This is a genomic window from Microbacterium schleiferi (assembly GCF_020781975.1).
In the GTDB taxonomy this organism is placed as follows: Bacteria; Actinomycetota; Actinomycetes; order Actinomycetales; family Microbacteriaceae; genus Microbacterium.
In genome coordinates this window covers 114,278-171,660 of sequence record NZ_JAJGNI010000008.1, presented here as the reverse complement: position 1 = coordinate 171,660, position 57,383 = coordinate 114,278, and the positions used below count along the sequence as shown (strand labels likewise).

Genomic DNA, 57,383 nt, shown 5'->3' with positions numbered 1-57,383 from the left:
ATGCCGTCAACACCGTCAGCCACGTCTGTCGCGCCGTTGCGCATCGGCCCGATCACGGTCGACGCGCCGGTCGTGCTCGCGCCGATGGCCGGCATCACCAACACCGCGTTTCGGCGGTTGTGTCGCGAGTACGGCGCCGGTCTCTATGTCAGCGAGATGATCACGTCACGGGCACTCGTCGAGCGCAACGACACGACGATGCGGTTGATCACCCATCACGAGTCCGAAACGCCGCGATCGATTCAGCTCTACGGTGTGGATCCCGCCACGGTGGAGGGTGCGGTTCGGGTACTGGTCGAGGAAGACCGGGCAGATCACATCGACATGAACTTCGGATGCCCCGTCCCGAAAGTCACGCGCAAGGGCGGCGGCGCCGCCCTGCCGTGGAAGCTCGGCCTCTTCCGTGAGATCGTGACGCGCGCCGTAGCCGCGGCGGGGCCCATCCCCGTGACGGTGAAGATGCGTAAGGGAATCGACGACGACCATCTCACCTATCTCCAAGCCGGCAGAATCGCCGAGGATGCCGGGGTCTCAGCCGTCGCGCTTCACGCTCGCACCGCCGCCCAGTTCTACTCCGGGGAAGCTGACTGGGAGGCGATCGCCCGACTCAAGGAGCACGTCACGTCAGTTCCGGTGCTCGGCAACGGCGACATCTGGGCCGCCGAGGACGCGACGCGGATGATGGCCGAGACCGGGTGTGACGGGGTCGTCGTGGGTCGGGGATGCCTTGGGCGGCCCTGGCTGTTCGGAGAGCTGGCGCGGGCGTTCGATGTGGATGCCGGCCCGACCGTGGACGCGAACCTCGGGTTCGTCGCGCAGGCGTTTCGCCGGCATGCCGAACTCCTCGTCGAGTTCTTCGAGGACGAGGGCCGCGGCTGTCGCGACATCCGTAAGCATGTCGCCTGGTACTTCAAGGGCTACCCGGTAGGCGGTGATCTGCGTGCTCGGCTCGCGACGGCATCCTCGCTCGCCGAGATCGACGAGCTTCTCGCGGAGCTGGACCTGGACGCCCCCTATCCCGGCGCCGCCGCCGAGGGCCAGCGTGGGCGCGCAGGGAGCCCGAAGCGACCCGCCCTGCCCGACCGGTGGCTTGAGTCGCAGGAGATCGACGGCGTGGAATCGTGCGCGCTGGCCGAGGCCGAACTGGATCACAGCGGTGGCTGAGCGGGGCATTCCGGTGCATCCGGGATATGCGGATGCCGATGCCGAGCGCTTCTACGCTGAGCACCACCGATCGCAGCGCGACGGCTTCGCACGGGATCGGGCGCGCGTGCTGCATTCGGCTGCGCTTCGTCGACTTGCCGCAAAGACCCAAGTCTTGAGCCCGGCAAGCCCTGCGGACTTCGCTCGCAACCGCTTGACGCACTCGCTCGAGGTCGCGCAGGTCGGGCGCGAGCTTGCGACGGCGCTGCAGCTCGCACCTGACGTGGTCGATACCGCGTGCCTGAGTCACGACCTGGGGCATCCTCCCTTCGGCCATAACGGCGAGCGCGCCCTGAACGACTGGGCAGAAGACATCGGCGGGTTCGAGGGGAACGCGCAGACCCTGCGCATCCTGTCGCGCCTGGAGCCCAAGGTGATCGACGCCACCGGCCGAAGCCACGGCCTCAACCTCACGCGCGCGAGCCTGGATGCCACCTGCAAGTACCCGTGGACTTCCGCGCATCCGCTTCCTGATCCGGGTGGCCGGCTCAAGTACGGGGTATACGACGAGGATGAGGCGGTCTTCACGTGGATGCGCGAGGGCGCTCCCGGCCGCGTTCGCTGCATCGAGGCCGAGGTCATGGATCTCTCCGACGACATCGCCTATTCCGTACACGATTTCGAGGACGCCATCGTCAACGGGTACCTCGACCCCGCGCGCCTGGCCGACCCTGCCGAGCATGACGCGCTCATCCAGGCCATCCAGACCTGGGTGGGATACGACTTTGCGCGGGACGAGCTCGAGGACGCCCTCTATCGCCTCATGCGGATGCCGGAATGGGTTGCCAGTTTCTCGGGAACGCGCTCCGACCTCGCGCGGTTGAAGAACCTGACCAGCGACCTCATTGGACGCTTCGCGCGTGCCGCAGTGACGGCGACCCGGGCAGCAGCCGGAGGTCCGGAACTGACGCGTTTTCACGCACACGTCGTGGTGCCTCGTGTCATCGAGGCCGAGATGGGGGTGCTCAAGGGCATCATTGGTGCTGTGGTGGTGAGTATCGACGGCCGCAAGGCGCTGTACAAAGAGCAGCGGCGCCTGCTCAAGCGCCTGGCCACAGCGCTGTGGGAGAACCCGCACGAGCTGGATACTGTGCACCGTGAAGACTTCGATCACGCCACGACCGACCGCGAACGGCGCCGCACCATCGTCGATCAAGTCGCAAGCCTGACCGATCAGCACGCGATCTCGTGGCACGGCCGCCTCGTTGGCGAGGTCGATGTCGCATCCCTCGGCATCTGGGTGCCCGGCGCGCCGATGCGGGCCCGGTAGGGCGGCCTGATGCCAGGACGGATCGCGCAGGCCGACATCGACGAGGTGAAGGCGCGGACGAACATCGCCGATGTGATTGGCGAGCGTGTAGCCCTCAAGCCCGCCGGTGTCGGTTCGCTGAAGGGACTGTGCCCCTTCCACGATGAGCGCAGCCCGAGCTTCCATGTGCGACCGCAGGTCGGCTTCTATCACTGCTTCGGGTGTGGCGAGTCCGGCGATGTGTACTCATTCCTGCGCAAGATGGACCACCTGAGCTTCACCGAGGCTGTCGAGCGGTTGGCCGGGCGGATCGGCTACACCCTGCACTTCGAGGAGGGCGGCGCGGCACCGGAGAACTCGGGACGTAGTCGCCTCTACGCGGCAAACGCTGCAGCTGCCGAGTACTTTCGAGCCCAGCTTCTGACGCCCGAGGCCGAGGTCGGACGCCGGTTTCTGGGTGAGCGAGGGTTCGACGCTGCTGCCGCTGCGCACTTCGGGGTGGGCTTTGCGCCCAAGGGCTGGTCAAACCTCTCAGACGCTCTCGCTGGGCAAGGGTTCACGCGCGAGGAGCTGTTGGCTGCGGGGCTGCTCTCGCAGGGCCAGCGCGGCACGTACGACCGCTTTCGCGGCCGCCTCATCTGGCCGATCCGAGATGTGACCAGCCAAGTCGTCGGGTTCGGGGCGCGACGGCTGCTCGAGGATGACCAGGGGCCGAAGTACCTGAACACCCCAGAGACCTCGATCTACCGGAAGTCGCAGGTACTGTACGGCCTCGACCTTGCCAAGCGAGACATTTCCCGGGAGCATCGCGTCGTGGTCGTCGAGGGCTATACCGATGTCATGGCGTGTCATCTCGCAGGCATCACGACGGCGATCGCAACCTGTGGAACGGCGTTCGGCAGCGATCACATCACGGTGCTCAGGCGTGTCATGGGCGACGATTCGAGCGGGGGAGAGGTCGTCTTCACCTTCGACCCGGATGCCGCGGGTCAGAAGGCGGCGCTCCGCGCCTTCGCCGACGAGAAGCGCTTTTCGGCACAGACGTACGTGGCCGTGGCGCCGGACGGGCTAGACCCGTGCGACCTGAGGCTCGCTCGTGGTGACGACGCCGTGCGCGCCCTCATGACAACCAAGGCGCCGATGTTCGAGTTCGTCATCGACCAGCGCCTTTCGCAGTACGACCTCGGCACTGTGGAGGGGCGCGCCGCAGCGCTCCGCGCAGCCGCACCTGTTGTCGCCGACATCCGAGACCCGTCGTTGCGACCCGGGTACGTCCGCGTCCTCGCGCGCCGGATCGGTCTGGATCTCGACGAGGTGAGCGCAGCGGTATCGCGAGCTTCCCGTTCGCGTGACACAGGCGGGTCGCCGCAGCGGCGTGGGCGCGATGACGCGGCGCCGGCTGAGCGCCAGCATCCGGATGACGGAGCGGCCGTCTCTGCACCGGTGCTGATCCCGACGATCGCGTCGCTTCCTCGTACCCGCGATGTCGTAATCGAGCGTGACGCGCTCATGGCGGCTCTGCAATTCGGGCACCGCCTCGACGATGCGACGGTCCGGCGCGCCCTGGGAGCGGCGTTCCAGCACCCCGCGCTCGATGCCGTTCGTGCCGCCGTGGTCGAGGCGCCCGATTACACGCGAGCGGGATGGGCAGTGCAGGCCGTTGACACCATCCGCGAGCCCTACCGCGCGCTCGGCTCGGAGCTGCTCATGTCTGCGTTCCCGGCCCTCGGCGAGGCGGATGCCGCAGCCTCGGCATCCGATTTGATGCGTCGATTGATCGTGCGACGCGTCGATTCGGAGAAGGCGGAACTGGTTCGCGCAGTCCAGCGCGTGCCTCCGGACTCCGAGGAGGGGCGTCGGATTCGCCTGCAGCTGCGCGAGCTCGATCTGGAGCGGCAGCGCTGGACAGGCGACACCGAACGCTGATCGACCGGGACTCTGGACTGGATCCCAGCGCAACGGCACGGCAGGATGAGGGTATGTCTCCTCGTCGCAGAGCCACCGAAGCGGCGATCGTGTGCTCGGACCTCTCGATCAGTCACACCGGTCGCGGCGAGACCGACAAGCTCATCGACGGGATCACCTTCACTGTCGCTCGCGGCTCGGTTCTTGCGCTCATGGGTCCTACCGGCGCCGGAAAATCGAGCCTCCTTTCGGTGCTTGCTGGTCGCGCGCACGAAGGCGTGTCGGTCACCGGGGGAGACGCGCTCGTCGATGGCATCTCGGTCCGGCGCCCCGGCAGGGCGATCCGCGAACTGACATATTTCGCCGGCTACCTGCCTCAATCAGCCGGCGCACACTTGCCCTCCCGGCTGACGGTCTCGGAGGTCATCGCCGAGCCGATCACCTCGAGGGAGCGGCGAATCAACCAGAAGGCCCTCGCGATCCGCGTCGCGGGCCTGCTCGATGAGCTCATGCTTCCCCTGGGCGTTGCGAACAAGTTCCCCTACGAGCTTTCGGCGGGGATGCGCCAGCGTGTGGCGCTCGCCCGAGGCCTCGTCGTCGACCCGCGGATTCTCGTGGCCGACGAACCGTTCGCGAATCTCGATGTCGAAGTCCGCAAAGCCGCGCGCGAGGCCATCACGCGGCGACGAGATGACACCGGCATGGCAGCTGTCATCTCCACGCATGACCCCGAAGCCGTGAAGGAACTCGACGCAAACGTGCTCGTACTTCGCGGTGGGCACGTCGTCGCGTTCGGCCACGGTACGAACGATCTGATCTGGACGCCGAGCGCAGAAGCAGACCGCCGCTTCGTCGTGTCCTGACGGCGCGACGAGGGCCTGGCTCGCGTCGTTGAAACCCCGTCGGCTTTGCTAAGATAGTGGGGTTGCCCGCTGCGGCGGGCATATTCCTCGGTAGCTCAATTGGCAGAGCAATCGGCTGTTAACCGATAGGTTCTTGGTTCGAGTCCAAGCCGGGGAGCCATTACTCCATACCCTCGTCCTCCGTTCAGGCGTCGAGGTCGTCCACTCCCGGCATCCACGACTTCCCCGGTGTGCCCCAGCCCTGTTTGCGGGAGATCTTCTGGGCGGTGCGCCAGTCGCGGTCACCGAGCCGGTCCAGGTAGAGCACACCGTCGAGGTGGTCGAACTCGTGTTGCAGGATGCGGGCGCGCCACCCGTCGACCTCGATGTCGACGGGCTGGCCGTCGAGATCGATCCCGGTGACCCGGGCACGCTCGGAGCGGCGCAGCGGGAACCGCTCACCCGGGAATGAGAGGCACCCCTCCGACTCCTCCTCGGGATCGGGCTCGCCCGGCTCCAGGGGAGTGATCCACAGCTCCGGGTTGATGACCACGCCTCGCCACGGTGCACCGTCATCATCGGTGTAGCTGTAGGTGAAGATCCGAAGCCCTACGCCTACTTGCGGGGCCGCCAGGCCGACGCCAGGGGCGGCATCCATCGTCTCGTACATGTCAGCGACGAGCTGACGGATGTCATCGCTGATCTCCGCGACGGCAGTGGCGGGAGCGTGGAGGACGGGATCGCCCATGATGCGGATCGGGAGAACAGCCATGCGACAAGCCTATTGAGACACACGGCGTCTGGCCGACGCCGGGATAGGGTCGAATGGTGCTCCTCCTGACCGTGTCGGCAAGCGTGACCGACCAGATCACTGAGGCGTTCCGCGACCCCGCGATCCTCGCCGGGATTCCCCTCGCACTGCTCGGTGCCATCTTCATGTCGTTCGGTGCCCAGTATCAGTACCGGGGCGTCCAGAAGGTTGAGAAGCTCACCGGCCGCTCTGGCGGGAACGGGCTCGACCGCAATCATCTTCTGAACCTGCTGCGGCGGCCATCGTGGCTGGCGGGCACCATCATGTTGGGGCTCGCGATCGTCTGCCAGCTCGCTGCGCTTTCGGTTGCGCCGCTGATCCTGGTGCAACCGCTCGGAGCCGTCTCGCTGGTCATCACCACCCTGCTCAACGCCCGCATCAGTGGGCATCGCCCCACGCGCCAGTCGATTCGATCGATCATCGCGGCAGTGGGCGGGATCTTCATCTTCGTGACGATCGCCGCGTTCTTTGCCACCGAGCGCCCCGTCACGCAGGCGCAGCTGCTGGTAATCCTCGGTCTGCTGGCGGTGACCATCGTCATCTTCGCCGTTCTCTGGCTCGTGTTCCGCAAGCACGGTCTAGCGCTGTTCTACATCGTCGCCTCAGGCGTTCTCTACGGCTTCGTGGCGACACTCGCGAAGGTGGTCCTGAGCCGGATCCGGGACCAGAACTTCGACTGGCTCACTCTGCTGTGCGTCGTCGCCCTGTTGGCGGCGGTGGCGGTCGGTGCGTACTTCGTCCAGACGGCGTACAGCCTCGGGCCACCCGATCTCGTGATCGCGGGCCTGACGGTGATCGACCCGATCGTGGCGGTGTTCATCGGGCTTGTCGTGCTGCAGGAAGCCGAGACTGCGCCGCTGTGGGCCTTCATCGGGTTCGGGGTCGCCGGCGCCCTCGCCGTATACGGAGTGATCAGCCTGGCGCGCAACCACCCCCAGGTGATCAGCGACAGCCTCGAGCTACCGTTCACGCGCGGAAGCTCCTCGGACGAGTCATCGGCAGACGGTTCGAAGTCCGCGTCGTGAGCGCACGCCCGGTACGCTGATCTGGCAGGGGGCGGTGGCCAAGCTGGTCAAGGCAGCGGGCTCATAACCCGACGATCGTGGGTTCAAGTCCCACCCGCCCTACGAACAGAACCCCGCCGTCTGGCGGGGTTCTGTTCGTTGTCGGGGGTGTTGCCGCGAACGCACCTTGTGGGTGGGCCCCATTCGCCGGAGGCTCCACGGATCGCGTAGCGAGCCGTGGAGGGGCGAAAGGGACAAGTCCCACCCGCCCTACGAGCAGAACCCCGCCGTCTGGCGGGGTTCTGTTCGTTGTCGGGGGTGTTGCCGAGAGCGCGCCTGTGGGTGGGCGGGTGTTGCCGTCGAACGCTATTCCGCCTTCGGCTTGGTTGTGCGCCGGGAGGTGACTACTTGCACGGGTTCGCTCGCGGCGGCATCCGCCATACCGGAGCCGAAGGCACGGCCGACGGCCTGCCCCTGGATGATGGTGGCGAGGTCAATGCCGGTTGCCGCCTGAACACTGTCGAAAACCGACTTCATGGCTGTCGCGCTGTCGGCCCCGATGACGCGGGATGCGCCCTCCTCGCCGGATCCGCCACCGACGATCGAGACGTTGCCGATGGCGGAGTAGCCCTTCGCGAACTCCGCCATGATCGAGGGGAGCACATCGAGCGCGCGCTGAGACAGAATCGCCTCCTGGTTCGAAGCGATGGCTTCGGCCTCGGTTTCGATCGACTCGGCACGCGCCTGACCTTCGGCCCGGATCGCGTCGGCCTCGGCCTCTGCGCGCAGGCGCCGCGCGGTGGCTTCTGCGTCCGCGAGGGCGCGCAGTGCGCTGGCCTCACCGGCGGCGCGCGCCTCGGCAGCGGCTGCCTCACCGGCGGCGCGGGCCCGATCCGCTTCAGCCTGCTGCTCGGCGATTCGGGTGCGAGCCTCAGCTTCTTTGATCTTCTCGATCGCGGCAGCCTCTGCGGCACGTTCGCGAGTGTAGAGCTCGGCCTGAGCACGCGTCTCAGCCTCGTATCGCTGAGCGTCGGCGACGCGCTTGACGTCGGCATCCAGCTGTGCCTGCCGGTTCTCGGCCTGCTGCTGCAGAACCGCCTGCTCAGCCTGGGCTCTCGCGAGTTGCTCAGCCTGTTCGGCCTCGGCGCGGGCGCGACCGATACCGGCATTCGCATTGGCGGTATTGGTGTCCAGCGCCGTCTGCTCGATCAGGTTCGCTTCTTGGTTCGCGATGTTCTTCTGATTGATCGCGCGGTCGGCGTTGGTCTGCGCAATCTCGGCGGCCTGGCGTTTGGCCTGGATCTCGGGTGCGCCGAGCGACTGGATGTAGCCCATCGCGTCAGTGATTCCCTTGATCTGGAACGAGTCGAGGATGAGGCCCTGCTCGGCGAGCTCCTGAGAGACATCGGCGGCGATCTGATCCGAGAACTTCTTGCGCTCGCGCATGAGTTCGACGACCGACAGCGTCGCAACGATTCCGCGCAGCGCTCCCTCAAGCTGCTCCGTGGTGAACTGTTCGATCGCCTTGTCCTGTGACGCGAAACGCTCGGCGGCACGGCGGACGAACACCGGGTCGGACCCGATCTTGACGATCGCAGACGCCATCGACGTTGAGCGTCACATTGTCGAGCGACTGCGCCTCGGCGTTCAACGACACCTGGCGAGAACGCAGGGAGATGATCTCGTGACGCTGCGTGATGGGGTTGACCAGTGACTTGCCGTTGACGATCACGGTGACCGGGGATTCGGACATCTCCGATCGGCTCGTGCCGTCGGCATCCATCACCGTGGTCTGCACTCGCTGCTTGCGGCCCGAGATGACAAGGGCCTCGTCTGCGCGAGCGACCTTGATCCACGCCTTCGCCAACAGGAGGCCGATGAGCGCGATGATGATCGCCGCAACGACTGCTATCCCGATGATGATCAGAATGCCGACAAAACCGGCTGCCTCCATGGATGTCTTCTTTTGGTTCAGGCGCGCGCTCGAACAAGCGCGCGCCGAGAGCCGCATGTTGCCCCCGGGTTCAGCCTTTCAGACGGACGGGCTCCGGCAAAGCCCGAATATCGCGCCCTGCACCGGTGAATCACAGGCTTGTGATTCGGGTCGCCCCGGGCGATAATGGGCCCAATAACAGAACAGCCACAGATCTCCTGAGGACGTTGGGGAAGACGCACCTCAGAACGGAGATCGATATGGCTACATCAATGACGCGCGGTGTGGTGATGATTCACTCCGCGCCGCGGGCGTTGTGCCCCCACCTGGAGTGGGCGGTGGGACGCGCGCTCGGTCGCGCGGTGAGCTTCGACTGGGCCGACCAGCCGGTATTGCCCGGCGCGCGGCGCGCTGAGTACTTCTGGTCGGGACCTGTCGGCACGGGAGCTGCGATTACGTCAGCCATGCACGGTTGGGAGCACCTGCGTTTCGAGGTGACCGAAGATCCGTCGGCCGCCTCAGACGGCGCTCGGTGGATGCACACGCCGGACCTCGGCATCCATCATGCGCAGACGGATGCCGCAGGCAACGTGGTCGTCGGGGAGGACCGCATCCGGTACGCGCTGGAACTGGCGATACGGGACGTTCATGACATGCAGCGCGAACTTCAGGTCGCGCTCGGTTCGGCATGGGATGACGAACTCGAGCCGTTTCGTCACGCCAGTGACGACGCGCCAGTGGTGTGGCTTCACAAGGTGGGGTAGCAGGCTTCGCGTGCAGCGCGCGTGCGTACCGGATGTCGGATGAGTCGATTCCCGGCGCTGGGAGAGCGTGGCAGCACGTGACGATGAGAACGGGTTTCTCCGTGCAGAGTTGCGGAGGGGCCCGTTCTGCGTTTGGCTTCAGCAGTTCGGCGGCGTCGGATGACCAGCCGGCGGGCGCCCCTGGATCTCGCCCCAGGCGTATCCGCTGACCGCGTTGCCGTCGAGTGTGCCGGAGTACGAGAACAGCCCCTCGTAGACGGCGCGCCCGAGTGCGTTCAGCTCCTGGTCTTGGGCGGTGGCGTTGAAGACGAGGTCGGCCGCGGGTCGCGATGCCGAGGCATCCAGCTTCACGGCGTAGGACAGCTCATAGACGTAGCAGCTATGCGGCGAGGTCCACGTGCTCGTCGGATCCGGCGTTATGTGGATCGCGCCCTGCGGCCAGTTGGCGGTCGGCTGAAGGGTGCCATTGCCTGACTGGGAAGATCCGGCTCCGCCGAGCATGGCGTAGTAGAGGTTCCCAACGTCCTGCTGGCCGGTCACCGCGATCAGCATGCCCTGGTCGGTGTCGGGTAGTTGGACCGAGAACTCCGTCCATGCGTACCCGCTGCTGACGATGTACTTGGCGGAATCGTTGTACGTCTCGGTGAGATTGTCGAAGAACAGCACGCCTCCGGTGCCGCCTCCCGCGTAGGTCGATCCGATCTGAATCGACCACGACTCGACCTCGACGAGCGGCATCGAGTAGTAGTGCGAGCCCTGGCCGGTCATCGGGTCGCCTGTGGCGGCGAGGTAGCTTCCGATGTCCCCGCCGTAGTCGTTCATGATCCGGGTGCGCTGGTCGGTGGTCGCGATCGGGCCACCGGATGCCGGGAGCGGCATCCCATCGAACATCCACAGCGGGAAGAACCCGTTGGGTCCGTATCCCCACTGGATAATCCCTGTCGTGTCACGCGCGCGGATAGTCAGGGAGGTCGGCTCGCTGACGCCGGATTGGTAAATTCCGGTGTCGACCGAGACGGTGAGCTCGTAGATCGCGCCGACGGCGCCGATGGATCCGGAAACGACCCGCATGTCGACCGTCTGAGGCGGCTCGCCGTGATTCTGCTGCTCGACGTGGATGCTCCACGGCTGGTAGGTGATGCTCGTGGGAACCGTGATGTCGGCGAGGCCGTCGATTCCACCGAACGCGGGTCCGCTGTTCTGGTCGAGCCGGTTGAAGATGAGCCCTGATTCTTCAATGGTGAGGAGGGGAACCTGAAGGCCGGGGATGACAGAGTTTCCCTGCGACATCAACGCGATCGCGTTGATGCTCCCGTCGTCACCGACGAGGTGCCCGAAGAACTCGTAGGACTGCGAGTCGTACTGGGGGAGACCGGTTGACAGGTAGGCCCGGAATCCGGTGCAGTCCCGACCCTGTGCGAGCGGCACCGGTGAGTACTGGGCGATGGAGCCGAACGCGAGAACGGGATCCGCGGGTGGTGTGTTGCTGGTGGGGCACGCCGGCGGGATCGTGGGTGTCGGTGTCGGTGTCGGCGAGGGCGCCGGGTCGGGGTTCGAGGTCGGTTGCGGTGTTGGACGACCGGAGCCGCCCGTGCCGCCGCCGTGACCTGGATCGATCGGTGCTGGCGGAGCGGGCGTCGGACGAGCGGTCGGAGTGGCAGTGGGGGTAGCGGTCGGCGTCGATTGACGCCCCTGGATGGTTGCCGAGGGCGACGAGGAGGGGGACGCTGAGGTCTCCGGTGCGGCAGTGGGAGGTCCGAAGGTGCACCCACTCAGCCCGAGGAAGGACAGCGCCATGACCGGAGCCAGCACCATCGCACGAACAGAACCCACAGGTTGAGTCTGCCACACGGGGTCAGCCCGGCTGAGCGTCCCTAGACGCTGCGGAACGCCGCGACGGCGTTGTGTCCGCCGAATCCGAACGAGTTGCTGATAGCGACATGATCGCCGTCGCCGAGTTCGACGGCTTCGCCCACCCGCAGCGGAATCTCGGGGTCCTGTTCTGTGATGTTGATCGTCGGGGGAGCGAGGCGGTTGTGCAGCGCCAAGACGGTGAAGACTGCCTCCAGAGCACCCGTTCCACCGAGCAGGTGTCCGGTGGAAGCCTTGGTCGCAGAGACGGGGATCTCGTGCACGCGGTCGCCGAAGACCGACAGCAACGCCTTGTACTCGGCGATATCACCCGTAGGTGTTGAGGTGGCGTGTGCGTTGATGTGCGTGACATCGTCGACTGAGGCGTCAGCCTGTTCGAGAGCCTGCCGCACCGCCCGTGAGGCGCCGAGGCCTTCAGGCTCGGGAGCCGTGATGTGGTACGAGTCGGCAGTGACGGACCCGCCGGCTACGACGGCGTATATTCGGGCGCCGCGGGCCCGAGCGTGCTCTTCGGTCTCGAGCACGAGGGCGGCAGCCCCCTCGCCCATGACGAAGCCGTCCCGGTCGATGCTGTAGGGGCGTGAGGCGTGCGCGGGGTCGTCGTTGCGCCGTGAAAGGGCCTGCATCGACGCGAAGGCCGCGAGGGTGATCGGGTGGATCACCGACTCGGTGCCGCCCGCGATCACGACGTCGGCGAGGCCGAGACGGATGTGTTCGACGGCGTTGACGATCGACTCGGTGCTGGATGCACAGGCCGAGGCCACGGTCCGTGCGTAGGCGCGCGCTTCCAGGTGCATCGAAATGGCCGCTGCAGGCGCGTTGGGCATGAGCATGGGAACCGACATCGGCATGACGCGCCGCGGACCCTTTTCACGAAGCGTGTCCCAGCCATCGAGGAGAGTCCACAGGCCGCCGATCCCCGTAGCGAAGTCGACACCGAGGCGTTCGGGTTCGACCTCCGGGGTTCCGGCATCCGCCCACGCTTCGCGGGCAGCCACCAGGGCGTACTGCGAAGACGGGTCAAGACGCTTGGCCTCGGGCCGGGCCAGGACGGTGTCCGCCGGAACGCGCGCGGATGCCGCGAACGTCACGGGAAGCTCGTAGGTGGCAACCCAGTCGTGCTCGAGTGAGCGCGCCCCGGATTCGCCGGCCAGCAGTGCCGACCAGGAATCGGGCGCGGTTCCTCCGATGGGGGTGGTGGCTCCGATACCGGTGACGACGATACGTGAACTGCTCATGTAGTCCTCAGGGATGGTCCGGTGGGGGCGGCGCCCCCACCGGAGATGGGGTCACGCCTGGTTCGACGTGATGTAGGTGACGGCGTCGCCGACGGTCTTGAGGTTCTTGACCTCGTCGTCGGGAATCGTCACGCCGAACTTCTCCTCGGCGTTGACGACGATGGTCATCATCGAGATCGAGTCGATGTCGAGGTCGTCGGTGAACGACTTCTCCATGGCGACCTCGTCGGCAGAGATGCCGGTCTCGTCGGTAATGAGCTCGGCGAGTCCTGCGAGGACGTCGTCGTTTGTGAGTGCCATGGGTATCTCCCTCTGGGTTGATATGGATGGGTTGTGGTCGGTGTGGGCCTCAGGTGAGGCCGTCCTGCCAGTCTAGAGTTCGAGGCTCGGGCCTCACGGAAGGACGACGACCTGCGCGCCGTACACCAGGCCCGCTCCGAAACCGATCTGCAGGGCCAGGCCGCCGCTCAGTTCGGGGTGTTCCTCGAGAAGCCGGTGCGTCGCAAGCGGGATGGAGGCAGCGGAGGTGTTTCCGGTCGTCTCGATGTCGCGTCCGATCACGACGGACTCGGGAAGCCCGAGCTGCTTGGCGAACTCGTCGATGATTCGCATGTTCGCCTGGTGCGGAACGAAAGCAGCGAGGTCGGATGCCTCGACTCCGGCAGCCGCGAGGGCTTCACGGGCAACCTTGACCATCTCCCATACCGCCCAGCGGAAGACCGTCGGGCCCTCCTGGCGGAGCGTGGGCCAGGGCGCAGTTCCATCCCGGAACTCTGTCAGTGTGTGGTTCATCCCGACAGCGTCGGCCTTTGAGCCATCCGAGCCCCACACCGTCGGGCCGATACCTGGTGTTTCGGAGGGGCCGACAACGGCAGCACCTGCACCGTCGCCGAGGAGGAAAGAGATCGAGCGGTCGGTCGGGTCGACGATGTCACTGAGCTTCTCAGCGCCGATCACGACGGCGTAGTGCGCGCCGCCCCCGCGGATGAGAGCATCGGCCTGCCCCACGCCGTACGCGAACCCCGCACATGCGGCGTTGAGATCGTACGCTGCGGCATCTTTAGCCCCGATGCGCTCCGCAACAATCGCCGAAACTGACGGGGTCTGCCGGGGGTTGGAGATCGTCGCCACGATCACCGCGTCGATCTTGTCCGGAGCGACGCCCGACTTCGAGACGGCTTCGGTGGCAGCATCCGCGGCAAGGTCGATCGCGGTGGTCGTCTCGACCGCGCGCACTCGGGTCACGATTCCCGTCCGTTGGCGGATCCACTCGTCGCTTGAGTCGATCGGACCGACGAGCTCACCGTTCGGAACGACGCGCTCGCCCCGGGCAGCGCCATAGGCGTAGATCCGGGTGTGCGCAGCGCCCTGGGGCTGACGAAGGGACACGGTCATTCGGCTTCTCCTTGAGCGGATGCGGTGGCCACAAGCTCGGCTGCAGACGTGAGGTCTTCGGGAGTCTTGACCGCGACTGAGGGTACTCCGCGCAGAGCACGCTTCGCGAGGCCGACAAGCGTGCCGCCGGGAGCGAACTCGATCAGTCCCTTCACGCTCGCGGCTGCGAACGACTGCATACACGCGTCCCACCGAACCGGGGATGCAACCTGATCGACGACGAGCGAGAGTGCCTCCGCGCCGCTGTTCACGAGCGAACCGTCTCGATTCGTCCACAACTGCAGGCCCGGGTCTGACGGGGTGACGGCTGCTACGGCTGACCGCAGTGTCTCGACCGCTGGCGCCATGTAGTGCGTATGGAAGGCACCCGCAACCGAGAGCGGAATCACACGGGTCCCCGTCGGGGGCTCGGCGCTTAGCGCGGCGAGCGCCTCAGCCGCACCTGCGGCCACGATCTGGCCACCGCCGTTGAAGTTCGCCGGGGTGAGATCGAGCGACGCGAGACGCTCCTCAACCACTGCCTGGTCGCCGCCGATCACGGCGCTCATTCCGGTGTCAGCGAGCGATGCTGCATCCGCCATCGCCCGGCCGCGGATCCCGACGAGCCGCAGGGCAGTCTCCGCATCAATGACCCCCGCAGCTGCCAGCGCGGCGAACTCGCCCACCGAGTGCCCGGCGACCCCGTCGACCGGCGCAGAGGCGCTCTGCGTAAAGAGCTCCCACGACAGAACGGAGGCGGCGACGATGAGCGGCTGCGCGATTCGCGTGTCACGAATAGTCTCAGCGTCCGCCTCGGTTCCCGCCTCGATGAGGTCGACCTCTGCCCACTGCGAGAACTGATCGAGACGTGCGCGGACCCCATCGCGTTCGAGCCAGGGCCGGAGGAATCCTGGTGTTTGGGAGCCTTGACCAGGGAAGAGGGCGATGATCACCATCCCATCCTGCCAGCGTGTCGAGCGGTCATTCTGGAGATTCTGATCGAGAAAACGCGCATTCGTTTGTCGCGCGTCTACACGCTCAGGCTGACACGCGGCGGTGCAGCGCGGCAGGTCGGCGACGCACCGACTCCGTGCCGATCGATCCCAGGATGAGTGCAGTCTGGAGGATGAGCGCCTCCCGGGGACCCGTGGCATCCCAGCCGATGACCTCCGAGACCCGCTTGAGGCGATACCGAACCGTGTTGGGGTGTACGAACAGTTCACGCGCGGTGGCCTCGAGCGACCGGCCGTTGTCGAGGTAGCTCCACAGGGTCGTGACCAGATCCGTCGAATGCGCATGAAGCGGACGGTAGATGCGCTCGATCAAGGTCTGCTTGGCCAACGGATCGCCGGCGAGGGCGCGCTCGGGCAGCAGATCGTCGGCTTCGACCGGCCGTGGCGCATGCCGCCACGCTCGGGCAACGGCAAAACCGGCCAGGGCCGCCCGCGCGCTCATGCTTGCATCGACCAATGCCGGCACCGCGGGGCCGAGCACGAGGTAGCCCGGCCCAAAGCCGGGCTCGAGGCGACGAGCGATCTCGGGGAAGGGCAAGTCCTGCTCCGCGTCTTCCGCCCGTGGTGACGGCTCCGACCGCCCGATCACCAGAACCAGTCGCGACCCCTGCACGCCGATCAGAACATCCACGCCGAGCTTGCGCGCGGTTCGGCGCAGCTGGTCGACGTCGAACTGCGGCGGCGTCGTGCCCACCAGAACAGCGACTTCGCCGTGACCATGCCATCCGAGTGCGGCAATCCGACTCGGGAGCTCCTCGTCGGTCTCGCCCGTGAGGATCGAATCCACGACGAGGGCCTCAAGACGTGCATCCCACAGTCCCCGCGCTTCGGCGGCTCGCGCATACACGTCGGCCGCGGCGAACGCGACCTCCCGGGAGTAGAGGAGGATCGCCTCACGCAGACTTTCGCTCTTGCTCGCGATCCGCTCCTCCGTGACCGTCACTGAGACGCGGATGAGCTGAAGCGTCTGCTGCAGGCTCACGCTGCGCAACAGCTCGCGGGGCGCGGCGGCGAAGATGTCGGCGGCGATCCAGGGCGTCGACTGCGGATCGTCGTACCACTGGATGAAGGATGTGATTCCCGCCTGAGCGACCAGGCCTACCGCGGACCGACGCGCAGGCGGCATCTCCGAGTACCAGGGCAGACTCTGCTCGAGTCGCTGAATCGTCGCGGTCGCGAGATCCCCCGAGATGCGGCGTAGCCACGCCAGAGTCTCGGCCTTGTCGGTGGGATGCGCTGTCATGGCCGGGTCGTCAGCTCTCCCCGCCCGCGTTTCCGCTTGTGCCCGCCTTGACGTTGTGCAGGTCATACTTGCGGATCGCCTGGCCGGCAAGGGCCCGATCGACGGCTCCCTCCTCGGCCAACGCCTGCAGCGTGCGCACCACGATCGAGGGGCCGTCGATCTTGAAGTAGCGTCGCGCAGCCGGACGCGTGTCCGAGAAGCCGAAGCCGTCGGCGCCGAGCGTCGCGAAACGCCCCGGAACCCACGGACGGATCTGATCCTGAACGGCGTGCATGAAGTCACTGACGGCGACCACGGGGCCCTCGGCGTCCTGCAGCTTCTCGCTGATGTACGCGCGGCGGGGCTCGTTTTCGGGGTGCAAGAAGTTGTGCTCGTCGGCGGCGAGGCCGTCGCGGCGCAGTTCGGTCCACGACGTCACCGACCACACGTCGGCCTGAACGCCCCAATCGTCGCGCAGCAACTGCTGGGCTTCGAGCGCCCACGGCACACCGACCCCCGATGCCAGAAGCTGGGCACGCGGGCCCTCACCCTCGGCGGTGGAGATGCGATGGATGCCGCGCACGATGCCCTCGACATCCACACCCTCGGGCTCCGCAGGCTGAACAAGCGGCTCGTTGTAGACCGTGAGGTAGTACATGACGTCGGGGTCGGGGTGGTGTCCGCCGTACATCCGCTCCAGGCCCGACTGCACGATGTGCGCGATCTCGTACCCGTATGCCGGGTCGTACGAGACCGTGGCCGGGTTCGTCGACGCCAGAAGGTGCGAGTGGCCATCGGCGTGCTGGAGACCTTCACCTGTCAGGGTTGTCCGTCCCGCGGTCGCGCCGATCACGAAGCCGCGCGTCATCTGGTCGCCGGCGGCCCACTGCGCGTCGCCCGTCCGCTGGAACCCGAACATCGAGTAGAAGACGTACACCGGAATGAGCGGCTCGCCGTGCGTTGCGTAGGACGTGCCCGTGGCGGTGAACGCGGCCAGCGCGCCGGCCTCGTTGATGCCGACGTGCATGATCTGACCCTGCGGGCTCTCCTTGTAGGCGAGAAGCAGATCGCGGTCGACCGAGGTGTAGTTCTGGCCGTGCGGGTTATAGATCTTCTGCGTCGGGAAGAACGCGTCGATCCCGAAGGTGCGTGCCTCGTCGGGAATGATCGGCACGATGCGGTTGCCGAATCCCTTCGCGCGCAGCAGGTCCTTGAGCAGGCGCACGAACGCCATCGTGGTGGCGACTTCTTGCGTACCCGACCCCTTCTTTGGCATGGCATACACGTCGTCGCCCGGCAGCGTGATCGCGGTGTGCGAGGTTCGGCGCTGGGGGAGGAACCCGCCGAGGGACCGACGGCGCTCCATCATGTACTGGATGGTCTCGTCCTGCGGTCCGGGGTTGTAGTACGGCGGCAGGTACGGGTTCTCCTCGAGCTGGGCATCCGAGATGGGGATACGCATCGAGTCGCGGAAGTGCTTGAGATCCTCGAGCGTCATCTTCTTCATCTGGTGGGTCGCGTTACGACCCTCGAAGTGGTGACCGAGGCCGTAGCCCTTGATCGTCTTGGCGATGATGACGGTGGGCTGGCCCTTGTGCTCGACTGCCGCCTTGTAGGCCGCGTAGACCTTGCGGTAGTCAAGGCCACCGCGGCGCAGCTTGCCCCAGATCTCGTCGTCGGTCCAATCCTTAACGAGCGCCGCCGTGCGCTCATCGCGGCCGAAGAAGTGCTCACGGATGAATGCGCCGTCTTCAGCACGGTAGGTCTGGAAGTCGCCGTCCGGCGTGGTGTTCATCAGGTGCACGAGCGCGCCGTCGGTGTCCTTGGCGAGCAGTTCGTCCCAGCCGGTTCCCCAGACGACCTTGATGACGTTCCAGCCCGCGCCCCGGAAGAAGCTCTCGAGCTCCTGGATGATCTTCCCGTTGCCACGCACGGGACCGTCGAGACGTTGCAGGTTCGCGTTGATCACGAACGTGAGGTTGTCGAGGCCTTCGTTAGCGGCTACCTGAAGCTGACCGCGGCTTTCGACCTCGTCCATTTCCCCGTCGCCGAGGAACGCCCAGACGTGGCTGTCGCCGACATCCTTGATGCCACGGTTCGTCAGGTACTTGTTGGTCATCGCCTGGTAGATCGCGTTGATCGGCCCGAGACCCATCGACACGGTCGGGAACTGCCAGTAGTCCGGCATGAGACGCGGGTGCGGGTACGACGGCAGACCGTTGGGTGCCGCCGACTTCTCCTGCCGGAAGCCGTCGAGCTGTGCTTCGGTCAGGCGTCCCTCCAGGAAGGAGCGAGCGTAGGTTCCGGGGGAGGCATGCCCCTGGATGAAGATCTGATCGCCGCCGGACGGGTGATCCGGGCCGCGGAAGAAGTGGTTGAAGCCGACCTCGTAGAGGGACGCGGACGAGGCGTAGGTCGAGATGTGACCGCCGACGCTGATGCCCGGACGCTGCGCGCGGTGGACCGTGATGGCAGCATTCCAGCGAATCCAGCGACGGTAGCGGCGCTCCAGCTCCTCGTCACCGGGGAACTCAGGCTCCGCATCCGGCGAGATCGTGTTGATGTAGTCGGTGGTTGGCACCTGCGGCACGTTGAGCTGGAGCTCGTGCGATGTCTGCAACAGGCTCAGCATGATTTCCCTGCCCCGCCCCTGGCCCTTGGCCGAGACGAGCTGGTGGAGGGACTCCTGCCATTCCGCAGTCTCGTCGGGGTCGCTGTCGAGCGGTCCCTGCGAGTACGGATCCTGATCGTTGACGGTCACGTGAAACCTTTCTTCGACGGGCAGGGTGTGCCACGAACGGGCGGCCGTGCGCTGCAGGGTGAGCATCGCAGGGTCTGGTCGTGCGCGTGTCGTACGGCAGACCACGACCCAGCCTAGCGAGTCCCGCATCCGGTGGGAGCGGGCGAGGCGGCCGGGCTCGGTCAGCCGAAACCATGGATGCCGCTTTGGCCCCGTAGACTCGCCTCGAGGGCCTTTAGCTCAGCTGGTAGAGCGCCACGTTTACACCGTGGATGTCGTCGGTTCGATCCCGGCAGGGCCCACATGAATGCGAGTCCCGACGACCAGCGGCGTCTTCTCGAGGTCGCTGCCTTGGACGCCCGCATCCGGAGTGCCGCCGCAGCGGCGCGTTCACCCGAACAGGCCGCGCGGATCTCTGAGCTGATGCAGGCGCGCACCGAGCTGAATCAAGACCTCGTTCGGGCGCGGGGGACCGTCGATGACGTCCGCGCCGAGCAGCGTCGCCTCGACGACGATCTGAAGGTCGTCGAGGCCCGCATCGCCCGCGATACGGCACGGCTCGCCGACTCGGCCAACGCCAAGGAGGCGCAGAACCTCGAGCACGAGCTAGCGGCTCTGGCGCGGCGAAAGAGTGATCTGGAAGACGCCGACCTCGAGGCGATGGAGCGTGCGGAGGCTGCCGAAGAGATTGTCGCCGGCCTCGAAGCTCGACTTCGAGAGGTCAACGAAGAAGGCGCATCGCTCAGCGCCGCGGCGAAGGCGGCGGTATCAGCGGCCCAGGCCGACGAGGCTGCCGCGACCCGTGACCGCGAGGCTGTCGCATCCACGGTCGCCTCCGATCTTCTCGGTCTCTACGACAAGCTCGCCCAGCGAAGCGCCGGTGCCGCCCTGTTGACCCGACAGACCTGCGGCGGATGCCACATGGTGCTTGCTGGCAGCGACCTCAGCGCGCTGCGTGCCGCCGCGCCGGAGTCTGTCGTCACCTGCCCCGAGTGCGGCTGCATCCTCGTGCGCACGGAGGAGTCGGGTCTCTAGCTCAGCCGGCAGCTAGACCCCGCGGGGCGCCGCGTAGACCCCGCGGGGCGCCGCGTAGACTCGGCGGTGCGAATGGGTCGGCCGGACGGTCGCGTCGTGGCGGTGCCACGCCGAGGAACGTCCGGGCTCCACAGGGCAGGGCGGTGGGTAACACCCACCCGGAGCAATCCGCGAGACAGTGCCACAGAAAGCAGACCGCCGGGCTCGTCCCGGTAAGGGTGAAAGGGTGGTGTAAGAGACCACCGGGGTCGTGGCGACACGACCCGCACGGTAAACCTCGTCCGGAGCAAGGCCAGACAGGGGATGATGACGCGGCTCGCCGAGTCCCCGGGTAGGCCGCTAGAGCGGCGCGGCAACGCGTCGCCGAGAGAGATGACCGTCGACGGAGCAGCGCTCCCGAACAGAACCCGGCGTACAGGCCGGCCCATTCGCCCTGTCGGGGCCGTACAGCTCCCGACAGGGCCGCCCTCTCACTGCGCGGCGGTGGCCTGCGCGAGCTGCGGCATCACCCCGAGCGAGAGTGCAGCTGCGCCGATGATCCCGGAGTTGTTGCGGTGCACCGCCGGCACGATCGGGGTGTTGAGCTTCAGCAGCGGCAGGAACTCCTCCGGGTGCTTCGAAACGCCGCCACCCACGACGAAAAGGTCGGGGGAGAAGAGGAACTCGAGGTGGCTGTAGTACCACTGCAGCCGCTTAGCCCACTTTGCCCAGGACAGTTCTTCCCGCTCCATGGCGGAATAGGCCGCGTAGTACTCGGCATCCTTGTCCTTGCCAGGGCGAGCGAGGTGGCCGAGTTCTGAATTGGGAATCAGGACGCCGTTGTAGATCATCGCCGAGCCGATGCCGGTGCCGAGGGTGGTGAGCAAGACGAGTCCCTCAACACCCTTCGCCGCGCCGTAGCGCACCTCGGCAACGCCGGCGACATCGGCATCGTTGGCGAAATGGATGTCGCGGCCCAGCCCGTCTTCGAAGAACTTCTCAGCCTCGAAGCCGATCCACTTTTCCGAAACGTTCGCCGCCGACAGGGTCTTGCCGTTCTTCACGATCGCGGGGAACGCAACGCCCAGGGGGATATCCGAGTCCGCCACCTCGAGCGTTTCGAGAACCTGCTTGACGGCATCCAGCACCGCGGGCGGCTCGGCTCCGGGCGGGGTGGGGACCTTGATGCGATCGGTGACGAGCTCACCCGCTTCGAGGTCGACAACACCCCCCTTGATTCCCGTGCCGCCGATGTCGATGCCCACTGCTCGGGTCAGGTCAGATGCCATGCGATCAGCCTACCCATCCCGGCGCCTCCGATCAGTAGGATCGAGTCAACGGAACCCACCGAGGGAGCAGACGTGTCAGCTGACGCCGAGAAGTACTGGTACAACCTGACCACCGGTCAGGTAGAGAAGGGCTTCGAGTCGCCCGCTGTCGACCGTGCCGGTCCGTTCGAGACCGCAGAAGAGGCAGCTCGCGCGCCGGAGATCATGAAGGAGCGCTCGCGCGCGTGGGCTGATGACGAAGCACGCGAGGACTCCTGGGGTTCCGGCGGCAGCGCCGCCCACTGACGTTCGTACCGAGAGGACCTCCATGGACAAGCAGCGGGACTTTGTTCTTCGCACGATCGAGGAGCGCGGCGTCAAGTTCGTGCGCCTGTGGTTCACCGACGTGATCGGGACGCTCAAGTCGGTGGCAGTTGCGCCGGCCGAGGTTGAGGGTGCGTTCACGGAGGGCCTGGGCTTTGACGGTTCGGCCATCGAAGGGCTTACCCGCTCCTACGAGTCCGACCTGCTCGCGCATCCCGACCCGACCACGTTCCAGATCCTGCCGTGGCGCGGAGAGATCGACCCGACCGCGCGCATGTTCTGCGACATCACGACCCCCGACGGCCAGCCCGCCGTCGCCGACCCGCGTCATGTGCTCAAGCGCACCCTGGCAAAGGCCGCGGACGCGGGATTCACGTTCTACACGCATCCCGAGATCGAGTTCTACCTCCTCAAGTCCTCGTCGTACGGCGCGGAGGGGCCGGAACCAGTCGACTCCGCGGGGTACTTCGACAACGTTCCCGGCGGCACCGCTCACGACTTCCGTCGCCGGTCGGTGAGGATGCTCGAAGACCTGGGAATCTCGGTCGAATACAGCCACCACGAAGGTGGTCCGGGACAGAACGAGATCGACCTGCGCTACGCCGACGCGCTGGCTACCGCCGACAACATCATGACCTTCCGCACGGTCATCAAAGAGGTGGCCATCGAGCAGGGCGTCTATGCGACCTTCATGCCCAAGCCGCTCAGCGGTCAGCCGGGAAGCGGCATGCACACGCACATGTCGCTGTTCGAGGGGGACGTGAACGCCTTCTACGAGGAAGGCGCCCAATACCAGCTGTCGAAGGTCGGGCGGCAGTTCATCGCCGGTCTCCTGCGCCATGCCAACGAGATCAGCGCCGTCACGAACCAGTTCGTCAACTCCTACAAGCGCCTGTGGGGCGGCGACGAGGCGCCCAGCTTCATCTGCTGGGGTCACAACAACCGCTCGGCCCTCGTGCGCGTCCCGATGTACAAGCCCAACAAGGGTCAGTCCTCGCGGGTCGAGTACCGAGCGCTGGACTCCGCTGCCAACCCCTACCTGGCTTATGCGCTGCTGCTCGCCGCCGGCCTCAAGGGCATCGAAGAAGGGTACGAGCTGCCGGCAGAGGCGGAAGACAACGTCTGGTCGCTCAGTGACTCCGAGAGGCGAGCCCTGGGCTACGCGCCGCTCCCGCAGAGCCTCGACCACGCGTTGGAGTACATGGAGGACTCCGAACTCGTGGCCGAGACGCTCGGCGAGCAGGTGTTCAACTACGTCCTGCTCAACAAGCGCCGCGACTGGCAGCAGTATCGTGCACAGGTCACCCCGTACGAGCTGAAGAGCAACCTCGAGATGCTCTGACGCGCCCGGGACCGTCGATGGCATCCACCGAACGGACCACGGGTCTCACCGACCTGGCGCGCGTCGGCTTCAGCGAACTTGCTCAGGCAGACGCCGGGCTCGCGGAACTGGCTGAGACACTCGGCATCGACCGAGCATCCGTGGCGGCCCCTGCTGCAGCCGCCGCAGATCCCGACGCGGCACTGCAGGCGTTACTCCGGGTAGCGCGCCGCGACGCCGACGCACTGCGGGTCGCCGCCTTCGACGAGCGCCGGTGGTCGCACCTGTGGCTTCTGCTCGGCGCGTCGCGCGGGTTCGGCGAGTTCTATGGCCGGCATCCGAATGAGATCATTCAGCTCGAGGGTGGCGCCGACAGGCTCCCGAGCGAGGCGGAGCTTCGCGAAGTCCTTCTGACCGCAGTGGGCGTCCAGGGAGGATTCGCCGACGACGGGTCGGAAGCCGCCTGGGTCCGTTTGCGCATTGCGTATCGGACCCAACTGGCGCGCATCGCGCTCTTCGACCTCTCGCATGTCGCACCGGAAGCCGTCTTGGACGCCGTGTCGAGGGCGCTGGCCGATGCGGCGGCCGCCGCGCTCGAAGCATCCCTGTGTATCGCCAGAACCCGTATTTCAACGGGAGGACCTGCCGGCCAGTTCTCTCGCGAGCAGGTCGATGCGACCCAGCTGGCGATCATCGGCATGGGCAAGTGCGGTGCCCGTGAACTCAACTACGTCTCCGACGTCGACGTGATTTTCGTCGCGGGGACGGATGACGAGTCCCTGGTGTCCGAGAGCCGCGCTGTGGATATCGGCACGCGCCTGGCCGTGCAAACGATGCGTGGAATCTCCGGCGTTGAGATCGAGCCGCCACTGTGGGAGGTTGACCCGAACCTGCGACCCGAGGGTAAGCAGGGCGCTCTGGTGCGCACGCTCGATTCGCACGTGGCCTACTACGAGCGGTGGGCGAAGAGCTGGGAGTTCCAGGCTCTCCTGAAGGCTCGCCCCATCGCGGGAAACCCGGCCCTGGGGGAGGCCTACATCGAGGCAGTTCGACCGCGGGTCTGGGCGAGCGCCGCCCGTGAGAACTTCGTCGACAGCGTGCAGCGGATGCGGGAGCGCGTGACCGACCACATCCCCTCTGAGGAGGTCGCCCAGCAGATCAAGTTGGGTCCGGGCGGCATCCGAGACGTGGAGTTCACGGTGCAGTTGCTGCAGCTGGTGCATGGCCTCAGTGACGAGGCGATTCGGCAGCGCGGCACGCTGGCAGCGATCGATGCGTTGGTCGCTGAGGGGTACATCGGGCGCACGGATGCCGCGGCATTCGCGCGTGACTACCGGCTGCTGCGGCTGCTGGAGCACCGTCTACAGTTGCGTCGGCTCTCGCGTACGCACCTGATGCCCACTGATCCCGACGAGTTGCGCGTATTGGCCCGCGCATCCGGCCTGGCTGACACCGGCGCTGACCTCATCGCGCAGTGGGAAGCGATCAAGCGCGAAGTCCGCGACATTCATGTGCGGCTGTTCTATCGGCCGCTGCTGTCGGCCGTGGCGGCACTGCCCGCTGAGGAGCGCGCCCTGTCCGAGGATCAGGCTCACGACCGCCTCGCGGCGATCGGCTTCCTCGATCCGCCGGGTGCGCTCCGCCACATTCGTGCGCTGACGACCGGTCTCAGTCGCAAGGCGACCATTCAGCGTCATCTCATGCCCGTGATGATCCGCTGGTTCGCTGACGGCGTTGATCCGGACTACGGCCTGATCTCTTTCCGGCGCCTGAGTGAGCGTCTCGGTGACACTCCGTGGTTCCTCCGAATGCTGCGCGACTCGACGGGGGCTGCTGAGCGACTGACCCGCGTTCTTTCCGGTTCGCGGTACGTGGGGGAACTCGTCGAGTGGATTCCCGAGTCAGCGGCATGGCTGGACGGGGAGGAGCAACTTCGGCCCCGCTCTGGTGTGGCGCTCCAGGAGGAAGCCCGAGCCATCCAGACCCGGCACAGCTCCATCGAGGACGCAGCGCGGGCCGTGCGGGCTCTGCGCCGCCGGGAGGTCCTCCGAACTGCGATGGGCGGCGTTCTCGGAATCCTCTCGATCGACGAGATCGCCAACGCGCTGACGACCATCACCGAGGTGACGATCCAAGCCACGCTGCGGGCGGTGCGGCGAGAGGTCGTGCCGCCCGAAGATGATGCACTCGACTTCTCGGTCATCGCGATGGGCAGGTTCGGCGGCGCGGAACTCGGCTTCGGGTCCGATGCCGATGTGCTCTACGTCTATCGTGCCAACGGTGTCGAGGAGGGGCGTGCGAGCCAGCTGGCGAACGCGCTCGTCGCCGGCTTGCGGCAGCACTCGGAGGATCTGCGGCTGCCGCTCGATCTGGACGCTGACCTACGCCCTGAGGGTCGTACTGGCCCGATCGTCCGGTCGCTGGAGGCCTACGCGGCGTACTACCGCAGGTGGTCGCTGTCGTGGGAGGCCCAGGCACTGCTTCGCTCCCGGGGTGTCGCAGGAAGCGTGAAGCTGATCGGCGCGTTCACGGAGCTCGCCGACTCGGTCCGCTATCCGGCGTCTGCCGACGAGAGCGGTTTGCGTGAGATCAAGCGCATCAAGGCACGGGTCGAGAACGAACGTCTGCCGCAGGGTGTCGATCCTGCGAGACATCTGAAGTTGGGCCCCGGTTCTCTCAGCGATGTGGAGTGGCTGGTGCAGCTGCTCCAGCTGCAGCACGCCCATGACGTTCCCGAATTGCGCACCACGTCGACCCTTCGAGCACTCGACGCGCTGGCTTCGCATGGGTTGTTGCCCGCCAGCGCCGTCGAACGTCTGAGACATGCCTGGATCCTCGCGAGCAGATTGCGGTCGGCTAACACCCTGCTGTCGGGGCAGACGAGCGATGTCTTGCCGACGGATCGGCGCAAACTCGACGGGCTCGCTCGCCTGCTCGAGTACCCGCCACACTCGGCTTCGCGGGTGGAAGAGGACTATCTCGGCGTCACGCGGCGCGCACGTCGTGTCTTCGAGAAGCACTTCTACGGCTGAAATCGACGTGCGATGCCCAGTGGAAATGGGAGAAGGCCCGCATCCGAGTGGATGCGGGCCTTCTTCGTGATCGGTATCAGACGCCGAAGTACAGCTCGTGCAGGAATCGGGAACGTGTAGCCGTGGATTCACGCAGATTCCGACACTCGCGAACTGATTCGAGTTGACCAGCGCATGCAAGATCATGTGGAGTTTGTGTCGCTCTGGAGTCGCGGGACGTTGCGCTCCCCAACGGTCGGTCAGGGGGCGCACCGCGAGCATGCACTTGGGCGGGGCATACGTACGGAGCTTGTACCAGGCTTCATTGAGTCTGACGACGCGCGCGACGGCCCCGTAGTTGACCGTCTCTCGGTCTCCGGCATTTGTTCGGGCCGCGACTCAGCCCTAGCCGGGGACCGAGCGACCTACCCAGCGAGGTCGCCGCTTCTCAGTAGAGTCACGAAGGTGACCACAACGACGCCACTCGTGGCCTTGGCAAGTTCCGCCGTTGGCGCGCTCACCGGACGACGCTGGACGATCACCGATGCTGCATCCCACGTTCCTCCTCAGCCAGGGCTGTACGCCATCTACGGCGACGAGCAGGCATGGACCGACCTCGGACTCACCGTGACACACCACCAACCTCTCTACGTCGGCAAGGCTGAAAGAAGCTTGGTTTCCCGGGATCTGAACGGCCACTTCGCCACGAACCCGAATTCCACGCCCCGAACCGGCGGCTCCACCGTTCGACGCTCGTTCGCAGCTCTTCTGCGCGATGCTCTCGACCTGCGCGCCGTCCCGAGGAACCTCACCAAGCCCGAACGGTTCGCGAACTACGCGCTCGCGGAGGGCGGGGACACACGCCTCAACGAGTGGATGCACGCCAGGCTGACCCTTGCAGTCTGGCCCGCGCCCGCCAGCATGACTGTGCCGCTCGGTGACGTCGAGACTGCGGTCATCGTTGAGCTCACGCCGCCGATCAATATCGACAAGAATCCAGGCAAGCTGGCCGGTCTCAGCCGTGCGCGAGCCCATATGGCGTCAGAGGCGTCCCGCTGGCGACCCAAGAGCTGAAGAAGGGCAGATGCGGCTAGCATCGCGACGCGCGTCCGCGCGCGTGCGTGCAGTGTGTGGGGGTGGGCGCAGTTCTGGCATAGTTGGATATCCACCGCGCAAGCGGAGGCACCTCGCTGGCGGATGAATGGACTGCACCCACCGCGCAGCGTGCCACGGAGGCATGGCTCGAGCGGCCTAAGGCGCCCGACTGAAACTCGGGTGGCGGTGCAAGTCGCCCGCGGGTTCGAATCCCGCTGCCTGGGCCGCTCGCCAGCGGACCGCCTATTGACGATCTCGGTAGTCGCGAAGCAAGCGATGGACGTAGCTGCGGAGACTTTGCTCGCCCGCCAAGGCTGGCAATACGCCGTCGTCGTATTCAACCCCCGGCGACCCAGCGAGAAGTGCAATCGCCGAGGACTTAGCGACGGTGCAAACGAACGCTTGCGCTTTCGCAGACGAGTCTCGTCTAAGACCGAGAAACTCCCGTCCAGTACCGAGCTTCACCGCTTTCGTCCAATACTTGGCTTCAATGACCAGGAAGGCCGCCTTGCTTTGGGGGTCGACACCGACCGCGCGACACCGGTTCGCGTCCTTCTCCGGAATGACTAATACGTCTGCTTCGTGGAGCACTCTAGACCTCCCCACGAAACGAACACCCGTGTGCACTTCTAGTGGAGGGCGGTTTCCGACTGTTAGGCGTGCGTGGGTGAAGAGGGCGCCGGGCGCCCCAGTACTGAAGATTCGTCCAGGACTACGTCGAAGGTGCAGTTGTCTGGCGGCCCCGCTGCCATCTCGCAGCTCGACGAGGTAGCCAGCGATCTTCGCTGCCTCGAGCACTAGTCCGAATAGGTAGGCCTCGTAGAGGTCGTTCCCAGGGGTGGCGGTCGCGGACATGGTTGTGGGGAATGCTTGAGGCAGTTGAGCGCGTAGCTGAGCCAGAAGTTGGCTCGGGGTGGAGGCCGTAGGGATCGCGGAGGCCATCACGCGCTTCTCCAGTTTGGTCGGGTCGAGTTGAGCCTTTCCTCTTGTGGTTCCAGCCAGTCTGCGCGCGACACCCCAGTTACCTCGCGCAGCTGTCGCAACGTGTCGAGGATTCCCTTGGCCGCGTCCATCCGGCCTGCGCTGGGCGCAGTCACGGATCTCGGCTCGTTCTCGAATGTCTGCGACCGACGAGGACTGGCTTCTTCAGCGAGGTTTGCGGGGTCGCTGCTGAACAGAATCTTCAGGTCCGCGTTCTCCGGCAGAAACTCGCGAGCCATCTCTACGGTGCGTTCTTCGACATCGATTGTTCCGGCGACGGCCACTTCGATTAGGTCAATCAGACCGGATAGTTGTTCCGTCACGGTGAGATGTCGATGACGGACATCGCTCGGTAGAAGCTTTCGCGAGTCTGCCCTCCCTGGCTTCTTCGGAGTGTCTTCCGCAACGTTCTCGACGACGCGACCGTTAGCTACGGCGTCGAGATGCTGTTCGACGAGCTCGTTCAAACCAATCTCTGGGGAGCGAAGGAGTTGCACGAGGTCATCGACAACCTGGCGGGCGTCTTCGTCTCGCACCGCTAACCCCCTGAAATGGCGGACCCGGAAGGTCACCTTTGCTTCTGGCGCGCGAACTATTCGCTGGATTGCGATCGTCGCATATGTCGACCATACCGCGCGCTCCTGGTGCCCGGCATGTGACTTCTGCATTCATGCGCGTGAGAGGGCTGCGCGCGCGGTGCACATCACGGAACATCAAATGTGCCGGCGCGCAGGAGCGCTCCGTGGACCGGCTACTGCGCGTGGAGTCAGCAGAAATGAGGAATCCTAAAACGGCCAGACTCTCGGCTCGTCAAGCTCCTCAGGCACCCTGACCGACGAAGCTTTGGGGTGGGATTGAAGAAGTTGCCGCACGGTCCGAATGGCGAAGTAGGCCTCTATGACTAGACGCCGTTGATCGGTCCAGGCTGCCAGGTCGTACTCGTTCTCACGCAGAGTGTGCGCTGCGTCAGAACGCGCCCGGCGAATCTCTTTGAGGGTCGTCGCTGCAGCGGGCACCATATTTTCGGGATCGTGCCTTACCGTCCGCTCCATCCACTCTATGAGCATGTTCATCGTGCCGCGCTGGCCCTGATAGGTATTGCCCTCGCCATCCCGCCTCTCCTCGGTGAGCGAGAGTCCAGCTCTGCGAAAGAATCGTTGGTCGAGATTGTCGATCAATAGCTTGTTGAGCTGCTCGATGAAGTTGGATAGCTCGCGTCGAGTGGGGCGAATCAGGTAACCGTAGTCCGTGGGGCGGCCAGCACCTTCGTAGAGAGTCCGAAAGAGCGCTGGATAGCCGATCGCATCGCAAATTTCGTTCGCAAGACTCATCTCCATGAGGATCGCCGTGTATGGGCTGACCCGCTCCGGAAACTCTCCCATGAGATGAGGTCGCACCCAATCGGGGTGAAGCACCCAGTCCTGGCGCTCATGCTCGAAAGATTTCCAGTACGCCTGCTCGGCCGGTGAGAGATCGTGGAGATAGCGCAATGGCACGCCAACGACGATTTCGTTGCTATCCGGGTCGCGATCAAACCCGATACTGAACGTCGTAAGGTAGGTGTCGAGCGGGGTGCCCTCCCGAGCCCTGATCTCGCCGCCAATGTCGAGGGTGTAGTCATACCGCGGGTCATCTCGGTATCGGCCGAGCACGTCGGCTCGAAAGAACACCGACTCAAGCTGGGCATGCCCAAGGGCAAGAGCCGCTGAATATGGGGCATTCGGATAGCGGCTACCCGCCTCCATCGCAGTAAGCGTCGCACGAGTCGGATACAGCACAGCCGAACGCGTCCCGCCGCGCAGCCGGACCTCTGCAAGGTTGTCCGCTGCTGATTGGTGGGGGAATCCGAGAATGTGCGGGTTGACCATCTCGTGCCCGAAGTTGGCATACACCGCACCCTCCGCGACGAGGTCGGTAAGCACGATCTCGGGGTCTACAGAGAACTCCTCCGTAACAGTCATGAGCGAAGCAGCTGCAACACCATTGAAGTCCGGCGATTCCAGATACAGCTTCGCGATCTGCTCGCGCAGCAGCTCCTTCATACCTTCGTGGGCCGACCGCCCCGACTCAGCATCAGTCACGTCTCAATCGTTCCGTAGTCAGTGGACATCTACTAGTAGCCGCCGGCGCACGTAGAAGCGGCTAGCTCGTGATGGACGGGTGGAGCCTTGGTGGGTACGCTATGCACAGGCAGTCTGGCCTGCCTGTCTCCGAGTCCGAGCCCCCACGCGGCGAAGACGTCGAGGACAACCGCAGATGCGGAATCCAGAGAAGCAGTACCTGTTGGTTCGAGACCTCTCTCAAGTCACAGGGCTGGCAGGCGTGGGGTGCATAGCCCGGAACTAGAGATGAGATGACTCTCAACAACACCACTCCGAGCCGCGCGTTCCAGCAGGACGCGCGCGCCTGGTCAGCCTTCACGGGCACGAACTACACTTCCGCGCTGCGGCAGATGAGTTCCCCCCTGGCCCAAGGACTCCTCGGTCCACGGGTGAGCGCGCGACGGTTGATCGCCGCCCTCAACGATCACGAGCTGATCGGCGCTAACGGCGGCGCGCCCCGCCTCGGCGAGAACGGCGTCCGCTCGGATTCGCCATGGAGCTTCAACGGCAAGACCGACTACATCCAGCTTGCCCTCATCACGGACATGCTGCGGATGTTCACGCCCACGCCGGGCTCCGAGGTTCCAGAGGTAGGCAGCTACTCCCTGAAACACACCGCAGAGTGGTTTCTCAGCACCCACTTCTCATACGTGTCCAACGGCCGCGTGATCTGGGCGGCGGCAGCTCTGGGACTTCCGATCACAGACCCGGACGGCGACGGTCCGAACCTCCTTATCGGCGTTTCGGAGCGCGAGCACGACTACGTGCGCCGCTTGGTCGGCTCAGGTCAGTCCCGGCCGCAGGCTGACCACTACCGTCCCGTCGGATACGAGCACCTGCGCGCCGCGCTCGCGCGGGCTGCCGCCGGGGAACTCATCACCGAAGGCTGGCTCCGGCCGGAGCCGGTCGCAGAGCCGGCTCCGTTCCACGACTGGCTCGTCCAGCAGGTCAGCCGCAACGATGTGGTGGGCGATCTCGCCGGCGACTACGCAGCCGGCGTCCGAGACAGCGACCACCGCGTCGCTCGCACCGCCGACGAGCTCCTGGCCATCTTCCACGAGGTCTCCCACTCGCCGGAGGCCTACGACGCCGTAGTCACTTCGATCGCCGAGTGGATGCGAACAGTGCCCTCGGCCGAGCCCATCCGCACCGAGCCGGTCGGCGGAGACACACACAATCACGGAGGATGGGGCGCTGGGGCCGGGATAGTAGAGCGCTACGAGTTCCTGTGCCCTTGCGGAGACGGGACGATCGTCGAAGAGCACGACAACATCCCTGGCTTCCGCGAGCACGACGTGCGGATCGACTGCGACAAGTGCCACGCAGAATGGCGTTTCGTCGATGGCAGGGGCGTTCGCGACTGGGCGCTGGAACCCGTCGTCGTGCACCCAGTCGCCTAATCGACGAGGCGGAAACCGCCTGCGCAGCGAGCCGAGGCGAACCCGCCTCGGTGCGGCACTCGCGGCGAGTCCGGGTTATGCCGGCTCGTCGCGGGTCGGCGGCTGGATCATCAGCACGTTCGAGATGCCGCCCTGATTCACACAGTCCTGAGCGAAGTCGTGAACGTGCCAGAAGAAATCTGCCGCCGGCTCGATGGCGTTCACAGTGGTCTCGACCGGCGTGTAGCGGTGCAGCGGGACTGAAACGCCATCGTAGGTGAACCCCATGTTGTCCTTCGTCAGGATCATCAACGGCTGCTCACCGGCCCATTCGATTCCAAGGCGCACGTCGTACTCGTCGTTGCCGGTGGTCTCCGCTGTAGTCCTCGCTAGGGCCAGCAGATCGGCGATGGCGCACTCAATCGCGGCAGATTCCACCTGCCAACCCTCGAAGTATCCGTCGCTGCTCATGCGATGCCCGCCCACCGCTGCGGCAACCGTGACGGAGCCGTCATGGTGAACGCTGATCCACGCTTCCCTCCAGACTGAGCGTTCGCCGGTCGCCGCGTTCACAGCCATCCAGCGGCGCAAGCCGGGGCGCGGATTGTCGCGGTCGACGTTCTCCAGCGGGTGGACGCCTCCGCGGCCGGCGTAGGTCAGGGCGAGTCCCACGGTCTTCGTCAGCACCCCTCGGGCTTCCTCACGCGTCAGCCGGTCGCGGAAGCGTGGGATACGAGGGTGAGCAACCGCGATCAGCCAGGCGCGCTTGTCAGAGTCCCGCCCCGCTACAGCCTCGCCATACAGCAGATCCAACGCCTCGGTGGCGTGCCGACGTTCCTCGAAACGAGCACGGTACATCGCCTCGATCTGCCGTTCCTTCATCCACACCGTGTCTGAGTCGTTGCGCACCGGAGCGGCGAAGTACTCGTTCTTGTAGATCAGGTGTGGCCCGTCAAGGCTCGCGGGCACCTCCACGATGACGGCTCGACTCCCTACGGTTCCTAGGCGGTACACGTTGAGTCCGAAGACGGGCGGTGAGATGGCGGTGATCGCCGCACTCCGCAAGGAACGCTCGTACGCCTCATCCAGCTCACCGACATCGACCCGCTCGACCGCCGCCTTCTGCGACTCGCGCACACCGAACACGATGACGCCGCCGCCGCTGTTCGCCATCGCCGCAACGTCCTTCGGGAAGTCTGTCTGAGGCAGGCCCTTCGCCGGAGGGAGCTCCGACTTCCAATCCAGATCGTTCGCCTCCACCACTTCGGCAGCCACGGCGGCGTCGAGCAGAACATCCGTCAGGGGAGCGGGCGCGAGTCCGAGCGCGCGATGGAGGGCGGTGAAAGTCATGGTTCCAGCGTAGGGACGAGCGCCGACTTGGTTCGGGCAACCGTGCGAGGTTGACCACAAAGAAGCCCTGATCTTTCAAGCGATTGATACATCGCTCGTGGCGAAGCCACTCATGGACGTCCAGTCAACCGGGCCGTTGGGCTCGGGCTGGTCGACGGTGCTGTCTGAACTGTCAGTCTCACTCACTGGCGTTCGCACGAAGCATGCGCGGGAACCGCCGCAAAGCACTCGGTAGTTCCCGCGCGTACCTCGGACACGAAGCGATTGCCGCAGGCGGGCGGAGATGGTTTCGTTCTGGGGCGACTAGCGGCTACGTGATGAGGTCGTCTTCGAAGCCGAACAACTCATCGACGGACCCCGATGAAACGTACTTTTGCTCGGGCGCGACATAGGCACTCTTCGTGATGCGCGTATCGGAGTGCCCGAGGAGCTCCGAAGCGTGCTCCAGCCCGAGGCCGCGCGACACGACCGTTGCGACCGACCGGCGCAGCGTATGTGGCGTGAGCTGCTTCGAGGTGAGTCCAGTGCTGGCGAGCGCTTCGACGACGGACGTACGCTTGGAGACGATGTCGAAGTGGAAGCTGATGACGGCAGGGTTGATCCATGGCTCGTCGATGCCCCCGGTTTCGACCCGGCGCAGCAGCGGCTGCTCTGGCCCGCGCTCGCTTGGACCGCATTGCTCGAGGGCTGCCCGGAGGGCGCGCATCCCGACACCACCTGACGCGAGCCGCACGATGCGTGACTGTCCGTCTCGCTTGAGCTTGTCCTGGCGCTGCAGCGGCTCGTGGGGGAGATACACAAGGGTTCCGTTGATGCTCGCCGTGCAGTTGTCGAAGTCAACGTCGCGGTGCCTGAGCGCGAGCGCTTCCGAGATCCGCAACCCGCCGAGTCCGAGGATGATGTCGACGGCGAGCTGAGCCTTGCGTCGGTTGGAGTCGCGCACGCCCTCCTCGACGTACTCAGCGAACGCGCGGCGGAAGGCCTGCACCTGCTCGACGTTGAGTGCCACGGGAGGGCCTTGCTCGGCCGGACGCACAGGCTCCAGCGAGTCGAGAGGATTCGCGCTCAGGATCTCAGCCCGGACGGCATAGCGGAAGGCCTGTTTCAGGACCGTCCTCAGCGCCTGGAACTCGGACGCCGTTTTGTGCTTCGCGAGGTCGTTCATGACGATCTGCATGCGTCGAGGACGAAGCTCGGCGATTTCGAGTGCACCGAATTCTCGCTTCAACCGGTTGGCTTTGGTTCGGTAGGCGGCGACAGTTTGCGGGCGGATGTTCCGGCTCTCGACGATTTCACTGAGCCAGACGTCGAGAAGTTCACCAAGAGTCGACGCGCCGGAGAGTTCGCCTGGGATGAGTCCGAGTCGGGCAGCTCGCATTCGCAGGGCAGCCACGGCCTCGTCGGCGGTTTCGCCAGTCGCGCTAATGCGGCGAAGCTTGCCGGCTGTGTCGCGGGTGCTTCCTCGCGCGTGAAAGCGTGACTCGACCTGCTTGAGGTCGATCTTGCCGACCTCGCCGACCGCAAGCCTTGGCCTGCCGATGCCGGCGCGATGCGCGGTGCTGGGGTTGTTGGACGGGTGGACGTTGGTCTGACCGCGGAGGGCCTCGTTGTCGTTGTTCACATCCCTTCTATGCGCGGCGGGACGCTGAGTTGAAGTCGACCATTGGTGAGGAGGGCTCAGGGTCCTGATCGGGAACCCGTGCAATTTCCGCACTGGTTCCCGATGACAAGCGAGGCTCAACTCCCCGGAGATGCCGGGCAGTTGGGCCTTATGGCGTGGTTCGAGAGGTGGACTATCTCTGCGTCGGGACGGTCGTCCGCTCGTTCAGCCACTCGACAAGCGCGTCATCGGGGTACCAGACCTGGCGCCCGAACTGGACGAACGGAGGCCCTCCTGCGCGAGCGCGCCACGCTTCGAGCGTGCGGGCCGGCACATCCAAGTACTCGGAGAGCTCGACGGTTGACAGCAGACGAGGCAGCTTGCTCTGTGTAGTCATGGTCCCTCTATGCGCGGGAATGTGCTGGAGGTGGCGACCAGGTCCGCTTGTGGACTTCTTGTAGTCGGGAGTGACGGGCGCTCGTGCGAGCAGCACCCACCGCGCGCCAACGCGGGGGAGTGCGGGCCACTTGGCGCGGGACGACTGAGCCCCGGCTCTACTGGCATCAGTCAACAGATACCAGCAGTAGCCGGGGCTCAGGAAGTGGAGGTGACCTCCGGGGCGAAACGAGGTGCGTACCGCTACGTGTAGCTACGCACTCCTACGCATGCGCCCCGTTTGGCTCATACTCCAAAATACAGCTCGTACTCGAACGGGTGAGGACGGGCGTTGATCGGCTGGATCTCGTTCTCGAACTTGTACTCGATCCAGGTCTCGATGAGCTCGGGCGTGAACACGTTGCCACGGAGCAGGAACTCGTGGTCGGCGCGCAGGGCGTCGAGCGAGTCCAGCAGCGAGTTCGGAACCTGCGGGATGAGCTTGGCCTCCTCGGGGGGCAGCTCGTAGAGGTCCTTGTCGACGGGCTCGTGCGGCTCGATGCGGTTGATGATGCCGTCGATGCCGGCCATCAACTGCGCAGCGAACGCGAGGTACGGGTTACCCGAGGAGTCGGGGGCGCGGAACTCGAGGCGCTTGGCCTTCGGGTTGGATCCGGTGATCGGGATGCGCACAGCTGCCGAACGGTTACCGGCCGAGTACACCAGGTTGACCGGAGCCTCGTAGCCCTTGACCAGACGCTTGTAGGAGTTGAGCGTCGGGTTGGTGAATGCGAGAACAGCCGGAGCGTGGGCGAGCAGGCCACCGATGTACCACCGAGCGGTGTCGGAGAGCTGTGCGTAGCCGGCCTCGTCGTAGAAGAGGGGCTTGCCCTCGAGCCACAGCGACTGATGGGTGTGCATACCCGAGCCGTTGTCGCCGAACAGCGGCTTGGGCATGAAGGTCGCAACCTTGCCCCACTGCTCAGCCACGTTCTTGACGATGTACTTGAACTTCAAGATGTCGTCGGCGGCGTGAACCATCGTGTCGAACTTGTAGTTGATTTCCTGCTGGCCACCGGTACCGACCTCGTGGTGGGCGCGCTCAAGCTCAAGGCCCGACTCGATCAGCCGCAGCGAGATGTCGTCACGCAGGTCAGCCGTCTTGTCGACGGGGGAGACGGGGAAGTAGCCGCCCTTGTACGGGGTCTTGTTTCCGAGGTTGCCGCCCTCTTCTTCGCGGCCCGTGTTCCAGGCACCTTCGGAGGAGTCCACGGAGTAGAAGCTAGAGTTCTGCTTCACCTCGTAGCGCACGTCGTCGAAGATGTAGAACTCAGCCTCCGGTGCAAAGTACGCGGTGTCCGCGATGCCGGTTGAGGCGAGGAACTTCTCTGCCTTCTTCGCGACCTGGCGCGGGTCCTTGTGGTAGATCTCGCCGGTGCGCGGGTTGTAGATGTCGAAGACCATGATCAGCGTCTTGGCGTCGCGGAACGGGTCGAGGTACGCCGTGGTGACATCCGGAATGAGCTGCATGTCCGACTCGTGGATGTTCGCGAATCCGCGGATCGAGGATCCATCGAACAGCTGGCCGACGGTGAAGAAGTCCTCGTCGACGGTGGATGCCGGAATGTTGAAGTGCTGCTGCACACCGGGGAGATCCGTGAAACGGATGTCGAGGAACTTGACGTCCTCGTCCTTGATGAACTTCAGCACCTCAGATGAATCTTTGAACATGAAGACTCCAGAGGTAGGGCGTGGTGATACCCGTGTCGGGTTTCCCAAAACGGTAGTCGGCAGGGATTGCCCTGCCGTGTCCCTATTGTTTCGGGCATGTTACGAGCCTGTCGAATCGACTCGCCCAGGTAGGCTCGTCCGGTGACCTCAGTTGCCCAGGACTACCCCGGAAAACGGCTCGGACTTCCGGAGTCTGGGCCCGGATCGATGGGTCGACTCGGTCGCCGAGTCGGTGCACTGTGCATCGACTACGGCGCGGCGTACCTGATTTCAGGATTCTTCGGATGGGACCCGCTCGCCATTCTGGGAATCTTCGCGCTCATTCAGATCGCCTTCCTGCCGACGCTGCAGGGCAGCCCCGGTCACCGGATCTTCGGGTTGACGCTCCAGCGCGTAGACGGGGGCTGGGTCGGCCTGTGGCGACCGGTGATTCGCACGCTGCTGTTGATCGTTGTGATCCCGGCAGTGATCTGGGATGCCGATCAGCGAGGGCTGCACGACAAGGCTGCCGGCACGGTTCTGCTGCGCAGCCGCTGAGGCGGGGGCACGTCCGTGGGATCGACGCTCCGCGGGCTGTCAGGGATCAGCGCGGACGCGGTGCCCTGACCTTGGTCGGGTCGATGCCCTTCGGAATCGGAAGCGACGTCAGCGACTGTGAAACCGAGTCAACTCGCTTGATGACGGCGGCCATCGTTGCGCGGTCGATCTTCTTGGGGAGCTTCTTGATCCGGGTTGCGAGCTGCGAGATCGGCACATCGTCATCACCGTGCCCGACGTAGATCACCGTCAGCGGTACACCGGATGCCACACGCTGAACCTTCTGACGCTCGTCGTTGACCAGCCGAGTCAGTCGTCCGCGTGAGCCCTCGCCAATGATGACGACGCCGCCGCGACCGATGACGCGATAAACCGCTTCCTGCGTCTTGGGGTTGACGCCCACGGGGTTCTCGTTAGCCTGCCACGAACGGCCGAGTGAGGTGGAGATCACGTGGCCGGTGGCCCCGGGGACGCCGTCGATGCGCTTGTACATCGCGCGTGTCGACAGTCGCGTCGTCAGGGTCAGGCCCATCAGCACGCCGAAGAGAAGCCCGGTGACACCCCAGAGGATGATGCTCCAGACCGCGACCGGCGGGATGAGGAACCCGATTCCGACGCCGAGGGCGGCGCCTGCGAGCACGACACCGACGAGCATCCAGGGAAGACCGCGGTAGGTCTGCTGCGTGAACGTATACAGGGTACGAAGCTGCGAGAAGAAGCCGGGCCTTTTCTCCGGTGAGGACGCGCGTGCTGCCATCCCTCCAGCGTACCCGGGCGGGGCGTGCCGTATGCGTTGCTGCGTACGGCAGCCGATCCCCGAGCGCTCTCCTCCCCAGGCCATGCTTGGGCTCGTCAGTCCCCGCACCGGATGGGCCTTGGCTGGGCCGCCGCCGCTTCCGCTCAGGCTGGGGGCATGAGTGATGCAATGCCCGGGTGGGCGGATGATCCGTTCTTGATCGCCTTCACCCCGCTCCGCCGCGTCACGACGAGAGAGTCGCCGTACGCGGGAACGCTGGTACGCAGCCCGGCGGGAGTGCACCTTCTGATCGATCCAGAACAGGTGCCCGGTGGCGAGCTCTTCTGGACGCCTCAGGATGACACGCACGTGCTCCGAGCGCTGGATGTCGTCCACATGGGCACCTCGCGCTCTGACGCAGCAGCGGGCGCGCTCGTCGAAGCGTGCCGCGAGCCCCTCGAGACGTACCTCGCGGTTCGCGACAGTCTGAGGTCGCCTGTCACGGAACCCGAATGCGCCACCATCATGATCAGCCTTCTGCGCGGAGCGAACGAGCTGCGCGCTGAAGCCCGGAACGACCCTGGCGGAGGATGGTGGCTGTCGGGCTCGGCCAGGCCGGTCTTCGCGCTCTCGCCCGGTGCTGAGCCCGCTCGCGAGAGCGCATGCCGCATCCTGAATCGACTACCGCTCGATGATGCCCGGGGAGGTTCCGTGCGGGATGCCATCGTGGCGCTCTTGCGGACCGATGACGTTCGGGCGGGCGGCATCGACGCTTGTGAACGCGCGGTGTTCGAGTGGGTGGAGCCCGGGCCCCTTCGCCCGTCTTCCGAGGCCCCGGCCGCCGTACGGCTGACGCCGAGCCCCGCATCCGTCGAACCGCCGCCGCGGGCGGGGGACGGGGGTGCAGCGCCGGATGAGCCCGGTGCATTCGATCGGCTTGTGCGCGGTGGCGATGGCCGGTGGCAGGAGACCCTTGCCGACGTCGCTGCCTCGGCGCGCGGCGCCATGCGGTCATTCCGGCGTCGGCCGACATCGGAGCGCCCCGTCCGGCGTGGCCGACTCCTGATCGCCGCCGCGGCCGTCGGCGCGGTCCTGGCTATCGCTTTCACGGTCCTGGCTCCCGATGCGCGGAGCGCGCCAGAGGAGGGCGCGCCGACCGGTGAAGCCGCTATCCCACCGGATGCCGGAGTGGATGCCTCGTCTGAATCCCGTGTTCAGGACGACCAGCCGGATCTGCCCCGTGCGGCGGGCGCGATCCTCGATGCCGTGACGACGTGCGCCGGTGATGCCGCGTGCGTGCAGACGATCGCCGAACGTGCGGATGTGACGCCCGCGACCGGAGCTGCCACAGCCCCCGCCCCGCTTAGAACCCTGCACGTGGTTGACGAATACGGGGACGTCGCGGTCATCCGCGCCGAGGCAGACGGTTACCCGCCCCAGCTCGTTGTGATTGCGCGGCACGACGACCGATGGCTGCTGCGCGAGGTTCTCGACCTCGCACAGCAGCCATCGTCGTAGCGGTGATACGTTCCTCCGGGCTCGACGCCGATCCGTCAGATACCGAGGTCGCCGGCGAAGTCTGCCTCTTCGAGGCGGGCCTTCACGGCGCCGAGGAAGCGTGCAGCATCCGCACCGTCGATGATCCGGTGGTCATATGACAGTGCCAGGTAAACGTACGAGCGGACCGAGATCGCATCCTTGCCATCAACCTGCACGACACCGGGGCGCTTGACGACGGTGCCGGTGCCGAGGATCGCTGACTGCGGCAGGAAGACGACCGGCGTGTCGAAGAGCGCGCCTCGGGAGCCGGTGTTGGTGAGCGTGAACGTGCCGCCTGCCAGCTCATCGGGCTTGAGCTTGTTCTCGCGCGTGCGCGCCGCGAGGTCAGCGATCTCGTGCGCGATCTGAGCCAGGTTCTTCGTCGCAGCATCCCGCAGTACCGGCGTGAGCAGGCCCCGCTCGGTGTCGACGGCGATCGAGAGGTTCTCGCTTGCCGGGTACACGATCGAGCCCTCGTCGACCGTAGCATTGATCACGGGGTACGCCTGCAGGGCCTCAGCGGCTGCCAGCGCGAAGAAGGGGAGGAACGACAACTTGTCGCCAGTCTTCTTCTGGAAGTCGCCCTTCACCGCATCCCGGAACGCCGCGACCTTGGTGATGTCGACCTCGACGACCGTGGTCAGCTGAGCTGTCGACTGCATCGACGCGACAGCGCGCTCGGAGAGAACCTTGCGCAGACGCGACATCGGCTGCGTGGTCCCGCGCAGCTCCGAAACCTCGCGTTCAGAACGCTTGGGCGCCTCGCTCGCGGCTGCGGGAGTTGCCGCCGACTCGGCAGCTGCCAGGACGTCCTCCTTGCGGATCCGCCCTCCAACGCCTGTTCCCTTGACGTTCGAGAGGTCGACGCCCTTCTCCTGCGCCAGCTTGCGTACGAGCGGGGTCACATAGGTCTTGCTGTCGCCGTCAGCCTCAGAGCCGGACTCGGTTGCAGCTGCCTCGGTCACCTCGGACGAGGTCGCGGGGGTCTGCGCGGTCTGGCTCGGCTCTGCCGACTTCTCTGGCTCAGCTGCCGGCTTCTCCGGCTCGGCAGCAGGCTTCTCGGGTTCCGGGGCACTCTGCTCGGGCTCAGACTCCGGCTTCGGCTCTTCGGCGGGCGCGGGCTCAGGAGCTGACTGCTGCGGGGCGCCGTCCCCGATGCGGGCGAGCGTCGCGCCGACCGAGACTGTCTCGTCTTCCTGCACCAGGATCTCCTGCAGCGTCCCCGCGACAGGGGACGGGATCTCGGTGTCGACCTTGTCGGTGGAGATCTCCAGTAGTGGCTCATCGACCTCGACCGTGTCACCGACGGCCTTCAGCCAGCGGGTCACTGTGCCTTCCGTCACGCTTTCGCCGAGTTCGGGGAGGACGACGTCCTTGCCCCCACCGGACGCGGCAGTCTGTGCCTCGGGGGCAGGCGCGGGCGCAGGCTCTGGGGCCGGCTCGGGCTGCGGCTCCGGCTCGGCCTCCTGGGGCGCCTCATCCTGGGGGGCCTCCTCGGCGGGAGACTCCGACGACGGTGCTGACGAGCCATCACCGATCTTGGCGAGGACTGCACCAACCTCGACGGTCTCGTCCTCGTCCACGAGGATCTCCTCGATCACGCCCGAAACGGGGGAGGGGATCTCGGTGTCGACCTTGTCGGTCGAGATCTCGAGAAGCCCTTCATCGGCCTGAACTGTGTCTCCCACCTTCTTGAGCCAGCGGGTCACCGTTCCCTCCGTAACACTCTCGCCGAGTGCGGGGAGGACCACGGAAGTGCTCATGAGCTTGTCTCCTTCAGAATGCCGATGTCTTTTCCAGCTTAGTGATTCTGCGGGTGCGGTCGTCAGATCGCGTGCAGCGGTTTGCCCGAGAGCAGCAGGAGCGCCTCGCCCAGCGCCTCGCTCTGTGTCGGATGGGCGTGAATGAGCGGAGCGACATCTTCCGGATGCGCGTCCCACCCCACGAGCAACTGCCCCTCGGTGATCAGTTCGCCGACCCGATCTCCGACGAGATGCACGCCGAGAACGGGACCTTCGCGACGGCGCACGACCCGCGCGAACCCGGATGTTCCCAAGATCTCGCTCTTGGCGTTCGCGGCCAGCGGGATCTCGGCGGTCTCGACAGCGTCTTCGCCGAAGCGTTCGATCGCGGCAGCCGTCGTGAGGCCCACCGACGCGACTTCGGGACTGGAGTATGCAACGCGGGGCACTACCTCGTCCGCTAGCGGGGCAACGGCGAGCCCCGCTATCCGCTCCGCCACCGCGATGCCGTGAGCGAACCCGCGATGGGCAAGTTGCGGGCCCCGGACGATGTCGCCCACCGCCCAGACGTGCGGCGCGCTCGTGCGCAGCTCGGCATCCGTCACAACGAAACCGGCGTTGAGTTCCACGCCAGCATCCTCGAAGCCGAGACCTGCGGTCGCAGGTATGCGGCCCGCGGCGACGAGGACGTAGTCGGCGGTGCGCGTCGAACCATCCGACAACGTCACCGTGACCCGATCCTCGCCGGCATCGACGCCGGTGCACGATGCTCCGAAGCTCGCCGCAATCCCGCGCTTGCGGAACGCTCGGAGCAGTGCGGCACTGCTGGCCTCGTCCTCGGAGGGAAGCAAGCGTGCCAGCGGCTCGATGATCGTGACCTCGGCGCCAAATGAACGCCAGATACTGGCGAACTCGACACCGATGACGCCGCCGCCCAGGATCACGACCGATGACGGCACCTCGTCGAGTTCCAGCGCGGTGTCGCTGCTCAACACTCTTCCGCCGAGCGGCACGTCCGCAAGCTCGCGGGTGCGTCCCCCCGTCGCGAGGACGATGTCGGATGCCGACAGAACACGGTCACCGACGCGCACCCGTCGATCAGCTTCGAGGTAGCCGTCACCGGTGATCGTCACGACTCCGCGTGCGGCGAGAAGTCCTGTGAGGCCCGCGTGTTTCTTGCTGACGATCTTGCGCCGGTAGTCGTGGACCGCAGCAATATCGATGGCCTCAAAGCTCGCGCTCACGCCGTGATGGGCAGCGTTGCGCACGACATCGGCAACCTCACCAGAGTGCAGCAGGGCTTTCGTGGGAACGCAACCGCGATGAAGGCAGGTGCCACCGACCTGGTCTCTTTCAACCAGAGCGACGGTCCGTCCGAGCTCCCGGGCGCGCAGCGCCGCCGCATAGCCCCCGGAGCCGCCGCCGAGGACGATGATGTCGAAGCCGTCCTCGCTCATCGGCGCGCCTCGCTGAGCACGAACTCGATGAGGCTGCGGGTCGTCGCGGCGGTCGGTCCCTTGTCGGTGAAGCCGAACGCTGCCCCCTTGTTCATGCCGACGCCGGCGATGTCGAGGTGAACCCACGGGATGCGCGCTTCGTTGCCGTCGGCTTCGCCGCGTGTGCCGACGAAGTGACGAAGGAACAGCCCTGCGAAGAGAGATCCACCCGCGGGATCGCCGACCTTCGCGTTGCGGAGATCCGCGATAGGCGAGTCGAGTTCATCCACCATGTGGTCGGGAAGCGGCATCTGCCAGGCGAGTTCGTTGACGCGATCGGCGGCTGCGAGGTATCGCGCGACGGCGTCGTCATCTCCCATGACGCCTGCGTGTCGCGTTCCCAGTGCCGTGGTGATCGCACCCGTGAGGGTTGCGACGTCGACGATGAGGTCGGGATGCTCGCGGCTGGCGGCGACCAGTCCGTCTGCGAGGACGAGCCGACCCTCGGCATCCGTGTTCAGGACCTCGACCGTCGTGCCGTCGGCGATGCGAAGCACATCGCCCGGGCGGATCGCAGTCCCCGAGGGCATGTTCTCGGCCAGGCACAGCCACGCCGACACTCGCACGGGAGCGCCGATCCCGGCAACGGCGCGAAGCACAGCAAGCACGGTTGCAGCTCCGCACATGTCGTACTTCATGTCGATCATTCCGGCGGCGGGTTTGAGCGAAAGCCCACCCGAATCGAAGGTGATGCCCTTGCCGACCAGAGCCACATGGCGCGTCGCGCCGTCCGGCGCATACTCGGCGCGTACGAGGCGCGGGGGGCGCGCCGAGCCGCGGCCGACACCGAGGATGCCGCCGAACCCGCCCGTTTCCAGTTCGGTCTCGTCCCACACCCGGACTGTGGCCGGGAGCTCACGCAGCAGGTCGCTGGTCGCCTGGGCCATATCGGCAGGGCCGAGAGCGTCGGCAGGGGTCGTCACGAGGTCCTTCACCAGCGCGACTGCCTCGATGACGGCGCGAACCCGAGCCACATCCGCTGGCGAAACCGCCGCGGCGGTGTGAACGACGACGCGGGTAGCACGCGGCTTGGGCGGCTCCTTCTTGAAGCTGGCGAAGCTGTAGGCGCCGAGCCCTGCACCCTCGGCTGCTGCAAGCGCCGTGTCTGCTGCCTCATGGAAGGGCAGAGCGACAGCGACCGACGCGAACCCGGTGAGGGTGCGGCATCCGATACCGACGGCGTTGCGAACTGACGCGGCGTCTCGCCCCGCGCCGCTACCGACCACGGCGACGGGCTTGGCGAAGAGCTGCGGAGCCGCCACGCGAGCGTACGACCCGGACGAGCCGGTGAACCCGATCGACTCCAGGCTCTCGCGCAAACCGGGAAGCGACTCCCACTCGTCGTCAGTGGTTGCAGAAACAAGAGGGACGACCATCACCACCGCGTCTGCGTCGTGTTCGGTAACCGGGGCTTCGCTGAAATCGACGACAGGACTGGCCATGCATTCATCCTAGGTCGGGGGTGTTCGCTCTGAGCGGCACGCGTCGGGGCGGTCGCCGCGACCACGCGCCTAGCATGGAGGCATGACTTTGTCGGTACCCGTCTATCACCGCGTCGCCAGCGCTCCGCCGGTGCCCGCGGGTCTGCCGCTCGTGATCGCGCTCACCGGTTTCACCGACGCTGGCTCCGCCGTGAGTCGGATCGTCACGTATGTGAGGGAAGACCTGGAGCCGACCCCGATCGCGGTTTTCGAGAACGACATCCTTCTCGACTACCGTGCCCGTCGCCCGGTCATCTCCTTCGAGCACGACCACCTCACTGACTATCGTCCTCCTCGGCTGGAGCTCTCTCTCGTCCACGACGCGCTGGGTCAACCGTTCGTCGCGCTCACGGGATACGAGCCGGACTTTGCGTGGGACTCGTTCACGGCAGCGGTCCTTGACCTCGCCGCGGAACTCGACGTGTCGAGCGTCACGTGGGTGCATGCGATTCCGATGCCCGTGCCTCACACGCGCCCGTTGGGAACCACGGTGAGCGGCACCCGGACGGAACTGACGGCGGCTCACTCGGTATGGCAGCCCGAGACACAGGTGCCTGCGACTGTCGGCCACCTTTTGGAGTATCGCTTTGCCGAGACCGCTGCGGATGTCGCGGGTTTCGTGCTTCTCGTCCCTCACTATCTCGCCGACACGCAATATCCTGCAGCAGCTCTCGCTGCGCTGGACAGCGTGACGGTTGCCACCGGACTGGTCTTCGCGGGAGACGAGCTCCGCGAAGAGAACCGCGAGTATCTCGAGAAGGTGCAGGAGCAGGTTGGTGGCAGCGACGAGCTGCAGCGAATGATCGAGACTCTCGAAGAGCGCTATGACGCCTACATGGCTGGGGCCACGAACGCGACGCCGATCATCCACACCGGTGACCTGCCGACCGCGGACGAGATTGCCGCGGAATTGGAGCGCTACCTCGCGACCCGGCCCGCCGGCGACGACGACAAGGGCTGATCGCCACCTGTGCGACTGGAATAGGTAACGCCTCAGAGAGGTTGTATTGGGTATCCGTTCGCGTGGCCAGGGGAGTAGGCCAGGAATCGCGCACGGAGTATGAGACAATAATGGTTCGACCCATTGTCACCCGCGACCGTCACACGCCGCGGGACTTGACAAGGGTCTTACTAGCGTCCGAAACCAACAGCGCGGCAATCAGATCGCCGTGCGCTGAGAGGCGAAACGTGACCGCAAGCACGACATCCACCCGTACGCGCGCTAAGAAGGCCGACGCGGACGAGCTGGCGCCCGAGATCGAGAGCGACGACGAAGTCGCCACGACTCCTGCCAGCAAGCGTCCCGCCGCCAAGAAGCGTAGCGGCGCCGCGGGTGCGAAGGCCAGCACCAAGAAGACATCCAAGAAGAGCGCGGATGACGACGACGTCGACGAGGATGAAGAACTCGCCGAGGCTGACGTGGACGGCGACGATGAGGGCGAAGATGACGACTCTTCGGACTCGGAATCGTCCGATGACGCTTCCGACGCGCCGGCCGCGAAGGATGCCTCCGACGACGGCGACGACTCGGACGACGACGAAACGTCCGGCAAGCCGGTGTTCACCGAGCCGCTCCCCAGCGGCGCCATCGTCATCACGTCGAACGACGAGGATGACGTCCCGATCTACTCAACGCAGATCACCGGTGCGACAGCTGACCCGGTCAAGGACTACCTGAAGCAGATCGGTAAGGTTCCGCTGCTGAATGCGGCCGAAGAGGTCGAGCTCGCTATGCGGATCGAGGCGGGTTTGTTCGCCGAAGAGAAGCTCTCGAACATGACGCCCGCCGAGAAGTCCAGCCAGCTCGGTTTGGACCTGCAGTGGATCGCGCGCGATGGTCAGCGCGCCAAGAGCCACCTGCTGGGTGCGAACCTGCGTCTGGTCGTCTCGCTCGCCAAGCGCTACACGGGTCGCGGGATGCAGTTCCTCGACCTCATCCAGGAGGGCAACCTCGGCCTCATCCGAGCTGTTGAGAAGTTCGACTACACCAAGGGCTTCAAATTCTCGACCTATGCGACGTGGTGGATTCGTCAGGCGATCACCCGCGCCATGGCGGACCAGGCGCGCACCATCCGTATCCCGGTACACATGGTCGAAGTCATCAACAAGCTCGCCCGCGTCCAGCGTCAGATGCTGCAGGACCTGGGTCGCGAACCCACCCCCGAAGAGCTCAGCCGCGAACTGGACATGACCCCCGAGAAGGTCATCGAAGTTCAGAAGTATGGCCGTGAGCCGATCTCGCTGCACACGCCACTCGGTGAGGACGGTGACAGCGAGTTCGGTGACCTCATCGAGGACACCGAGGCTGTTGTTCCTGCCGACGCGGTCGGGTTCACGATGCTGCAGCGCCAGCTGGAGTCTCTCCTCGACTCCTTGTCGGAGCGAGAGGCCGGCGTCATCCGGATGCGTTTCGGACTCGGCGACGGTCAGCCCAAGACGCTCGACCAGATCGGCGACACGTTCGGTGTGACCCGTGAGCGGATCCGCCAAATCGAGTCGAAGACGATGGCCAAGCTTCGCCACCCGTCGCGGTCGCAGTCGCTGCGGGACTATCTGGAATGACCGGCGTCGCCAACGAGGGGAAGGCGCTCGAAGTCGATATCGACGGCGCGCGCTATCGACGGATTCCGATCCGCACGCGGGTGGTCATGCCCGGCGATGATCTCGATGACATCATCCGCGAATACGCCCTCGAGCACGCTGCCGCCGGCGACACGCTGTTCGTCACCGAGAAGATCGTCGCGATCACACAGGGCCGCTCGTACGCGGTTTCGGACATTCAGCCGCGCAAGCTGGCCCGATTCCTGGCGCGCTACGTGACCCGAACTCCGTACGGGATCGGACTCGGAATGCCCGAGACGATGGAAATGGCGCTGCGCGAGTGCGGCACACCCCGCATCCTGTTCGCGGCGGCAGTCTCCGCGGTCACGAAGGCGTTTGGGCGCTCCGGCGACTTCTACCGGATCGCCGGCGACCGTGCCCGCGCCATCGACGGCCCGACGAGCGGAACCATCCCGCCCTACAACAGCGCCGTCGTGCTGGGCCCGGAGCGTCCCCGAGAGGTAGCTCAGCATCTGAAGACGCTGCTGGCGCCGGGCGTCGAGGTCGCGGTGGTCGACATCAACGACCTCGGCGGGAACATCCTCGGGTCGACCCTTTCGAAGACCGACGAGAAGACGCTGCTCGCTGTGCTTCGCGACAACCCGCTGGGCCAAGGCCACCAGTCCACGCCGCTCGGGATCGTTCGCGCCGTCTAGCCGCCTCTCAGAAGCCGATTGCAGCCCGGTACCGGGGCTTGTGGCCGGTGCGGATGCCGGTCACGCTGGGCTTGTTCTCATAAACCCCTGCCGCCCAGTTGCCTTCGACGAGGACAGGGCCGGCGGGAGTCACGACGACATCCCACCCCACGTAACGCACCGTCGGAACGACACGTGCTACCTCATCGATGAAGGTCTTCACCTCGCCGAGCATCGGCAGAGTGAAGTCGGAGATGCGGCGTCCGGTGTCGGGGTGCAGCTCGTGCACGTTGCCGTGCGAGTCGTATCCGGCGCCGACCGCACGGCCGTCGTCGTCGAGCATCGAATAGAAGCCGCCGAAGCTCATCTGGTCGCTGACTTGTCCTCGGCCGAACTTCTGCGCCATCGCGAGGATATGTGTGCGTTCGCCGTCGAAGAAGGTCGTCACCCGGGTCGTGTTGACCGTGCCCGGGCAGAAAGCCGCAAGGTCAGGATGCTGCGTGATCACTTCTTCGGCGAGAAGCTCTCCGCGGTCGAGCAGACCCCTGTGGAACGCCGACCAGTCGGTGACGGCATCCGCCCGATAGCGGTGCACGCCGGATCCCGCTTGACCGACCGGTTCCTTGACGATGACGGTGCCGTGGCGCTCGACGAAATCGCGGAACTCGTCCGCGTTGTCGGGCGTGATCGTCATCCATTCGCGATGGAGAAACGGCGCAAACGTCTCGTTGAACGTGATCTTGTTGTGGAACTGGGAACGGTGGCGCGGATCGTCGTATCGCTGTGACAGCTCGTTCGAAACGGGATGCGTCATATAGGTGTCCCGTTCCGCGCGGGTCAGGGTCGCGAAGTCATAGTCGACGTAGTCCTGGAATCCGACCTGACGCACGCCCGCCGACCAGAGCATGTCGGCGAGCACGGCAGGAGTCCAGCGATCGTGCTCCCGTGACGTTTCGCGCGCGCGTTGCCACAGCGACACGACGTCGATCTGTCGTGCCCGCGCGGCGCGGTAGTGCATCCGCGTCCGCGGATCAAGCGAAGCCATTCAGGGTGTGCAGGACTCGACGTGTGCTGAGCTCACTCAGCGCTGAGACGGTGCGTCTCGTCGTGCCAGCTCGTCGCAACCTCGCGCAGCTTCTCTTCGTAGCGGCGTCCGTGGTGGGCGCAGAAGAGCAGCTCGCTGCCGTTCACTTCGGCGGCGATGTAGGCCTGAGCGCCGCACGAGTCGCAGCGGTCGGCGGCGGTAAGACGGCTCTCGATGACGTCGATCTCTGCGGGGGAAAGGGTAGCCATGGTCATGCCTCCTCGGTGCGTCACTCCTGGCGGTGTCATGACATACAACCACGGGGATGTTTCGGGTATGCCGCTATTGGGTCACATTTCGCTGAGCGCGTACGGCAGCCCCCAGTGCCGCGTGGCTCCCCGTCGATCCTGTCCACGCCGCGTAATCTGAACGATTGTGACCGCCGAGTACTCCGCCCATCATCTGCAGGTGCTCGAGGGCCTGGAGGCTGTGCGCAAGCGCCCCGGAATGTACATCGGATCGACGGATTCCCGCGGTCTGATGCACTGCCTGTGGGAGATCATCGACAACTCGGTCGATGAGGCGCTGGCCGGCCACGGCTCGACGATCGAGATCGTGCTGTACGCCGACGGGAGCGTCGAAGTGCGAGATCGAGCCCGCGGCATCCCCGTCGACATCGAGCCTCGCACGGGACTGTCCGGCGTCGAGGTCGTGTTCACGAAGCTGCACGCCGGCGGAAAGTTCGGGTCCGGTTCGTACAGTGCGTCGGGCGGTCTGCACGGCGTCGGGGCGTCAGTCGTCAATGCCCTGTCGGAGCGTCTGGATGTCGAGGTAGACCGCGGCGGCAAGACCTGGGCGATGTCGTTCCACCGGGGTGAACCGGGCGAGTTCGCGGGCCCCACGCCGGACTCCGCCTTCACACCGTTCGAGAAGAGCTCGACCCTTCGCGTGGTCGGCAGGGCTCCGAAGGGCGTCACCGGAACACGCATCCGCTACTGGGCCGATCGGCAGATTTTCACGCGCGACGCATCCTTCTCGCTCGAAGACCTACAGCAGCGGGCCAGGCAGACGGCCTTCCTCGTACCGGGCCTGTCGATCACGATCACCGACGAACGTGACCCCGAGGCGCCGCTCACGACGGAGTACCGCTTCGACGGTGGGATTTCGGAGTTCGCGGAGTTCCTCGCTCCGGACGCCGCGGTCACCGACACCTGGCGGCTGCAGGGCACGGGTACCTTTACCGAGACCGTGCCGGTACTGCAGGCATCCGGGGCCATGGTGCCGACGGAGCTGGAGAGGACGTGTGAGGTCGACGTCGCGGTGCGGTGGGGGACCGGCTACGAGACCACGATGCGCTCGTTCGTGAACATCATCGCTACCCCGAAGGGCGGCACGCACCAGCAGGGGTTCGAGGCCGGCCTCATGAAGGTGATCCGCACGCAGGTCGAGCAGAATGCACGTCGGCTGAAGGTCGGCAACGACAAGCTCGATAAAGACGACATCTTGGCAGGCCTCACTGTCGTGCTCACGGTGAGACTCCCCGAGCCGCAGTTCGAGGGACAGACGAAGGAGGTTCTGGGCACCCCTGCCGTCCGCCAGATCGTCTCGACCGTGGTTGCCCGGGAACTTGCTGCGCGATTCTCCTCGTCCAAACGTGACGACAAGGCGCAGACCTCGCTGCTGCTCGACAAGGTCGTCGCTGAGATGAAGGCGCGCATCTCCGCGCGCGCACACAAAGAGACCCAGCGACGCAAGAATGCGCTGGAGTCGTCGTCCCTTCCCGCGAAGCTTGTCGACTGTCGCTCGAACGACGTTGCCGATTCCGAGCTTTTCATCGTCGAGGGTGACTCGGCGCTCGGTACCGCCAAGCTCGCGCGCAACAGCGAGTATCAGGCGCTGCTCCCGATCCGCGGAAAGATCCTCAACGTTCAGAAAGCGTCGATCAGCGACATGCTCTCGAACGCGGAGTGCGCGTCGATCATCCAGGTCATCGGTGCCGGTTCAGGTCGGTCGTTCGACATCAGCACCGCGCGCTACGGCAAGGTGATCCTGATGAGCGACGCCGATGTTGACGGCGCCCACATTCGTACGCTGCTGCTCACCCTCTTCTTCCGTTACATGCGACCACTGATCGAAGAAGGACGGGTGTTCGCCGCCGTTCCGCCGCTTCACCGCGTCGTCGTGAAGCATCCGGGGTCCAAACCCAACGAGACGCTCTACACGTACAGCGAGGCGGAGCTTCATGCCCTGCTGAACCGCCTCACGAAGGCCGGCCGTACGTGGCAGGAGCCCATCCAGCGCTACAAGGGTCTTGGTGAGATGGATGCCGAGCAGCTCGCGACCACGACGATGGATCGCGCGGGTCGCACTCTGCGTCGGGTTCGCGTCCAGGATGCGGAGGCTGTGGCATCCGTTTTCGAACTGCTCATGGGTAATGACGTCGCACCGCGACGCGAGTTCCTGATCGAGTCGTCCGACCGGCTCGCCCGCGAACGCATCGACGCCTGAGCGGTTCCCGGCAACAGCGCCGGCGTCGGGCTCAGCGGACGACAGTGCCGATCGCGGCGACGCCGGCTTCGAGCGAGACCCCGGACGCGTCGCGCTTGGCGCCGGCGGGGGGCAGGGTTCGTGCTGCACCGTCTTGCGCCACTGCGCGCGGGTCGGAACCTGCCCAGGCCAGAACCAGGCGATCCTCACCCTTGAGCAGTCGGTGCGCGCGCACACCGCCGGTGGCGCGACCCTTCGGTGGGAATTCGCTCAGCGGCGATACCTTGCCCGAACTCACGTCTGCACCAGCAAGTGCACCTGCACTTCCCGCCGCCGTCACCACGACCGCCTCGGCAGCTTCCATGGCCGGGATCACGGCGAAGCCGATGACGGCAGCGCCCGAGCCGAGACGGATACCGGCCATCCCGCCGGCTGCGCGCCCCTGAGCCCGCACCGCGCTCGCGTCGAAACGCAGCAGCTGCGCATCGTCGGTGACGAAGAGAAGTTCGGCATCGTCGGGAGCCAGCGCTCCGCCCACGACAGCGTCGTGGGGCTTCAGGGAGATGATCTCGATCTCGTCGCGGGCGGCGATTTCGCTCGGGAGGACGCGCTTGACGACACCCTGGGCGGTACCCAGCGCAAGGGGGATCGTCCCATCGAGCGGAACGATCGCGACAACGTGTTCACCGCCCGAGAGCCCGAGGTAGTGGTCTGCGCGGGTTCCCGCCGCCAGTTGCACCGAGTTGCCGGGGACGGACGGGAGGTCGACCGGCGTAAAGCGCACGAGGCGTCCGCGGGTCGTCAGGGCCCCGAGGTGCCCGCGAGTGGTCGCGTCGGCGGCGCTGCGGATCGCATCATGCTTCGACCGCCGTGTGGGCGACACGATCCCGCCGCCCGTCGCCTCCGGATCGAGGTCAGCCCGAACCATTCGGCCTGTCGCCGAGAGGAACACACGGCAGGGAGTGTCGGCGATCTGCAGATCGACGGGTTTCTTCGACGACGACCGTGACGCAACGGGGCCGCCGTTGAGCAGCAGCGTGCGGCGGGGCGTGCCGAACGCCTCAGCCGCGGCATCCAGTTCGGTGGCGACCTGCGCGCGGATCAGCTTGTCGCTCGCAAGCAGCGCCTCCAGCTCGGCGATCTCAGCCTTCAACGCGTCGCGCTCCTGCTCGAGCTCGATGCGCGAGAAGCGGGTAAGCCTGCGCAGACGAAGCTCAAGGATGTACTCGGCTTGCGGCTGGGAGAGGTCGAAGACCTCCATGAGTCGTGAGCGGGCCTGCTCGCCGTCATCCGAGGTGCGGATCACCTGGATGACTTCGTCGATGTCCACGATCGCGATCAGGAGGCCCTCGACCAGGTGCAGCCGCTCGCGCCGCTTTCCCAGGCGATGACGGCTGCGCCGCGTCACGACCTCGATGCGGTGCCTGACGTAGACCTCGAGCATTTCCTTGAGGCCGAGCGTCTGCGGCTGCCCCTCGACGAGCGCCACGTTGTTGATGCCGAAGGAGTCCTCAAGTGGCGTCAGTCGGTACAGCTGTTCCAGCACGGCATTCGGGTCGAACCCGGTCTTGATGCCGATGACCAGCTGCAGTCCGCGGTGGCGGTCGGTGAGATCGGTGACATCGGCGATGCCCTGCAGCTTCTTGGACGTGACGGCATCCTTGATCTTCTCGATCACCCGCTCGGGGCCGACGAGGTAGGGAAGCTCGGTCACCACCAGGCCGGTTCGTCGCGGCCCCAACGACTCGATCGACACCTTCGCGCGGGTCCTGACCGAGCCTCGGCCCTTCGCGTAGGCATCCTTCACTCCGTCGAGGCCGACGACGATGCCTCCCGACGGGAAGTCCGGTCCGGGAACGAACTCCATGAGCTCTTCCACGGTGGCCTCGGGGTTTTCGAGCAGATGGATCGCGGCTGCCACGACCTCGATGAGGTTGTGCGGCGCCATGTTCGTTGCCATGCCCACCGCGATGCCCGACGCGCCATTGACGAGCAGGTTCGGGAAGGCTGCGGGCAGCACCGCGGGCTGCTGGAACTGCCCGTCGTAGTTCGGGATGAAGTCGACGACGTCTTCATCCAAGTTCTCGGTGAGCGCAAGCGCCGGGGCCGCCAGTCGCGCCTCGGTGTATCGGGGAGCCGCGGGACCGTCATCGAGCGACCCGAAGTTTCCGTGCCCGTCCACGAGGGGCACGCGCAGCGAGAAGGGCTGCGCGAGGCGCACCAGGGCGTCGTAGATCGCCGCATCGCCATGGGGGTGGAGCTTTCCCATCACCTCGCCGACGACGCGCGAGCTCTTGACGTGCCCGCGATCGGGCCGCAATCCCATGTCTGCCATCTGGAAGAGGATGCGCCGCTGCACAGGCTTGAGCCCGTCGCGTGCATCGGGAAGTGCGCGGGAGTAGATCACCGAGTAGGCGTACTCGAGGAACGAGCCCTGCATTTCAGCTGCGACGTCGACATCCTCGATCCGCTCGGCGACCTCAGCGGGCTGGGGGGGACGGGATGACGGCATGACAAAACCTCGAACGCTGGGACGGACGCACCTCGGCCTCCGGGAAGAGGGGCCGTGGGAGACTGGCGTGGATGCCGATCACACTACCTGCGCACTCGCCGAGAACCCGGAGCCTCACCGACGTCGTGCCGGAGATGTTCCGTTCGCTGCGCGGGGAGAGCATCTGGCTGCGACCCGCCCAGAGCACCGTCCTCGTCATGCTCGACGGAGTGGGCGCTGCACAACTGCGGGCACGCGCCGGCCACGCGAGGTTTCTGGCGAGCATCAGCGGCATCCGCGACGTCGCCCGTACGACCTTTCCCTCGACCACAGCCAGCGCGCTCACGGGCCTGCTCACGGCGACGGATCCCGGACAGAACGGGATGCTCGGGTACCGGGTTCGTGTCCCCAAGACCGGCCGCGTTGCGAACCTGCTCCATGGCTGGGAAGACGGCGACCTGCCCGACGATTGGCAGCAAGAGCAGCCGCTCACTCGTGCGCAGGCCCGGCACGCGCCGGTCTTCGTGGTCTCGAAGCCGGAGTTTGCCACGACGGGCTTCACCCGCGCGACCACCGACGGAGCCCAGTTCGTCGGGGTCACCGACCTGGACGAGCGGATCGCCCGTGCGGGTGCACTCGCGGCGCAGCATCCGGGCAGTTTCACCTACCTCTACGTTCCCGAGCTCGACGGCATCGGCCACCGCGCCGGCTGGGAGTCCGGGGCGTGGACGGAGGGCCTCGAACGCGTGGATGCCTCCCTTCGCGACCTCGTGCGTGCAGCGCCGCAGGCCGGCGTGCTCATCACCGCCGATCACGGAATGATCGATGTCCCAGCGAGCCGTCACGTGCTCCTGGACGACGGCGATCCACGGCTCGAGGGCGTCGCCGATATAGCGGGCGAACCGCGGATGCTGCATCTGTATACGGAGCCTCAAGCGGCTGACGCGGTGGCGGGCGTGTGGCGAGCCGCCGATGCCGACCGCGCCTGGGTGATGACCCGTGACGAAGCCATTGCCGCCGGGGTGTTCGGGAGCGTGCGCCCGACCGTCGCTGATCGGATCGGTGATGTCCTTGTCGCCGCACGAGCCCGGGTCGCCTACTACGACAACCGTCTCGACGACCGGTCACCGCAGCGCATGGTGGGGCAGCACGGATCGCTCACGCTCGAGGAGTCAGTCGTCCCCCTGCTACGAGCTGGCGCATACGCAGTTTGACGGCGTTGGGCCCGGGGTCGGGCTACTCGTCAGAGCGAGCGCCGAAAACGATCTCGTCCCACGTCGGTAGGGACGAGCGACCGCGCCTGCGGGATGACGACAGCTGTGTGGCTTCCAGATCCGCCGGCTCCTCGTCGGCCGCCGTTGCAGGGGGAGTGGTGGTCTCGTCGTATCCGGGCTCGAGCGCATCGAACAGCGCAACCGGCGAACGTTCTGCCTCATCGGTCGAAGGCTCCGGAGCGGATTCGCGCTGGCCGCGACGACGGCGCAGCGCTTCGAGCAGATCCGCTGTCTCCGGAGAGGTCGTCACGACAGGGTCGGCGGCGCGCTTGGTCGCCGCCTCACGGACCGCGGCGCTTGCGCGTTCCGGGGTGCGCTCAGCGGGGCGCTCCGCGTCGCGTGCCTGATCATCGTCTCGCCGAGGGCCGAACGCGCCGGAGTCGAACCGTGAGTCATCCTTCGACGGCGACGGATCAAGGGCACGCAGCCGCGGGATGAGACCGTCGGGGAGTGCTCCTTGCCTCGACAGCTGCGTTGCATCGGTGTTCAACGGCGACAGCCCCGTACGTCGCGGGTCAAAGCCCCAGCGCGCATCGCGGTCGACATCACCGGTGCGGAACTCGAGCTTGATCACCCAGCCCGTCGCATCCTTCCAGCTCGTCCACCGCTCCGCGGTGGCACCCGCTTCAGCGAGCTTCGCGCGCACCGCCGCACCGAACGTGGACTCGCCGTCGGGTTCCAGCTCTGCAGAAACGAGCACCGGGACTGCCAGCGCCTGGCTGAGGACGTGCTCTCGTTCGGCCAGCACGGGACCTTCGTACCGGCGCACATCCTCGACACGAGCCCCGAGAAGCTCCGCGACCTCTTCTGCGCTGAGGCCGGCGCGGATCTGCGTCTGGATGTCTCGAGGGCTCGGGCGAGCAGCAGATGCGTCGGACTCGCGTGCCCGGCGGGCCCGGCGGACCTCGAATGCCAGTGCATCATCGAGGGCGAGCGTGAACCTGTCGCCCGACTCTGTTGCGAGGATCAGCTGATCGTCTTCCGTCGCGATGACTTTGAGCTGTTCCATCCCACGCTCCTCCCGTGCCTCTTCGGCGTGTCGGCCCCATGCTGGCACACCGTTCGCCTGCGTCAGGGAATATCCATCGCGCGCCGCCCGTTTCGTCCACGTCGGCACACGGAGTGAGCATTTGCTAAATCCCGATCCGTCGTGCAAACTATCGCCGCCCATAGCGGCCCCGCAGCACCGCACCACAGCATCACGCAACGGAAGTAGAGAATGGCCACCGACTACGACGCACCCCGCAAGAGCGACGACGACAGCGAGTCCATCGAGGCGCTCAAGGAGCGGGTCCCCGACAAGATGTCGGGTTCGGTCGACGTCGACGACTCCGACAACCCGTCTGGCTTCGAGCTGCCGGGGGCCGACCTCTCCGACCTCGAGCTTGACGTGGTGGTGCTCCCGCCGCAGCAGGACGAATTCACCTGCGCCAGCTGCTTCCTGGTGAAGCACCGCTCGCAGGTGGACCACGAGGAAGCAGTTGGCATCATCTGCAAGGAGTGCGCAGCCTGATCAGCGGGCGAACCGCCTAGTGCGACGCCTGCGCGCGCCGAATCGCCGCAGCGAGCCTGTCCGGTGTCCGACTCGAGATGACCCAGGCCCGTGCCGGGTCGTCCGAGTCGACGACAGGGACGACCACGAGCCCGTCGATCCCGCCGCGAATGACGTGCCATGCCGTCGCATCCAGTCCCGGGCCACGCGCGAAGCGCGCATCCTCACCAGTGAGGGCGACGGGTTCGCCGAGGTAGCTGGCCTCGATCCAGGCGCGGCCGGCGAAGACGCGTCCCTCGCTGACGCGAACGACCGGGCTGACCCAGACCAGCAGCGCAATTGCGGCGACCCCGATCACGGCACCGACAGCCAGTGCGACGGTGGTGTCGATCGGCACCAGGACCAGCGCCGCCATCGGCGCCACCACCGCCGCAGACACGACCACCCACAGCGACGGACCCAGCCGTTCGCGGTAGTCGGCTGACGTCTGGACTCTCGTCGTCGCCATCGTGTTCTGCATTACCCTCGTTGCGTGACCCCATCCGTGGACATCCCCATTATCGCCGCCCACCCGCCGACATACAGCCACCCGGGCGACGCCGGCGCGGATCTGGTCGCCGCTGAGGCCGTGCGCCTCGAGCCGGGGGAGCGCGCCCTCGTGGGAACCGGTGTTCGCATCGCACTCCCGGATGGATACGCGGCCTTCGTCGTTCCCCGGAGCGGGCTTGCCGCCAAGCACGGCATCACGGTTGTGAACTCGCCGGGCACGGTGGACGCCGGATACCGCGGCGAGATCAAGGTGTGCCTTCTGAACACCGACGCCCGTGAGTTTTACGAGATCGCGGTGGGGGACCGTATCGCGCAGATGATCATCATGCCGGTGACCATCGCGCGTTTCCTGCCCGTCGAGGAGTTGCCCGACAGCGTCCGCGGCGACGGCGGATTCGGATCGACCGGATGCGTCGGGGGTAGCGTTGACGGCATGGGACGGAGCGCAGCACGATGACGGAGCAGATCGACGACGGTTCACCCGACGCCTCGACGGACGGACCCGAGAAGGACGCCAAGTCCGCTCCCGCGGACCGGGAGCAGTCGGGCCCGTTCGATGAGGCCGAAGCGCGGGCCGT

At 66.0% G+C, this 57,383-nt stretch carries 48 protein-coding genes, 4 tRNA genes and 1 other RNA gene (1 of these 53 cut by a window edge); 27 read left to right on the top strand and 26 right to left on the bottom strand.

The annotated features are described in order from the left end of the window. The 5 genes from dusB (at position 1) to LL236_RS11235 (ending at position 5,380) form a co-directional block, all read left to right on the top strand. Entirely contained in the window at positions 1–1,164 is a 1,164-nt protein-coding gene (gene dusB, locus LL236_RS11255) for a tRNA dihydrouridine synthase DusB (protein WP_228178899.1), read from the top strand. Then, complete coding sequence (locus LL236_RS11250) at positions 1,157–2,473, top strand: deoxyguanosinetriphosphate triphosphohydrolase (RefSeq protein ID WP_228178898.1); 1,317 nt, start codon at positions 1,157–1,159, stop codon at positions 2,471–2,473. Before dusB ends, LL236_RS11250 begins: the two co-directional genes overlap by 8 nt. Before the next feature lie 9 nt (positions 2,474–2,482). Further along, the gene (gene dnaG / locus LL236_RS11245) at positions 2,483–4,378 is read left to right on the top strand and encodes a DNA primase (RefSeq protein ID WP_228178897.1); all 1,896 of its coding nucleotides are present in this window, start codon (positions 2,483–2,485) and stop codon (positions 4,376–4,378) included. Positions 4,379–4,431: 53 nt separating this feature from the next. After that, positions 4,432–5,220 carry an ATP-binding cassette domain-containing protein gene (locus LL236_RS11240; RefSeq protein ID WP_228178896.1) on the top strand — a complete coding sequence of 263 codons (789 nt, stop codon included), beginning with the start codon at positions 4,432–4,434 and terminating at the stop codon, positions 5,218–5,220. Between the two features lie 84 nt (positions 5,221–5,304). Next, positions 5,305–5,380, top strand: a tRNA-Asn gene (locus tag LL236_RS11235). Between the two features lie 24 nt (positions 5,381–5,404). Here the strand turns inward: LL236_RS11235 and def are convergent. Continuing rightward, entirely contained in the window at positions 5,405–5,971 is a 567-nt protein-coding gene (gene def, locus LL236_RS11230; RefSeq protein WP_228178895.1) for a peptide deformylase, read from the bottom strand. A 56-nt stretch (positions 5,972–6,027) separates the two neighbouring features. Here def and LL236_RS11225 point away from each other — a divergent pair, with 56 nt between their 5' ends. Together LL236_RS11225 and LL236_RS11220 are read left to right on the top strand one after the other, a co-directional pair. After that, positions 6,028–7,035: a DMT family transporter gene (locus LL236_RS11225; RefSeq protein ID WP_228178894.1), complete on the top strand. Its 1,008-nt coding sequence runs from the start codon at positions 6,028–6,030 to the stop codon at positions 7,033–7,035. Positions 7,036–7,063: 28 nt separating this feature from the next. After that, positions 7,064–7,137 (top strand) — tRNA-Ile (locus tag LL236_RS11220). A gap of 243 nt (positions 7,138–7,380) precedes the next feature. On the opposite strand, the gene LL236_RS11215 is transcribed toward LL236_RS11220, so the two are convergent. Further along, positions 7,381–8,619, bottom strand: a complete 1,239-nt coding sequence (locus LL236_RS11215; protein WP_228178893.1) for an SPFH domain-containing protein — start codon at positions 8,617–8,619, stop codon at positions 7,381–7,383. Further along, positions 8,507–8,968: a hypothetical protein gene (locus tag LL236_RS11210; RefSeq protein ID WP_228178891.1), complete on the bottom strand. Its 462-nt coding sequence runs from the start codon at positions 8,966–8,968 to the stop codon at positions 8,507–8,509. The genes LL236_RS11215 and LL236_RS11210 overlap by 113 nt, the downstream gene beginning before the upstream one ends. Before the next feature lie 239 nt (positions 8,969–9,207). Between LL236_RS11210 and LL236_RS11205 the strand changes: the two genes are divergently transcribed. Further along, positions 9,208–9,711, top strand: a complete 504-nt coding sequence (locus tag LL236_RS11205) for a DUF3145 domain-containing protein (protein ID WP_228178890.1) — start codon at positions 9,208–9,210, stop codon at positions 9,709–9,711. Between the two features lie 138 nt (positions 9,712–9,849). Here the strand turns inward: LL236_RS11205 and LL236_RS15035 are convergent, their stop codons facing one another. The 7 genes from LL236_RS15035 to aceE form a co-directional block, all read right to left on the bottom strand. Then, positions 9,850–11,544, bottom strand: a complete 1,695-nt coding sequence (locus LL236_RS15035) for a lipocalin family protein (protein ID WP_228178889.1) — start codon at positions 11,542–11,544, stop codon at positions 9,850–9,852. A 41-nt stretch (positions 11,545–11,585) separates the two neighbouring features. Further along, entirely contained in the window at positions 11,586–12,821 is a 1,236-nt protein-coding gene (locus LL236_RS11195) for a beta-ketoacyl-[acyl-carrier-protein] synthase family protein (protein WP_228178888.1), read from the bottom strand. Between the two features lie 51 nt (positions 12,822–12,872). Then, the gene (locus LL236_RS11190) at positions 12,873–13,121 is read right to left on the bottom strand and encodes an acyl carrier protein (protein WP_195691493.1); all 249 of its coding nucleotides are present in this window, start codon (positions 13,119–13,121) and stop codon (positions 12,873–12,875) included. Between the two features lie 93 nt (positions 13,122–13,214). Continuing rightward, the gene (locus LL236_RS11185; protein ID WP_228178887.1) at positions 13,215–14,216 is read right to left on the bottom strand and encodes a beta-ketoacyl-ACP synthase III; all 1,002 of its coding nucleotides are present in this window, start codon (positions 14,214–14,216) and stop codon (positions 13,215–13,217) included. After that, complete coding sequence (locus LL236_RS11180; protein WP_228178885.1) at positions 14,213–15,148, bottom strand: ACP S-malonyltransferase; 936 nt, start codon at positions 15,146–15,148, stop codon at positions 14,213–14,215. The genes LL236_RS11185 and LL236_RS11180 overlap by 4 nt, the downstream gene beginning before the upstream one ends. Before the next feature lie 85 nt (positions 15,149–15,233). Continuing rightward, entirely contained in the window at positions 15,234–16,451 is a 1,218-nt protein-coding gene (locus LL236_RS11175) for a PucR family transcriptional regulator (protein ID WP_228178884.1), read from the bottom strand. A 10-nt stretch (positions 16,452–16,461) separates the two neighbouring features. Further along, complete coding sequence (gene aceE / locus LL236_RS11170) at positions 16,462–19,191, bottom strand: pyruvate dehydrogenase (acetyl-transferring), homodimeric type (RefSeq protein ID WP_228178882.1); 2,730 nt, start codon at positions 19,189–19,191, stop codon at positions 16,462–16,464. 208 nt (positions 19,192–19,399) lie between these two features. Here aceE and LL236_RS11165 point away from each other — a divergent pair. The 3 genes from LL236_RS11165 (at position 19,400) to rnpB (ending at position 20,636) form a co-directional block, all read left to right on the top strand. Beyond that, positions 19,400–19,472 (top strand) — tRNA-Val (locus LL236_RS11165). Position 19,473: 1 nt separating this feature from the next. After that, the gene (locus LL236_RS11160; RefSeq protein ID WP_228178881.1) at positions 19,474–20,205 is read left to right on the top strand and encodes a zinc ribbon domain-containing protein; all 732 of its coding nucleotides are present in this window, start codon (positions 19,474–19,476) and stop codon (positions 20,203–20,205) included. 73 nt (positions 20,206–20,278) lie between these two features. Then, positions 20,279–20,636, top strand: an RNA gene (gene rnpB / locus LL236_RS11155) — RNase P RNA component class A. Between the two features lie 39 nt (positions 20,637–20,675). Here rnpB and ppgK read toward each other — a convergent pair. Next, on the bottom strand, positions 20,676–21,473 hold the full coding sequence (gene ppgK, locus LL236_RS11150) for a polyphosphate--glucose phosphotransferase (protein WP_228178879.1): 798 nt from the start codon (positions 21,471–21,473) through the stop codon (positions 20,676–20,678). Positions 21,474–21,545: 72 nt separating this feature from the next. Between ppgK and LL236_RS11145 the strand changes: the two genes are divergently transcribed. The 5 genes from LL236_RS11145 (at position 21,546) to LL236_RS11125 (ending at position 27,427) form a co-directional block, all read left to right on the top strand. Continuing rightward, positions 21,546–21,758 carry an SPOR domain-containing protein gene (locus LL236_RS11145; protein ID WP_228178877.1) on the top strand — a complete coding sequence of 71 codons (213 nt, stop codon included), beginning with the start codon at positions 21,546–21,548 and terminating at the stop codon, positions 21,756–21,758. 22 nt (positions 21,759–21,780) lie between these two features. Then, a complete protein-coding gene (gene glnA / locus LL236_RS11140) occupies positions 21,781–23,118 on the top strand; it encodes a type I glutamate--ammonia ligase (RefSeq protein ID WP_228178876.1) in 1,338 nt (445 codons plus the stop codon). A gap of 17 nt (positions 23,119–23,135) precedes the next feature. Continuing rightward, positions 23,136–26,129 (top strand): bifunctional [glutamine synthetase] adenylyltransferase/[glutamine synthetase]-adenylyl-L-tyrosine phosphorylase, encoded by a 2,994-nt coding sequence (locus LL236_RS11135; protein ID WP_228178875.1) that lies wholly within the window; start codon positions 23,136–23,138, stop codon positions 26,127–26,129. 444 nt (positions 26,130–26,573) lie between these two features. After that, on the top strand, positions 26,574–27,182 hold the full coding sequence (locus LL236_RS11130; RefSeq protein WP_228178874.1) for a GIY-YIG nuclease family protein: 609 nt from the start codon (positions 26,574–26,576) through the stop codon (positions 27,180–27,182). A gap of 157 nt (positions 27,183–27,339) precedes the next feature. Further along, positions 27,340–27,427: transfer RNA gene (locus tag LL236_RS11125), tRNA-Phe, on the top strand. Between the two features lie 717 nt (positions 27,428–28,144). Here the strand turns inward: LL236_RS11125 and LL236_RS11120 are convergent. Then, a complete protein-coding gene (locus LL236_RS11120) occupies positions 28,145–28,756 on the bottom strand; it encodes a hypothetical protein (protein WP_228178873.1) in 612 nt (203 codons plus the stop codon). Positions 28,757–28,969: 213 nt separating this feature from the next. Beyond that, positions 28,970–30,265, bottom strand: coding sequence for a hypothetical protein (locus tag LL236_RS11115; protein WP_228178872.1), 1,296 nt, complete (start codon positions 30,263–30,265; stop codon positions 28,970–28,972). Between the two features lie 272 nt (positions 30,266–30,537). On the opposite strand from LL236_RS11115, the gene LL236_RS11110 reads away from it, so the two are divergent. Then, on the top strand, positions 30,538–31,686 hold the full coding sequence (locus LL236_RS11110) for a hypothetical protein (protein WP_228178869.1): 1,149 nt from the start codon (positions 30,538–30,540) through the stop codon (positions 31,684–31,686). Between the two features lie 75 nt (positions 31,687–31,761). Here LL236_RS11110 and LL236_RS11105 read toward each other — a convergent pair whose 3' ends face one another. From LL236_RS11105 to glnA (LL236_RS11090), 4 genes are all read right to left on the bottom strand, one after another. Then, positions 31,762–33,015: an AlbA family DNA-binding domain-containing protein gene (locus LL236_RS11105; RefSeq protein ID WP_228178868.1), complete on the bottom strand. Its 1,254-nt coding sequence runs from the start codon at positions 33,013–33,015 to the stop codon at positions 31,762–31,764. 310 nt (positions 33,016–33,325) lie between these two features. Continuing rightward, positions 33,326–34,636, bottom strand: coding sequence for a tyrosine-type recombinase/integrase (locus LL236_RS11100; protein WP_228178867.1), 1,311 nt, complete (start codon positions 34,634–34,636; stop codon positions 33,326–33,328). Positions 34,637–34,808: 172 nt separating this feature from the next. Beyond that, on the bottom strand, positions 34,809–35,012 hold the full coding sequence (locus tag LL236_RS11095; protein WP_228178866.1) for a helix-turn-helix domain-containing protein: 204 nt from the start codon (positions 35,010–35,012) through the stop codon (positions 34,809–34,811). A 284-nt stretch (positions 35,013–35,296) separates the two neighbouring features. Beyond that, the gene (gene glnA / locus LL236_RS11090; RefSeq protein WP_228178865.1) at positions 35,297–36,721 is read right to left on the bottom strand and encodes a type I glutamate--ammonia ligase; all 1,425 of its coding nucleotides are present in this window, start codon (positions 36,719–36,721) and stop codon (positions 35,297–35,299) included. A gap of 141 nt (positions 36,722–36,862) precedes the next feature. Here glnA (LL236_RS11090) and LL236_RS11085 point away from each other — a divergent pair, with 141 nt between their 5' ends. Then, positions 36,863–37,258, top strand: coding sequence for an RDD family protein (locus tag LL236_RS11085; protein WP_228178864.1), 396 nt, complete (start codon positions 36,863–36,865; stop codon positions 37,256–37,258). Positions 37,259–37,304: 46 nt separating this feature from the next. Here LL236_RS11085 and LL236_RS11080 read toward each other — a convergent pair whose 3' ends face one another. Next, on the bottom strand, positions 37,305–38,015 hold the full coding sequence (locus LL236_RS11080; protein WP_228178863.1) for a DUF4191 domain-containing protein: 711 nt from the start codon (positions 38,013–38,015) through the stop codon (positions 37,305–37,307). 156 nt (positions 38,016–38,171) lie between these two features. Here LL236_RS11080 and LL236_RS11075 point away from each other — a divergent pair, with 156 nt between their 5' ends. Then, on the top strand, positions 38,172–39,512 hold the full coding sequence (locus tag LL236_RS11075; protein WP_228178862.1) for a hypothetical protein: 1,341 nt from the start codon (positions 38,172–38,174) through the stop codon (positions 39,510–39,512). 35 nt (positions 39,513–39,547) lie between these two features. Here LL236_RS11075 and sucB read toward each other — a convergent pair whose 3' ends face one another. The 3 genes from sucB to LL236_RS11060 form a co-directional block, all read right to left on the bottom strand. Further along, positions 39,548–41,296 carry a 2-oxoglutarate dehydrogenase, E2 component, dihydrolipoamide succinyltransferase gene (gene sucB, locus LL236_RS11070; RefSeq protein WP_228178861.1) on the bottom strand — a complete coding sequence of 583 codons (1,749 nt, stop codon included), beginning with the start codon at positions 41,294–41,296 and terminating at the stop codon, positions 39,548–39,550. 62 nt (positions 41,297–41,358) lie between these two features. Then, positions 41,359–42,732: a dihydrolipoyl dehydrogenase gene (gene lpdA, locus LL236_RS11065; RefSeq protein WP_228178857.1), complete on the bottom strand. Its 1,374-nt coding sequence runs from the start codon at positions 42,730–42,732 to the stop codon at positions 41,359–41,361. Then, a complete protein-coding gene (locus LL236_RS11060) occupies positions 42,729–44,213 on the bottom strand; it encodes a leucyl aminopeptidase (protein WP_228178855.1) in 1,485 nt (494 codons plus the stop codon). The genes lpdA and LL236_RS11060 overlap by 4 nt, the downstream gene beginning before the upstream one ends. Before the next feature lie 82 nt (positions 44,214–44,295). Here LL236_RS11060 and LL236_RS11055 point away from each other — a divergent pair, with 82 nt between their 5' ends. From LL236_RS11055 to LL236_RS11045, 3 genes are all read left to right on the top strand, one after another. Beyond that, positions 44,296–45,213 (top strand): proteasome assembly chaperone family protein, encoded by a 918-nt coding sequence (locus LL236_RS11055; RefSeq protein WP_228178854.1) that lies wholly within the window; start codon positions 44,296–44,298, stop codon positions 45,211–45,213. 227 nt (positions 45,214–45,440) lie between these two features. Then, entirely contained in the window at positions 45,441–46,814 is a 1,374-nt protein-coding gene (locus LL236_RS11050; protein ID WP_308017273.1) for an RNA polymerase sigma factor, read from the top strand. After that, positions 46,811–47,509, top strand: coding sequence for a coenzyme F420-0:L-glutamate ligase (locus tag LL236_RS11045; protein WP_228178849.1), 699 nt, complete (start codon positions 46,811–46,813; stop codon positions 47,507–47,509). Before LL236_RS11050 ends, LL236_RS11045 begins: the two co-directional genes overlap by 4 nt. A gap of 7 nt (positions 47,510–47,516) precedes the next feature. Here the strand turns inward: LL236_RS11045 and LL236_RS11040 are convergent, their stop codons facing one another. Continuing rightward, positions 47,517–48,533, bottom strand: coding sequence for a sugar-transfer associated ATP-grasp domain-containing protein (locus LL236_RS11040; RefSeq protein ID WP_228178847.1), 1,017 nt, complete (start codon positions 48,531–48,533; stop codon positions 47,517–47,519). Between the two features lie 32 nt (positions 48,534–48,565). Continuing rightward, positions 48,566–48,781, bottom strand: a complete 216-nt coding sequence (locus tag LL236_RS11035; protein ID WP_374198029.1) for a DUF7455 domain-containing protein — start codon at positions 48,779–48,781, stop codon at positions 48,566–48,568. A 166-nt stretch (positions 48,782–48,947) separates the two neighbouring features. On the opposite strand from LL236_RS11035, the gene LL236_RS11030 reads away from it, so the two are divergent. After that, positions 48,948–51,020 carry a DNA gyrase/topoisomerase IV subunit B gene (locus LL236_RS11030; RefSeq protein WP_374198028.1) on the top strand — a complete coding sequence of 691 codons (2,073 nt, stop codon included), beginning with the start codon at positions 48,948–48,950 and terminating at the stop codon, positions 51,018–51,020. Positions 51,021–51,051: 31 nt separating this feature from the next. Here LL236_RS11030 and LL236_RS11025 read toward each other — a convergent pair whose 3' ends face one another. Then, positions 51,052–53,511 (bottom strand): DNA gyrase/topoisomerase IV subunit A, encoded by a 2,460-nt coding sequence (locus LL236_RS11025; protein ID WP_228178840.1) that lies wholly within the window; start codon positions 53,509–53,511, stop codon positions 51,052–51,054. A gap of 71 nt (positions 53,512–53,582) precedes the next feature. Between LL236_RS11025 and LL236_RS11020 the strand changes: the two genes are divergently transcribed. Continuing rightward, positions 53,583–54,704 carry an alkaline phosphatase family protein gene (locus tag LL236_RS11020; protein WP_228178834.1) on the top strand — a complete coding sequence of 374 codons (1,122 nt, stop codon included), beginning with the start codon at positions 53,583–53,585 and terminating at the stop codon, positions 54,702–54,704. Between the two features lie 22 nt (positions 54,705–54,726). On the opposite strand, the gene sepH is transcribed toward LL236_RS11020, so the two are convergent. Next, positions 54,727–55,773, bottom strand: a complete 1,047-nt coding sequence (sepH, locus tag LL236_RS11015; RefSeq protein WP_228178832.1) for a septation protein SepH — start codon at positions 55,771–55,773, stop codon at positions 54,727–54,729. Between the two features lie 210 nt (positions 55,774–55,983). Between sepH and LL236_RS11010 the strand changes: the two genes are divergently transcribed. Continuing rightward, on the top strand, positions 55,984–56,277 hold the full coding sequence (locus LL236_RS11010) for a DUF4193 domain-containing protein (RefSeq protein ID WP_228178831.1): 294 nt from the start codon (positions 55,984–55,986) through the stop codon (positions 56,275–56,277). Positions 56,278–56,293: 16 nt separating this feature from the next. On the opposite strand, the gene LL236_RS11005 is transcribed toward LL236_RS11010, so the two are convergent. After that, a complete protein-coding gene (locus LL236_RS11005) occupies positions 56,294–56,764 on the bottom strand; it encodes a DUF3093 family protein (RefSeq protein ID WP_228178829.1) in 471 nt (156 codons plus the stop codon). Positions 56,765–56,788: 24 nt separating this feature from the next. Between LL236_RS11005 and dut the strand changes: the two genes are divergently transcribed. Then, positions 56,789–57,262: a dUTP diphosphatase gene (gene dut, locus LL236_RS11000; protein WP_228178828.1), complete on the top strand. Its 474-nt coding sequence runs from the start codon at positions 56,789–56,791 to the stop codon at positions 57,260–57,262. Further along, positions 57,259–57,383: the 5' end (the start) of a DUF3710 domain-containing protein gene (locus LL236_RS10995; RefSeq protein WP_228178827.1), read on the top strand. It continues 505 nt past the right edge of the window; 125 of the gene's 630 nt are visible here — the first part of the coding sequence; the start codon lies at positions 57,259–57,261; the stop codon falls past the right edge of the window. The genes dut and LL236_RS10995 overlap by 4 nt, the downstream gene beginning before the upstream one ends.

What these genes read in the sequence shown, in the direction of transcription:
- dusB (WP_228178899.1), top strand. Translation starts at nt 1, where the DNA reads ATGCCGTCAACACCGTCAGCCACGTCTGTCGCGCCGTTGCGCATCGGC.
- dnaG (WP_228178897.1), top strand. Translation starts at nt 2,483, where the DNA reads ATGCCAGGACGGATCGCGCAGGCCGACATCGACGAGGTGAAGGCGCGG.
- LL236_RS11240 (WP_228178896.1), top strand. Translation starts at nt 4,432, where the DNA reads ATGTCTCCTCGTCGCAGAGCCACCGAAGCGGCGATCGTGTGCTCGGAC.
- def (WP_228178895.1), bottom strand. Translation starts at nt 5,971, where the DNA reads ATGGCTGTTCTCCCGATCCGCATCATGGGCGATCCCGTCCTCCACGCT.
- LL236_RS11215 (WP_228178893.1), bottom strand. Translation starts at nt 8,619, where the DNA reads ATGGCGTCTGCGATCGTCAAGATCGGGTCCGACCCGGTGTTCGTCCGC.
- LL236_RS11210 (WP_228178891.1), bottom strand. Translation starts at nt 8,968, where the DNA reads ATGGAGGCAGCCGGTTTTGTCGGCATTCTGATCATCATCGGGATAGCA.
- LL236_RS11205 (WP_228178890.1), top strand. Translation starts at nt 9,208, where the DNA reads ATGGCTACATCAATGACGCGCGGTGTGGTGATGATTCACTCCGCGCCG.
- LL236_RS11195 (WP_228178888.1), bottom strand. Translation starts at nt 12,821, where the DNA reads ATGAGCAGTTCACGTATCGTCGTCACCGGTATCGGAGCCACCACCCCC.
- LL236_RS11190 (WP_195691493.1), bottom strand. Translation starts at nt 13,121, where the DNA reads ATGGCACTCACAAACGACGACGTCCTCGCAGGACTCGCCGAGCTCATT.
- LL236_RS11185 (WP_228178887.1), bottom strand. Translation starts at nt 14,216, where the DNA reads ATGACCGTGTCCCTTCGTCAGCCCCAGGGCGCTGCGCACACCCGGATC.
- LL236_RS11175 (WP_228178884.1), bottom strand. Translation starts at nt 16,451, where the DNA reads ATGACAGCGCATCCCACCGACAAGGCCGAGACTCTGGCGTGGCTACGC.
- LL236_RS11160 (WP_228178881.1), top strand. Translation starts at nt 19,474, where the DNA reads ATGAATGCGAGTCCCGACGACCAGCGGCGTCTTCTCGAGGTCGCTGCC.
- ppgK (WP_228178879.1), bottom strand. Translation starts at nt 21,473, where the DNA reads ATGGCATCTGACCTGACCCGAGCAGTGGGCATCGACATCGGCGGCACG.
- glnA (WP_228178876.1), top strand. Translation starts at nt 21,781, where the DNA reads ATGGACAAGCAGCGGGACTTTGTTCTTCGCACGATCGAGGAGCGCGGC.
- LL236_RS11135 (WP_228178875.1), top strand. Translation starts at nt 23,136, where the DNA reads ATGGCATCCACCGAACGGACCACGGGTCTCACCGACCTGGCGCGCGTC.
- LL236_RS11110 (WP_228178869.1), top strand. Translation starts at nt 30,538, where the DNA reads ATGACTCTCAACAACACCACTCCGAGCCGCGCGTTCCAGCAGGACGCG.
- LL236_RS11105 (WP_228178868.1), bottom strand. Translation starts at nt 33,015, where the DNA reads ATGACTTTCACCGCCCTCCATCGCGCGCTCGGACTCGCGCCCGCTCCC.
- LL236_RS11095 (WP_228178866.1), bottom strand. Translation starts at nt 35,012, where the DNA reads ATGACTACACAGAGCAAGCTGCCTCGTCTGCTGTCAACCGTCGAGCTC.
- glnA (WP_228178865.1), bottom strand. Translation starts at nt 36,721, where the DNA reads ATGTTCAAAGATTCATCTGAGGTGCTGAAGTTCATCAAGGACGAGGAC.
- LL236_RS11080 (WP_228178863.1), bottom strand. Translation starts at nt 38,015, where the DNA reads ATGGCAGCACGCGCGTCCTCACCGGAGAAAAGGCCCGGCTTCTTCTCG.
- LL236_RS11075 (WP_228178862.1), top strand. Translation starts at nt 38,172, where the DNA reads ATGAGTGATGCAATGCCCGGGTGGGCGGATGATCCGTTCTTGATCGCC.
- sucB (WP_228178861.1), bottom strand. Translation starts at nt 41,296, where the DNA reads ATGAGCACTTCCGTGGTCCTCCCCGCACTCGGCGAGAGTGTTACGGAG.
- lpdA (WP_228178857.1), bottom strand. Translation starts at nt 42,732, where the DNA reads ATGAGCGAGGACGGCTTCGACATCATCGTCCTCGGCGGCGGCTCCGGG.
- LL236_RS11060 (WP_228178855.1), bottom strand. Translation starts at nt 44,213, where the DNA reads ATGGCCAGTCCTGTCGTCGATTTCAGCGAAGCCCCGGTTACCGAACAC.
- LL236_RS11055 (WP_228178854.1), top strand. Translation starts at nt 44,296, where the DNA reads ATGACTTTGTCGGTACCCGTCTATCACCGCGTCGCCAGCGCTCCGCCG.
- LL236_RS11045 (WP_228178849.1), top strand. Translation starts at nt 46,811, where the DNA reads ATGACCGGCGTCGCCAACGAGGGGAAGGCGCTCGAAGTCGATATCGAC.
- LL236_RS11040 (WP_228178847.1), bottom strand. Translation starts at nt 48,533, where the DNA reads ATGGCTTCGCTTGATCCGCGGACGCGGATGCACTACCGCGCCGCGCGG.
- LL236_RS11035 (WP_374198029.1), bottom strand. Translation starts at nt 48,781, where the DNA reads ATGGCTACCCTTTCCCCCGCAGAGATCGACGTCATCGAGAGCCGTCTT.
- LL236_RS11025 (WP_228178840.1), bottom strand. Translation starts at nt 53,511, where the DNA reads ATGCCGTCATCCCGTCCCCCCCAGCCCGCTGAGGTCGCCGAGCGGATC.
- LL236_RS11020 (WP_228178834.1), top strand. Translation starts at nt 53,583, where the DNA reads ATGCCGATCACACTACCTGCGCACTCGCCGAGAACCCGGAGCCTCACC.
- sepH (WP_228178832.1), bottom strand. Translation starts at nt 55,773, where the DNA reads ATGGAACAGCTCAAAGTCATCGCGACGGAAGACGATCAGCTGATCCTC.
- LL236_RS11010 (WP_228178831.1), top strand. Translation starts at nt 55,984, where the DNA reads ATGGCCACCGACTACGACGCACCCCGCAAGAGCGACGACGACAGCGAG.
- LL236_RS11005 (WP_228178829.1), bottom strand. Translation starts at nt 56,764, where the DNA reads ATGGCGACGACGAGAGTCCAGACGTCAGCCGACTACCGCGAACGGCTG.